The organism is Pseudomonas sp. GZJR-8 (genome assembly GCF_002916705.1).
Taxonomy (GTDB): Bacteria; Pseudomonadota; Gammaproteobacteria; order Pseudomonadales; family Pseudomonadaceae; genus Aquipseudomonas; species Aquipseudomonas synxantha_A.
Genome location: NZ_JXSI01000008.1, coordinates 172,342 through 227,283, shown reverse-complemented (window position 1 = coordinate 227,283; position 54,942 = coordinate 172,342). Strand labels below are relative to the sequence as shown.

Genomic DNA, 54,942 nt, shown 5'->3' with positions numbered 1-54,942 from the left:
CAACGTCTTCAGCATTGACTATTAAATCCCGCATTAGCTCATTATTCAAGTAGTGCACCCCATCAGTTGTTAACACAAAAGATTTGAGTCCACTCGGCATAAAGCTTAAATAATGCGGATCTAGATCCACTCCCATACCGACGAATTGGAGCAGTTCATTTCGACCTTTTAAAGCTCCTAATTTATCCCCCAATTGACCTGCAAGAGTATCATCAACAGTCAGCTGCATTAGGCTAGATCCGTCGCACCCATAAACTCTTGTATCTCCAATATTTAGTATCCCACCACTACCATCCGACCTAAAAAGCAATACTGAAAGAGTAGCTCCCCCCCGACCAAGATACTGATCAAAAATCACTCTATTCGCGTCAAGCGCAGCACCGGACAGCCACTCGCTATGTTTACTACGGGTTTTACTTCTAATAAAAAAAGATGATAAAAATGCAGCCATAGCAATAGCAGCACAGACACCACCATCTTTCATTCCGCCCATCCCGTCACTAATCAGGACCAACGTATATGGTTTACCCTCACAATCAACCGAGCGCACTAATGCCGCCCTATCTTGATTTTCCTCTCGACCAATTCCAATATCGGATGCCACTGCACTAAATACTGGCCCCACACGTCGCACCCCGCTTGTGGGAGTTTTCCGTAAGAACCATTTCTTCAGCCTTTTATACGTCACCAACGATTCAATATTCATACTTTTCGCTCGACACAAGTCAAACAATTGATACCACTAATAAACGGAGAGCAGCAGAGATCAAGACACATAAATAAAATCAAAAAAATCACTTCTTTTAACAAAACCATGTAATTCATTCATACAAATTAGTCCTTTCATTAATTTATTCCTTCCTACGCTCACACTACAAGCAATCGCACCTTTCCACAATATTTGCACGACTTGACCATGGGACTCACTAGCTCTAACCTTGCGCATGAGCCTAAGAAACTCTACAACCAGAGCGGTCCTCCGCACCCGACAGCCATGCGGCTTTTTTTCGCCAGCGGTTTCTCTACGCCTGTGAAAAATCCCCGTTATGTCGGGAGTGGGCGAATACAAGACCCGAAAGGGGAATATGTCCGGCCCGTCTCTGGTGGGTTTCTTAGCTCCCGACACCCATAACGCATGCCCTAAGAAAGCAACCAGAGGTAACGGAAATGCCTGGATACTTTGCATCCACTGCGAAGGACGTTCGCAGCACCTGCATCATTTCTCAAACACGCTCCGGCTCGGAGGTGTGTCATGCATGAACCTACGGTCTTCACCCGCCACAACCTGCAACTGCACGCGCTGCTCCTTGAGAACCAGCCCTGGTTCTGTGCCCGCGATCTTGGCCGATTGACTGGTCTTTACTTGGACGAGCGCAAGGTCAGCAAACTCGATGAGGATCAACGGCAAACGCTGGAAATCCGCTATCACGGTCAGCCTGAGAACATGCTGATGATCAGCGAGTCCGGAGTGTATGCGTTGCTGGTGTATCACTACGCGCCTGGGCATCGCCTACTGCGGGAGTGGTTGACCCATCAGGTCGTACCGACTTTACGAGATGGGCAACAATCACGATCCACAGACCGTCCAATGCTGAGCTTGCTGGATTGGCCGGAGATGTCGCTGAGCCTGCTGCATTGGCAGGATGAAGGCTGGATTAGGTTGCGGGATATGCCCTATCTGTTGCTCAACAGGACTCGCCGCAGGGTGCCCCCGACCAGAACTTGGCTTCGGAAGGTAGCGGAATATTTCCGGTCTTCAGGTCATTCGGTACGTTGAACTTTCGTGTTTGGTTCGACCGAGCTAAGCTCGGACGAACCTTCTTATCGGCCTTCCTCTTTTTTTCGTTCAAAACTATCGCTAGTTTTCCATTTGACCGGAAGTGCAAATCCGTGAGCCAATATGCCGAAAAAGGCAATCCACTCGAGGATTGGATATTGAATAATAAAATCAGTCCTAACTCCAAAAAAAGGAAACTCGCAATACTTAATCACCTCTATATAGGACACCACAAAAAAGCCGTTAAATACCAAACACAAAAACAACTTCAAGCTATTAAGTCCCTCACCAGAAAGTCTAGACCTTAAAGCATACGCACCGCCCACACCAAAAACCAAAAATAAAAAAGCATAGAACACAATCAATCTACCACCCCCTTATACACCTGCTTCCCCGTCTCATAATCAATATATACCTCAACACCTAATGAAAACGTCCCCATTTTTTTGTAAGCCCTCTCCTTATCTGATCTTATATATCTGAACAACCGCCAAGCATCCGGCTTCAATACAAGTCTACGCAGACTGTAAAAAGACATGATCATATCTGTCCCACTGTAGACTAAATCACCTCCACTTTCGCCATACCCCAAGGACTGTGCAGCGCCGCGATATCCATTCCTGACCGGACCAACTGTATCGGAATGCCCCTCGAGCATATTCCTACCATTTTCGTACATGTTATTAGCGCCGTGCGCCATAATCGGGATGCCCGCCAGCAAACACAGCGTACCAACTGAGGCATAGCAAATTCCCGCCCCCGTCGCAAACTGAAGCGCCCCCGCGATTACCCCGATACCTTTCCTGCCCACCTCTAGAGATTGACTGATGAGGCTTTTTTGTTCGTGCTTTATTTCTTTCAATCCCTGATCAATAGTTTTCCTGCCTTCCTCAACATCCCTAACAATACTTCGCGCATAATAAGCCACCTCCCGATTGAACTGTAACCGAACAACCCCATCATTAATATTCCGAGCACTTATGGTACAAGCCTGGTTAGTCAGATACGCCGCAGCCTGACTAACCACCCAGATATCGTGAAACGTTGGGTTCTGTTTTTCGTCTTTTTTATTCACCGGCCTGTCTCCCAAGTACTGAAGCCACTTGTACCTGCCGCATGATGAGTCCAGATTATCTCGCGATATCTAAGCGCAACATGCTCTTGTGCCTCTGCATCGATATGCAAAACAGAATGCGGTACGTCGACGGTGAGGTCGGTGATGATGCAGCCTCTAATATCCACGCTGTAGTACTTTTCATGCCAGCCAGATTGGGCGATACGGTAAAAATTGATGACACAGTTGAGCTCTTCCCTATTGGAAAGTGCTACCGCCAGTAAGGGAGAAGATTTGTCGATATTTTTGGTAATCGCAATCGGCCCATGACTCGATGCCCTGACGTTGCCCCTGTTGGCCATATTATGGTGGAAGGACAGCACCATTATCTCGTCGCAGTGTCCCTCTTGCCACTTGTTGCCTATAGAGTCTTGAGTCGAACACTTTGCAGAAATTAGACCTTGGGATTTGCCGCTGATGGTCATGTAGCCGTGGTTTGCCATTAGGATAAGCGCCTTGTTGTTTTTAGCATTTACCATACGAGAAATAGCAAATAGGAAATATCGGAAAGTTCGCTTTAAGCGGTACGAGTTTTATGTAGGAAATTTAACTTACAGCTCTATCAGTCAGCCAAAACACTTGTAAGAACTAACTGCACTCGCTCTCGAGTGAGCGTGCCGGAACCTCAGAAGCCCCAATCCGGGCTCAGGGGTAGTAAACTCGTATCACCATAAACGCATGGACCGTCGCACGCACACAGAAGAGCGCAGAGGCTGACCCGCAGCGACCAGGCTGAACCGTCAACCTGAACCCCGACAGGCAAGCGCCAGTCACAACGCTATGAAACCGCCCTACCTGATAAGGACCACCCGTGAACCCAGACATGCTCGAAGCCGGCCCCATCGACGCCAAAGTACTCTCCGTCTTTGACTTCGACGGCACCCTCACCCACCACGACAGTTTCGTGCCCTTCCTCAAGTTTGCCTTTGGCCCCGGTGAGTTTTATGGGCGGATGGTCAAGCTGGCGCTACCTGGGCTGCGCTTCTTGGTGCGGCAGATCAGCCGGGATGAGTTGAAGGCGCAGTTGATTCGCACCTTTATGACCGGGGTGCAGAAGACGTGGGTGCAGCAGAAGGCCGAGGAGTATTGCCAGCGTAATTGGGCGCGGTTGATGCGCCCGGCGGGGGTGTTGTCGGTGGAGCAGGAGTTGGGCTCGGGGGCGGTGGTGACGTTGTGCTCGGCGTCGCCGGCGTTGGTGTTGCAGCCGTTTGCCGATCGGCTTGGGATCAAGTTGATCGGGACTGAGCTTGAGGTGGTCGACGGGGTGTTGACCGGCAAGCTCACCGGGAATAATTGCCGTTGTGAGAACAAGGTGCTGCGGCTTGAGGCGGTGTATGGGGATTTGGGCGAGTATCGGCTGCGGGCCTGGGGCGATACGCGGGGGGATAGGGAATTGTTGGCGGCGGCGCAGGATGCGCATTTTCGGCACTTTCATGCGAAGAAGAAACGGCGGGCTCGGTTGCAGCGGTGATGCGGGTGGGTGGGGTTGGCGGGGGGACCGAGGCGATCCCTTCGCAGCCTCGCAGGGGCTCGACAGCTCCCACATTTGATCCGTGCATCTCAGTGGAATGGTGTTTACGTTGTGGTTTTGGGGTCTACGCCGAGAGCCGTTGCAGACGCTTTTACCGTCAGGCTTCTTGAGCGGACGACGCGTTGCAGGTTCTTGCTGATATTTACACAGGATCCGGCTATTAATAGCCAAATTCCCACGGACCGAGCCCCATGAAATTCGACACGGCCTACAGCCTGGCTCTCGATGACAAGTTGTCGATCTACGACGTACGAGAGCTGAATTTCGACGAAACCGCTGACTTCGATTCCGACAAGGACCGCTTCCTCTGCCCCAACGACGCGTGCCGCGCAGCGTTCGACGCCGGCAATGTGTTGAGCACCTTCAACGCCAAGAACGTCAATTACCTGCGCACCCCACACTTCAAGAACAAACCCGGCACCCGGCATATCGAAGGCTGTCGCTATGCCAGCAGCCAAAAGACCGCGGCCGGTGAAAGTGAGGACGAGCGCGAGGACAACTTCCCATCGGAATTGGTACTGACACGCCGTCAGTACGAACGTAAAACACCTGCTGCCGGCATCGATGGAGGCGCCCCACAAGAGCCAACGAAAACGCCTTCAAATCGCGTTGAGAAATCCCATGTCAGCAGCGACACAACCCCGGACAAAACCAGCGTGTTCGCCCATCCGGTGGAATGCTATGTGTCGAACATCGATGACAAGGACAAGCTCAAGGCCATGCCCTTGAAGATTGGTGAGCACACGGCGACTTACTGGTCGTTCTTCAAGAAAATCGAATACCTGCAAGACAACAAGGGCCTGATCTACTGGGGCAAGATCAAGGAAATCAAAGACTACACCAGCAGCTTTCGCATCGATTTCGAAAAGAAAGTGTGGCTCGACAAGAAGCCTTATTCGGTCAACGTCTACCTGAACAAAAAGCTCATCGAAAGCTACCGCAAGCGCACGGTTTTCCTGGAGCAGATCAAGGCAGCGGCCAGCAGCGAGCGACCGCTGTATTGTTTCTTCTACGGAGTGACACCGGAACTCAAGCAGGTGCCCAGCAAGAAAAACCCCGAGCAAACGTTCGGGGTATTCAGTGCGAATATCGAGAACCTGGATCATCTGATTATCCGGGAGGCGTCGGGAATGGAATAACTGGGCGTTGAAACAGCGACGAAAAAATCCAGATGATGAGCGGTACAAACAACTGTACAAAAACACAGTATAGTTGCGCCTCCCCCGTCGAACCTGGAGAACCCCCATGTCCTCTCTGGCAATGAGCTCTTTCGTAGAACAGCAGATCGTCCTGCACCAATTCACCGCCAAACACTGCGCACAGGCCCGCGTTATGCTGGGCTGGAGCCGGGAACATCTGGCTCGCCAGGCGGGCGTGGCGGTAGAGGCGATTCAACAATTGGAGGCCCACGGCGAAGTCGACGATGAAACCCGCCTGATCCTGGCGTTTTGCCTGGAGGCGCAAGGGCTGGTGTTCTTCCCGGGGTTTGCGCCGGGGTGGGGCATGAGTGTGCGCCGGTTTGACACCGTAACCGCCGAGCCCACAGCACCAGGCCTCATTTCTCGGTTGATGGGTTCAACAACGGCGTCAGTTGATTCACCAACTCCTCAACCGAATGGTGCGTAGCGTCCAGCCGGATCACCGGGCAGCTCAACGGTTTCAACCAGGTTTCATGCCGACGCAGGCTACGTAGGCTGTGATTGCCAGTATCGTAGCGTGCGGCCCAGGTGAGAAAGGCGACACTGTTTTGATGGCGGCTGCCACCTTCCAGAATCTGCTCCCCGTAGCGCTGCGCTTCTCGCAGGCGCAGGCGTTGCAGGCGCACTTGCGGTTCTACGCGCAGGAACACCACATGGGTGAATAGCGGGATCATCGCGTCGCCCCAGCCGCAGAGTGACCCCGACAATACCCAGCCTTGATGGCCGGCGGTGTGTTCCTGCAACAGGCGGAGGCGTTCGTCCCGGAGCCGGGCGATGGAAAAGGGTTCGAGGGTTTGCTGCCAGTAATAGAAATCGGAGTCGAAACAGGCAATATTCAGGTGCTCGGCCAATACCTTGCCCAAGGTAGTGCAACCGGTGCCCGCTGCGCCGAGGATATGAATTCTGTATGCCATGGCGTCCCTCCATGGCATTGAGTGTAAACCGTGAAGTTTCAGGCCGGCAGGTTCAGTGCCCGGCACTCCTTTTGCGATGCAAAATGACCTGACCGATCAAAGCCCAGGCTTGGTTGCCGTTTGTGCGGCCTGCTCATACCCGTGGGCCACCGCCAACAACGTGGGCTCGCTCCAACGGGTGCCGAAGAAGTGGGCGGCCGTGGGTAAACCGTCTTCGTTCGTGCCGGAGGGTACGGTGATACCTGGGTAGCCGGCCGCTGCTACGCCGAAGTAACTGTTGGTATCAAAATCCGACACTATGGCGTCCAGTTTATAAGTCTTGATCGGCTCATCCACGCTGCTGCGAAAATCCTCGATCAGTTTTTCCCACGCCCTTTCGCGCTGTTCTGGCGCCAGTGTGGAGGCATTGATCTGCTTGAGCAGGGGCTGATGATCGGTATCCGTGCCGTCACGGTCTTCGTTGAACTTGATCAGCTCAGCCAGTGACTTGACTGGCAATCCCGTGCGCTTGGCCAAGTAGCCATTCAACTCTTCGTTTACATCCGATAACAACAGTTCTTCATAGCGTGACTCATCTGCCATACGCAGGTTAATCGGCACTAAAACCGCCCCTTGTGCCTCAAGCACCTCCAGTGCTTTGCTGAATTGCGCACTATTTTCCACAGCCTGAACTTCACCGTTTGCAGAAAACGTCTTGGGATATCCAATACGCTTGCCCTTCAACGCACCAGGTACCAATAACTGCGTGTAATCAACCCCTTCTGGAGCGCCCACGCTCGCCGGATCGTGGAGGTCGCGGCCAGACATGGCGTTGAGCATCAGCGCCGCATCGAACACCGACCGTGCCATCGGGCCCGGTGTGTCCTGGTGCTGGCTAGCCGGGATAATGCCATTGCGGTCCAACAAACCGACGCTGGGCTTGAGCCCAACCACACCATTAAACGCTGCGGGCACGATGATCGAGCCGTTGGTTTCGGCCCCCACCGCCAAGGGGGCCAACCCTGCGGCGACGGCTGCGGCCGAGCCGGAACTGGAGCCACCCACCTGCGCGTCCGGATGATGTGGGTTGCGAGTCTGACCACCGCGGGTACTCCAGCCATCGGGAGCGCCGCGAAAACCGGCCAGCTCCGTCATGTTGGTTTTACCGAGAATCACGGCGCCCTGGCTGATCAGGTATTCAACTAATGGAGCGTTTTTACCCGCCGCCTCCCCTACCAGAGCAAAGGCACCTGCACTGGTTTGCATGCCTGCAGTCTCAATGGTGTCTTTGAGCAAGATAGGTATTCCGTGCAGTGGTCCGCGCACCTTGCCATTGGCCCGTTCCTGGTCCAGCGTGCGGGCGCTTTCAAGCGCTTGCGGGTTGAGTTCAATAACAGAACTCAGCTGCGGATCCAGCGTGCGGATGCGCTCCTGAAAATAATTGACCAGCCCTTGCGAGGTGATGCCTCCCGGTCGCGACATCTGCTCAGCCAGTTCGCGCACACTGGCATATTCCGTCCCGGCGGGGATAGGTTTTGAAATCGCTGGCGACGATTGAACAGGCAAAGTGTTATGTGCGTAGTTAACAAAAAAACTTACACCAGAGCCGATACCAAACATGAAATATCTCCTGCGAGAGGAAGAAATGGCGAAGGATCCCGATTGACCCAGGTGCCAGTCTAAAAACTCCCCTCCCGCCAAGAAGCGCGACATCGGTAGTTCATCCTGTTGGATTGTTCAGCACCTCCTGTACTCCCAGACGTCGAGCACTGCGGTATCCCAGTACGAGTGCCGTAAGGGAATCCTTCGACCACCGCGCACCGTAGAACCACAACACTGCACCATCCTCAAGCGGTTCGTTAAGCCTTGGGTAGCCACTCCAGCATGCGTCGTGGAAGGCGGCGTTCTGGCTATCGGCCACCAGAGCGTCCAGTTGGTACGCGCGCACAAGCTCATCGATTTCATTGCCGCCAGGGCGCGGGTCATCGGCGTGGCGCGCAGGCACCGGGACCAAGTTGGTTCCGGCCCGGCGCAGAACATCCAACGCGCGCAAGAATGCCACCCCGTGTCCGATCGGTGTTTGATCATGCCCCCACCGCTGGGCGAACCCCACGCGCCTGCCGCTCAACGTCGAGGCAGCGCTGAAAGTGCTGTTGTTCTGTACCAGAGGCACCTCGACCATCACCGGCCCTGAGGGCTCCAGGCCGCTCAAGGCAATCAACGACAACGAGGGATCGCGCGTAGGTTTCAGGGGAAGAGCCGGTGCGTTATAGCCGGGGATTGGTATGCTGGTGGCCAAAGCAGGATCGGCACCAAAAGCGATGCTGCGTGAGTTTGTAGGGCCAGTAGCAGGATGGATACTCGCAGCGGGCTCCTCGAGCCCCGGCGCCAATTGCTTGGATGGGCACGCCATGCCGACTCGCCAATATTTGCTACATTCACTTTCCATCGGAACTACCCCGAAAATAGATTCTCGGAGATCATCGCACCCTTGACTGGCGCCTGTCGCAGCCTTGAAACAGCTTGAAAACTCCTTTTTCCGCGGCCATTGCTGTCAGCTGGCGAGGCGCTCCTGCGTACCCTCAGTCTCCACCTCCAACCACCACGCATGGCCGCGCTCGGGCTGGTTCAAGCGAAACGCCTGCCCCATCGCCGGGGTGGTGATCGATACATTGCGCTCCCAGGCCAGGGCCATGATGCGGTCGAAGGGTTCGTGCCAGGCATGGAATGCCAGATCGAAGGTGCCGTTGTGAATGGGCAACAACCAGCGCCCTTTGAGATCGATATGCGCCTGCAAGGTTTGCTCCGGTTGCATGTGCACATGGGGCCAATCGACGTTGTAGGCGCCGGTCTCCATCAGGGTCAGGTCAAACGGGCCGTACTGCTCGCCAATGCGCTTGAAACCATCGAAATAGCCAGTGTCGCCACTGAAGAAGATGCGCCGCGCATCGTCGATCATCACCCAGGAACACCACAGGGTCTGGTTGCTATCAAACAGGCCGCGTCCGGAAAAATGCTGTGCCGGGGTAGCGATAAAACGAATGCCATCGACTTCCGTGCCCTGCCACCAATCCAGCTGATGGACTTTATTGGCATCGATCCCCCATTTGATCAGCGTCTCGCCCACGCCCAGGGGCGCCAGGAAGTAGCGGGTCTTACCAGCCAGTTGCACCACAGCCTCGTGGTCAAGATGGTCATAGTGGTTGTGGGAAAGAATCACCGCCTCCAGCGGTGGCAACGCTTCAAGGCTGATAGGTGGGGCGTGGAAACGCTTGGGGCCTGCCCAACTGAACGGTGACGCGCGCTCGGCGAATACCGGATCGGTGACCCAGAATTTACCGCGCATCTTCAGCAGTACCGTCGAATGCCCAAGGCGGAACACCGTGTGGTCGGGTGCCGCCAACAACTGCTCGCGTGTCAGTGGCTGCACCGGGATCGGCCCCACTGGCCGCGTAGTGCGTGGTTTGTTGAACAGCATGTTCCAGAAAATGCGCAAGGTTTTGCCAAAACCGCCGTGTTGCACCGGGGCGTCATTGGTGAAGTGCCCCTGGTCCTGCCCGGCAGGCTGGAGCGCTGCAGGCGCAGGGTCGACACGGGTTGAAATCGTGGCCATTACCGAGTGACTCCTACAGTACGAAGAAGAATTACACTGCACAGTGTAGTTTCTACATTGCAACAAAATCCGGAGCAAGTAAACTGCTGAGTGTAATTTCCTGATTGAGTCGAATGCCATCCATGACTGCCCCCAAGCGCCTCACCGAGCGTAAACGCGACGCCATCGTGGCGGCGGCGATTGCCGAATTTCGCGAGAACGGTTTCGAGGTCACCAGCATGGACAAAGTCGCCGCCACCGCCGGCGTTTCCAAGCGCACGGTGTACAACCACTTTCCCAGCAAGGAAGAGCTGTTCGCCGAGATCCTGAGCCAACTGTGGGCCAGCAGCGTTGCCCAACTGGACGTGAACTACGCCAGCGACCAGCCGCTGCGCGATCAACTGCGCAAGTTGCTGGAAGCAAAAATGAAGATGATGTCGGACGCCAACTTCCTCGACCTGGCGCGCGTGGCCATTGCTGCCACCATCCATTCGCCCGAACGTGCGCAAGATATGGTCAATCGCCTCAGCGCACGGGAAGAAGGTTTTACCCAATGGGTGCGCGCTGCCCAGGAAGACGGCCGCCTCAACTGTACCGATCCAGCTTTCGCGGCTCACCAGATCCAGAGCCTGCTCAAGGCCTTTGCCTTCTGGCCGCAAATCACGCTCGGCCAGCCCACCCTCGATGTGGCCGCCCAGGCCAACGTCATCGAATCTGCAATCGACCTGTTCCTCGCCGGCTACGAAGTGCGCACCCCGCCCCTGCATCAGGACCTGTTGCCGGGGCGACATTAAAGGTCGCTTTTGGCGCATTCACCCGCTGTTTTGCGCAAATGGCCTGAAAGGACACTGATTATTCCTACAGGAATAATCGACAATATCGGCCGCTATTATCCGATCATCGACGCCGACCGTTGACGCACGCTGTCGCACCTGCAAAAACAAAAAACAGCTGACCCAGGACACTATGGAAAACAGACGAGGCAAAGGGCTTTCATTTGCCAGACGTATCTACAAGCCAAGGATCATCGGCCTGGGTATCGGTAGCATCAGCGTAATCGGCGCGTTGTATCCCTTGTCAATGCCAGGCTGGGTATGGGCGTTGTTGTTGTTCAATGGCCTTGCCTGGCCGCACGTGGCTTATCTGATCTCGACCCATTCGCCGTTTCCCTATCAAGCCGAACGGCGCAACCTGCTGTATGACTCATTGTCGGGCGGTTTCTGGGCAGCGGCCACCCAGTTTTCGCCACTGACGGCCGTCACCATTCTGTCGATGATGGCCATGAATAACGTCGCTGCCGGTGGCACACGCTTGCTCCTGCATGGGCTGCTCGCACAAGCCGCCGGCATCGCGATAGCCTGGAGCCTGTTCGGGGTCAAGTTCGATTCCAGCGTCAGCCTTTCCGAGGTCTACACCTGCTTGCCGATGCTGACGCTCTACCCGATGGCCATCGGCATGGTCTGTTATCAGTTGGCAATCAAACTGTCGCAACATAAACGCGCCCTCAGCGCCCTGAGCCGTATCGACAGCCTGACCGGCCTGCTCAACCATGGCTCATGGAAAGACCTGCTGAACCTCAAGTTCCATAAGTGCCAACAGCAACAAAGCCAGGCGACCATTGCCCTGATCGATATCGACCACTTCAAGCGTATCAACGATATGCACGGCCATACCGTCGGGGATGCGGTACTGCGCCAGTTGAGCCAGGAATTACGCCAGCACCTGCGCGAAGAAGACCTCGCCGGCCGCTACGGAGGTGACGAGTTCTGTGTGATCCTTCCGAAAATGCCCTTGCAAGATGCTGCGCGACTCATGGAACAGATGCGCGAAAAATTCAGTAACTACCGCACTGCGCACATCCCCGAATTACGCGTGAGCCTGAGCATCGGCCTGGCGGATTTTCAACCGGCCTTCAAGGATGCGGTCATGTGGCTCAACGCTGCGGATCGCGCGCTGTACGCTGCCAAGAACAGCGGCCGCAACCGCGTCAGGACCAGCGATCGAAGATCGCCTGTTCAGCCGCAGTTGTCTGATAACACCTCGTCCGAATCTTCGTCGGCGAGCATGCCGCAATAGCATAATGCCGCCATTGGTCGGCTACCCGAAAATGCCCCTGCTCAAGCAGCGAACTTCTGGACCGGCCGATCACTCTGAACCCCTTGTTCCACCCCCTCTGTCAGCATCAGGAAGCTGGCAATGAGCAAGTCAACCGTAAGGCCTGGGGCCCTACGGGGTCAGGCGCAAATACATGGATACCGCATATGCTTGCATGCCCGAGCCCTCTAACATGCTATTTAACACCCAAAAGAAAACCATCAGCACCCTGCAACACAGCATTGCCCAACAGGCCAGCCTGCTGGATGCCATCGAGCGCTCCATGGCCGTCATCGAATTCGACCTGCAAGGCACTGTGCTGCGGGCCAATGAGAACTTCTTCAAGACCATGGGTTACCGCGCCGAACAGGTCCTGGGCCAGTCCCACCGGATGTTCTGCACCCCCGCGTTCGCCCGCAGCGCCGAGTACAACCAGCTGTGGACGCAGCTGCGCAACGGCCAATTTCAGTCAGGCACCTTTGAGCGGGTGGGTGCCAACGGTGATTCGGTGTGGCTGGAAGCCAGCTACAACCCGGTACGCGATGAAGCCGGTCACGTGACCAAAGTGGTGAAGTACGCCATGGATGTCACCCCACGCCTGCAAGCCGAAAGTGAAGCCAACGCCAAGCTGCAAGCCATCGACCGCGCCATGGCGATGATCGAGTTCAACCTCGATGGCACCATTATCACAGCCAACGCAAACTTCCTGCAGCGCATGGGGTACAGCCTGACGCAGATCCAGGGCAAGCATCACCGCCTGTTCTGCACACCCGAACTGGCCAACAGTGCAGCCTACAGCGAGTTCTGGAAACGCTTGAACCAGGGCGAGCTGTTCAATGGCCAGTTCGAGCGGGTGGATAAAAACGGCCAGGTGGTGTGGCTGGAAGCCAACTACAACCCGGTGTACGACGCCAGCGGGCGCCTGTGCAAAGTGGTGAAGTTCGCCTCCGATGTTACCGCCCGGGTCCAACAACATGCCACCGAGGCACAGAGCGCGGCCCAGGCTTATCACCTGTCATTGAGCACCCAGGAGATGGCCGAAAAAGGCGCCGAGGTGATCCAGAAAACCGCTACCGGTATGCGCGAAATTGCTCGGGATATCGACACATCCTCGCAACTGATCGCCAAGCTCGGCGAGCGCTCGCAGCAGATCACCGCCATCGTCAACACCATTCGCGGCATCGCCGACCAGACCAACCTGCTGGCTCTCAACGCCGCCATCGAAGCCGCACGCGCCGGCGAGCAGGGCCGTGGCTTTGCCGTGGTTGCCGATGAAGTGCGGCAGTTGGCGGCGCGCACCAGCGGCTCCACCGCCGAAATTTCCGGCATGATCGCCATGATCCAGGACGAAACCCGCCAAGCCATCGACAGCATGGACGCCACCCGCGACCGTGCCGCCCACGGCGTAGAACTGGCCAACCAGGCGGGCACAGTGATCCTGCAGATTCGCGAAGGCACCGGCGAAGCGGTCCAGGCGGTGAGCGCGTTCGCCAACGACCGGGGCAATCGCTGACCGGTTCTTCATGTCGGTGGCTGGTGGGCTCGGTCTATAGTGTTGGTTGTCTTTACGCTAAGCACTCGAGCCCGCCATGACCCCAGACAAACCCGAATCCGCCCCCACTGACCACTTGCGTTTCCACCGCGGTCACGCGCACCTGGCGCCGACCTTTGGCAACGACACCTTTGCCCTCAAAGCCGAGGCCTTCGCACGCTTTTTTGGTACCCCGACCTTCCTGGGCGCACAAACCGCGATCGTCGTTTTGTGGGTGGTGTTGAATGTGACCGGCGTCACCCACTTCGACGTCTACCCGTTCATCCTGCTCAACCTGGCCTTCAGCCTGCAATCGGCTTATGCCGCGCCGCTGATCCTGCTGGCCCAGACGCGCCAGGCGGCGCGGGATAAAGCTCAGTCCGACGCCGACGCACAGCACCGCGAAGCCCTCGCCACCGCCAACACCGAACGCCAGGCCCAGGCGGCCCAGACCACCAAGCAATTGATGGAACTGCTGGAGCAGAATACCCGGCTGACGGAAATGACCAAGCAACTGACCGAGCGCATCGAGACCCTGACGTGCGAAATGCATGCGCAGTTTGTGCGTAAAGCCTAACTTCGCCGCCCGCGCACATGCCGCCCCAGTTCATCAAACAGCGTGACCACCGAGCGCAATGCTCGGCAATCAGGCCGTGTCAACAGCCACAGCGCGGTGTCGTGCCCTACCAATGCAGGGCTCAGTGCTTGCAAGCCTTCGCCCATTAGAAAATCCGGCAACGCCGCCACACCCAACCCGGCGCGCACCAGTTCAGTCACCGACTGCATGCTGTTGCAGCAATAACTGGGACGCACACCTGGCAAATGTTCACGGCGCCAGGCTACCGTGGGGTGGTCGGGCAAAAAGTCGTCCGGAGCGATCCAGGCCAGGTCGGCCAGCGCCTGGCCTGCATGCCGATGAGCATAGTCGGCACTGGCGTACACTTGGTACGCAACAGTTCCCAGGCAACGTCCGACCAGATGCTCCGGCGGTTTGCTGGTCAGGCGCAGGGCAATATCCGCATCACGACGGCTGAGGTTGGCGAAGTCATTGGACGTGCTCAGTTCCAGCACCAGTGCTGGATAGGCCGGCATGAACTGCGCCAGGGCCGGCAGCAGCAACCCTTGCAACACCGAGTCGGAGCAGGTCAGGCGCACGGTGCCGCTGATCACTTCTCCACCCTGCTCCACACCAATGCGCGCAGCCTCCAATGCGAGTTCTGCGCGTTCGGCCTGTTGCGCCAGGTTGCTCGCCAGGCTGGTGGGCAAGTATCCGGCGCGGCTTTTTTCAAATAAGGTCTGGCCCAGGGCCGACTCCAACCGCCGCACCGCACGGAACACCGTAGACACGTCCACCCGCAGCAACGCTGCCGCCCGTGCCAGGGTGCCGCCACGCACCAGGGCAAGGATCAATGACAGGTCGGGGTAGTCAAGTTGATAGTGCGTGGCTGCATTGAGCATGTGCGTAAATGCCAATATTGATTGCGCGAACGCCAATTTATAGTGGGTATCAGCACACCACAAGCCATGGGACATACACGATGACAGCCCCCGCCCTGCACCTCGCCCTGATCGGCGACTACAACCCTGATGTGATCGCCCACCAGGCTATCCCGCTGGCGCTACAGCAGGCCGCCGCCGCCCTGGGTCTGAGCGTCCAGGTGCAATGGCTCGACACCGACACACTCACCAGCACCTCTGCCCTGCACGGTTTTGACGGATTCTGGTGCGTCCCCGCCAGCCCCTATCGCGACACCGAGGGCGCACTGCGGGCAATCCGTTTTGCTCGCGAGCAAAGACGCCCTTTCCTCGGCACATGCGGTGGTTTTCAACATGCTGTATTGGAATATGCCCGCAACGTACTGGGTTGGGCCGATGCAGAGCATGGCGAGTTGGCTCCAGACGCTGAACGCGCCGTCATCACGCCCCTGAGCTGCTCCCTGGTAGAAGTGAACGACACCGTGCGCCTGGCCACTTACACCCGTATTGCCCAAGCCTACGCCAGCGTGGATATCCACGAAGGCTATCGATGCCGCTACGGCATCAACCCCACGTTTGCTGGCGCACTGCTTGAAGGCAACCTGATTCCCACCGGCCACGATTCAGCGGGCGATCTGCGCGCCGTGGAGTTGCTCGACCATCCGTTCTTCGTCGCCACCCTGTTCCAGCCTGAACGCGCTGCGCTGAACGGCATCACCCCGCCCTTGGCACTGGCCCTGCTCAAAGCGTGTCGAGGGGCATTGGTATGATCGCCAAGACACCGGCCCCGCCTTATTACGCGGTGATTTTCAGCTCACTGCGTACCGATGGCGACCAGGGTTATGGCGAGGCCGCCTCGCGGATGCTGGCACTGGCGGCGGAACAACCTGGGTTTCTCGGGGTGGAGTCGGCGCGAGAAGATGGGTTGGGGATCACAGTGTCCTACTGGACCAGCGAAGCGGCGATCCTGGCCTGGAAACAGCAGGCCGAGCATCGGCAGGCGCGTGAGCGAGGGCGGGCCACTTGGTACACAGCGTTTCACACGCGGGTATGCAAGGTAGAGCGGGCGTACACCTACCCTCGTTGAAACACTACCCCTCATTTGACCCTCACCGACCAGAAAAAGCTGCGGGCTAGCTCACCAAACTGCGCAACGCACTGATCTGCGGGATCTCCACCCGGCGCATATACACCCGCAACGGTTCGGTGATGTTGATGCGGTCATCGATGTTCTGGTCCAGCAGCAACTGTATGCGTTCGCGGCACAGGGTCATGGTGTGGTCGGCGGCCGGTAGCCAGACGAATTCGGCGGTGGGAATGATGCCGTCATCGGCCACGTCCATGCCGAAGGCATCTTCGCTGAAACGCACGATGTACTGGCCGGTCTTGCGATTGAGGCCGACAAAACCCTGGAGTTGGTCGGCGGCCTGGCAGATAAGTTCTGAAGTGATGCGCATGGTAAACCTCACTGAAAAGTCCCATAGGGACTGGAAAGATGGTTTACACGCGTGGCAAAAAATACTGCCCTCTGACGGGGCAGCTATGGCCAAGAATACTGCAATGCAGCACAAAAAAACCGACAAAATTGGCTCGCGCGCACGTTAATGTCGGTTTGGTGATAGCGCCTTTCGCAATCAATTGTTAAAAAGGACACCTTCTCAAAGTTACCTCCACGAAAGGACTTCGCATATGCCTGTCACGTTTACCAAGAGCGCCTTGCTGCTGGCGTTGATGCTCGGCCTTGGCCAGGCACAGGCTGCCGACCCGGTCAGCCCGGCTGAATTGGCAACAAACGAAGGCATACCCTACCCTGCCGTGATCGCTCACCGTGGTGCTTCCTACGACGCACCTGAATCCACCGCCGCCGCCTACAAGGTTGCACGCGACCTGGGGGCCGACTACCTGGAACTGGACCTGCAACGCAGCAAGGACGGCGTGCTGTTCGCCCTGCACGACAACAACCTGCAGCGCACCACCGACGTGGCCACCAAGTTCCCCGAGCGCAAAGACGCGCCTGCCAACGAGTTCACCTGGAAAGAACTGCAAACCCTCGACGCCGGCAGCTGGTTCAACGCCGCCTACCCGGACCGCGCGCGCCCAGGCTTCGTTGGCCTGAAGATCCTGAGCCTGGACGACATCATCAAGATCGCCGAAGGCAACCCCTCGCACAAACCCGGCCTGTACATCGAGACCAAGGAGCCCAAGCAGTTCCCGGGGATCGAAGCCGACCTGAAAAACAAGCTGCTGGACAAGGGCTGGCTGAGTTCCGCCGGCTCCAAGCTGGGCAAGAGCAACACCGGCGTCGGCCAAGGCCGTGGCCGCGTGGTGCTGCAAACCTTTGAAGTTGCAAGCCTGCAAGAGTTGCAGAAAGAAATGCCCAACACACCGAAGATCCTGCTGTTGTGGGTGGGTGAAGGCAGTATCGAGCCCAAATCCAAAGTCACCTTCGCCGAGTCCGGTGAAACAACCAAGGCTGCCTACTACGCCAAGCAAGAACCGAAAGACGCCGCCGAATTCGAAAAATGGGTCGACCAGGCCAAAAGCCTTGGCGCCATCGGCACCGGCCCGTCGGCTGAACTGACCGACCACGGCGACCAGAGCTACACCGACCTGGTGAAGCCTGAAATGAACAAGCTGACCCACGACAAGGGCCTGTTGGTGCATGTGTACACCGTGGATGAGCCGGTGGATTTCGAGAAAGTCATGAAGGCCGGCGTCGATGGCATCTTCACCAACCGTGCCGCCGAGCTGCTGAAGTTCTACAAACGCTGGCCGTCGTCCAGTGTTCAGGACCTGCTCAACGACCATAAGTACTAAGGGCATTGGTGTCAGTGAGCCATTAAGGATGAGTTAAGTTGCGCCGGTTAATCTGGCGCCACTTAAACAGTTCACCCAAGAGGACACACCATGAAAACTTTGACTGCCCTGTTCGCTGCCACCGCCCTGACCCTGACTGCCGGTCTGGCCCAGGCGGATGTTCGTCCGGATCACATTGAAGGCCTGCTCAAGTCCGGCGCTGTGATGTCTTTCGACAAGCTCAACGCAGCAGCCGTGGCAACTCACCCTGGTGCTTCGATCACTGACACCGAACTGGACACCAAACACGGCGTCGCCGACCAGTATGTCTACGAAGTGGACCTGACCGATACCACCGGCAAGCGCTTTGAAGTGAAGCTCGACGCCAAGACCGGTGCTGTACTGGAAAACAAGCAAGACACCTGAGTTGCATCCCCAAAAAACGCGCCACCTTCGAGTGGCGCGTTTTTTTATGCGCGCCTCAAACCGTCACATAACCGTCATACCGCCTTGCAATGATTCGCCTAGGAACCTGTGAAACGTCCTACAGGCCCTTTCTCTGCGAGCCGCTATGAATCACAGCATCGACCACGCCCATCAGGACCCCGACCTGTTTGGCCTGCTTTACGGTTTCCGCTTTCGCCCCGGCGAAAAAGGCCAGCAGATTGACTCAGCCACCGCCCTCGCCGCCTTGCAGCAGCCACAAGATCCGGAAGAGTTTCTGTGGCTGCACTTGAACCTCGCCCACGCCGCGTGCGAGCGCTGGATGCAGGCGCATTTGTCGCTGCCGGAGGAATTTTTTGAAGCGCTGCATGAAGGCTCGCGCTCCACACGCATCGAACATGTGGACTCGGCCTTGTTGGCGGTGGTCAACGATGTGGTGTTCAACTTCAGCAGCATGGTGTCGTCGGATATTTCCACACTGTGGGTATGCGCGCGCAGCCGCTTGCTGATCAGTGCGCGCCTGCAACCACTGCATTCGGTGGATAAATTGCGCTCGTCGGTAAAAGCCGGTGAACACTTTCGCTCGCCCCTGGAACTGCTGGTGCATTTGCTGCGCGACCAGGGCGAAGTGCTGACCCAGATCGTGCGCAAGACCAGTATCAGCGTCGACCATATCGAAGATCAGTTGCTGTCTTCGCGCCTATCCACCAATCGCGCCGAACTGGGCGCTGCACGCCGTGTATTGGTGCGCCTGCAACGCCTGCTGGCGCTGGAACCGGGCTCGCTGCTGCGCCTGCTCAACCGTCCGCCGCAATGGCTACAAAAGGAAGACGTGAAGGAGTTGCGCAAATCCACCGAGGAGTTTGCGCTGATCATCAACGACCTGACGGCCCTGGGCGAACGCATCAAGCTGTTGCAGGAGGAAATCGCCGCCAACCTCAATGAACAAAGTAACCGCACGTTGTTCACCCTGACGGTGGTAACGGTGCTGGCGCTGCCGATCAATATCATCGCCGGCTTTTTTGGCATGAATGTGGGTGGGGTGCCGCTGTCCCAAGACCCGGAAGGTTTCTGGATATTGGTGGCGCTGGTCGCGACTTTTACCTTGATTGCTGGGCGGTGGGCGTTCCGAAAGCGCAAGGACTACTAACATTGAAATGCAATCAAACTGTGGGAGGGGGCTTGCTCCCGATAGCGGTGGGTCAGCTAAAAACTCTCTGACTGATGCACCGCTATCGGGAGCAAGCCCCCTCCCACATTTAAACCGCACTGATTTGTAGACCGGCGGCACACGAGATTGCGCCAAACACTGATCTGTCGCAGCACCCTTGTAACATTCTGCAATGATCATTAAGGCCATCCTCCTCACACTGGATGCTCCGGCATGGCCACCCCTTCCCTGACTGCCTCCCCCCACGCTTCACCCTCCTCCCAACCCCGGCTGGACACAAAACCAGGCTTGTTGACGGTGATCATGTTCTTCGCCGTACTTGCGATGGGCCTGCTGTTCACCGCCTACAGCCTGATGCACGACATGCACGAAATGGGCGCCCAGCTCACCACCTGGACGCCATTCCTATTGCTCGGCGTGGCGTTGTTGATCGCTCTGGGGTTTGAGTTTGTCAACGGCTTCCATGACACCGCCAACGCAGTGGCGACGGTGATCTACACCAACTCGCTGCCACCGCATTTTGCGGTGGTGTGGTCGGGCTTTTTCAATTTCCTCGGCGTGTTGCTTTCCAGTGGCGCGGTGGCGTTCGGCATCATTGCCCTGCTACCGGTGGAGCTGATTTTGCAGGTCGGTTCATCGGCCGGGTTCTCCATGATCTTCGCCTTGCTGATCGCCGCGATCCTGTGGAACCTGGGCACCTGGTGGCTGGGCTTGCCAGCCTCGTCGTCTCATACCCTGATCGGCTCGATCATTGGCGTAGGCGTAGCCAATGCCCTGATGCACGGACGTGACGGCACCAGCGGTGTGGATTGGAGCCAGGCGATCAAGATTGGTTATGCCTTGTTGCTGTCGCCGCTGATTGGCTTTGCGTTTGCCGCCTTGCTGTTGCTGGCCCTGCGCGTCTTTGTCAAAAACCGCGCGCTGTACAAGGCACCCAAAGGCGACACGCCGCCGCCCTGGTGGATTCGCGGGATGCTGATTGTTACTTGCACCGGCGTGTCGTTCGCCCACGGTTCCAACGATGGGCAAAAGGGCATGGGCCTGATCATGCTGATCCTGGTGGGCACCTTGCCGATGGCCTACGCGCTGAACCGCACCATGCCTGCCGATCAGTCGCTGCAATTTGCCGCCGTCGCTGAAGTGACCCAGGCTGCCTTGGTCAAAGCAGCGCCGCAGCCGGCACCGGGCGATTCACGTGCCACCTTGTCGACCTACGTTCGCACCAAAGAGGCCACGCCGGAACTGGTGCCCGCACTCGCCGCCATCACCGGCCATATCGGCGAAGAAGTGAAAAGCTATGGTTCCCTCGCCGCCGTACCGGCCGAAGCCGTCGGCAACGTGCGTAACGACATGTACCTGACCAGCGAAACCATCCGCCTGATGGACAAAGGCAAGGTCGGCAACTTCGACGCCGACACCCAGGGCAAGCTGCAACTGTTCAAGCAACAGATCGACAACGCCACGCGCTTTATACCGCTGTGGGTGAAGATCGCCGTGGCCATTGCCCTTGGCCTGGGCACCATGGTCGGCTGGAAGCGCATCGTGGTGACGGTGGGCGAAAAAATCGGCAAGACTCACCTGACTTACGCTCAAGGCGCTTCGGCCGAAACGGTGGCGATGCTGACCATCGGCGCGGCGGATATGTTCGGGCTGCCGGTGTCGACCACCCATGTATTGTCCTCGGGTGTAGCCGGGACCATGGTCGCCAATGGCGGGGGGTTGCAGATGAGGACCATCCGCAATTTGTTGATGGCGTGGGTGTTGACCTTGCCGGCGGCGATTTTACTGTCGGGTAGCCTCTACTGGCTTTTTACCCAATTGTTCTGACACACAGAAAATCAAAATGTGGGAGCAAGCCCCCTCCCACATTTGGTTTTATGTTTCTTCAGGGTGTGAAGAGTCCGGCCATGGCCTTCAGGCGCTTTTTGTAGACCCGCCGCGCCTCCAGCGCTTGCTCCAATGTCACCGCCACGAACCCCGCTCGCTGATTGGGCTGCATCTGCCCGATCAAGTCCAGGTCGGCGCTGATCACCGTGCCGATCATCGCGTAGCCACCGCCCGACACCGCATCGCGATGCAGCACAATCGGTTCCAACCCCGCCGGTACCTGAATCGAACCAATCGGGTAGCAACTGTCGACGATGTTGGAGGGGTCGGAGCCCGCGCCAAACGGCTGTTCCCGCGGCTGGAAGCTCAATGCGCTGCCGCCCTTGAAGCGATAGCCGATGCGATCGGCCTCGGAGCCCACCGTCCACGGCTCGGCAAAAAAGCTGCTTTTTGCCGCGTCGGTCAAGCGCTCGTAGTACAGCCCCGGCACTACGCGCAACGTGACATCACCGCCCACCGAACGACGCAACGCCATCGGCAAGCTGTTGCCCGCACGCCCCGCACCGCTGGCCGTCCCGATAGGCAACAGATCGCCCTCCTGCAAGCGCCTCCCGTGAAACCCACCGAGAGCACCAAGGGTGTAGGTGGAGCGGCTGCCAAGCACCAACGGCACGTCGATGCCCCCGGCAACGGCGAGGTAAGTCCGCGCGCCGGCCACGGGAAACTCAAAGCGCAGCACCTGCCCGGCGCGCACGGCGAAGGCGGTGTCCTGATGCACCACTTCGCCGTCCAGGCGCGGCGACATCAAGGCGCCGCTCAACGCTATCAGCGCGTCGTGCTGGAACTCCAGCTCAGGCCCGATCAGCGTGCATTCCAGGCCAGCCGCGCCCACCGGATTGCCGACCAGATGGTTGGCTGCACTCAGCGCGTATTGGTCCAGCGCCCCCGATGGCGGAATGCCCAGGTGGTAATAACCTTCGCGCCCCAGGTCCTGCACGGAGGTGGCGAGGCCGGGTTTGAGCACCTTGATCATGCCAGCGCCTCCTGCAGGGTTTGCGGATAGCCAATGGGATCGGCGAGAAAGGCATCGAGGGAAAATTCGACCGGGCGTATGCGCAAATCGAAACGCCCGGCTTCCACTTCGGCGACGGCCAGGTCGTAAGCCTCCCGGTCCATCGGCTTGAACTGCACGATGTCGCCAGGACGGAAGAACACCATGTGCTCCTTGAGGTAGGCCAACTGCTGCTGCGGGTCGTAGATCGGTGCCGGGGTCACGCCGAACATCTGGTAACCGCCGGCACCGCGAACCGAATAGATACAACCAAAACAGCCGCCATGGCCCAGGGTCAGTTTCGGCGTGTCGGTGCGCGGCCGCAGGTACTTGGGCACCTGCAATTGCCGTTCGCGCTCGACCATCTGGAACATGAACGGCAGCCCCGCGACAAAGCCGACCATCGACACAAACCAGGGTGCGCCACTGTGAGCGGCGATAAACGCGTCCACGTCGGCCAGGCCGTTGATACGGGCGGCGTATTCCAGGTCAGTGCCGCTGGGGTCTTGGTGGCGGTCACGAAAACGCATCAGGGTTTCGTGGGTCCAAGGGTCGTTATAGAGCACCGGGATCTCGATGATGCGCGTGTGCAGCGTGCGCTCGGCCACCGCCTGGGCTTCGGCGCTTTGCACCGCGTCGAGCAGCACGTGGGGCGCGATGCGGTCGGGGTCGAAGCGAATCTGGAAGGATGCATTGGCCAGGCACACATCCAGCACGCCTTCCAGCGCCAGGCGTTCCACGGCGCGGGTCACCGCCATGCCCTTGAAAAAAGCCTCCAGGGACATGCTGTCGCTGACCTCGGCAAACAGGTGTTCATCACCGCCGAAGCTGTAGCGGATGGGGGACGTTTCAGCCATGTCTGTTCCTCTTGGAATCATTGTAGAAAGGCAGGCAAAAAAGTGAGGTACAGCTCTTATTGGGGGGGCCGGACTTCAATACCGGCCTGGTCCAACGCTTCGCGGGTGGCTTGCACCAAGTCCAGGGCGCCAGGGGTATCGCTGTGCAGGCAGATGGAATCGAATTCAATCACCAGGTCTTCGCCTTCCACGGTACGTACCAGCCCGCTCTGACAAGCGCGCAGGACACGGGCTGCAACGGTGGCAGCGTCCAGTGCACGCACATTGCGGGTGAACACGATGGAGCCGCTCAGATCGTACTCACGGTCGGCATAGAACTCGCGCACGACCGGCTGTCCCAGTTCCTTGGCAATGCGCCAGATCACCGAATTGGGCATGCAGTACAGCAACAGCGTCGGCTCGATGATTTGCAGGTTTTGCACCAATAGCCGCGCAGCCTCTTCATCGCGGGCCAGGTGCATGTAGAGCGCGCCGTGGGGCTTGATATGTTGCAAGGTCAGGCCTTGGGCGCGGGCCATTTCACGCAGCGCGCCAAGCTGGTAGAGCATATCGTCCACCAGCTCTTGGGCCGGTGCATGGATATGCCGACGACCGAAGCCCACCAGGTCGCGAAAACCCGGATGAGCGCCGATAGCCACGCCCAATTGCTTGGCGCGCTCGACAGTGCGGCGCATGGTGCCGGGGTCGCCGGCGTGAAAGCCGGTGGCGATATTGGCCGAGCTGATGTGAGCCATCAGCTCTGCGTCGACGCCGTCGCCGATAGTCCAGGGGCCGAAGCTTTCGCCCATGTCCGAATTGAAATCCACTGCCCGCATCAAGATTGCTCCGCCATAAGTGATGCCAGGAAAGTAGGCTCGGGCTTGACCCCTTGGGAAGATCTATTATCAGATGGCCTATCTTCTGAAAATCAGATACTGACCATGTCCCTTACCTTGCGCCAGGTTCGCTACTTCGTCGCCACCGCTGAAATCGGCCAGATTTCCCAGGCAGCGATTCACCTGAATATTTCCCAGTCGGCGGTGACCACGGCGATCAAGGAGCTGGAAGCCATGCTCGGCGTGCAGTTGTTCGTGCGCTCGGCCCAGGGCATGAACCTCACCGAAGCCGGTCGGCATTTTCTCAACCGCGCCTATGTGATTGTGCGCAGCGTGGAAGACGCCCTGAACAGCCCGCTGCCGGATTACCGCGCCAGCGGCGTGTTGCGGGTGGCGGCGAGCTACACAGTGCTGGGTTATTTCCTGCCGCACCATTTGCAGCGCATGGAGCATTGGCATCCGGACGTGACCATCGAGGTGTTCGAGCAGGAACGCCAGGCCATCGAACAGGGCCTGCTCAACGGCCAGTTCGACATGGCCGTGGTGCTCACCGCCAACCTCACCCACGCGGATATCGTCTCTGAAATCCTGTTCAACTCCGAACGCCGCCTGTGGCTGCCCAGCCATCATCCATTGTGTGAACGCGGTGCCGTCAGCCTGGCGGACGTGGCGCAAGAGCCCTACATCCTGCTCACCGTCGATGAAGCCGAACACAGTGCCATGCGCTACTGGGAGCAGGCCGGGCAAACCCCCAAGGTGCGGCTGCGCACCAGCTCGGTGGAGGCGGTGCGCAGCATGGTTGCCAACGGTAGCGGCGTGGCGATTCTGTCGGATCTGGTGCACCGGCCCTGGTCGCTGGAAGGCAAGCGCATCGAAACCCTGACCGTCACCGACCCGGTCACGCCCATGAGCGTCGGCCTGGCCTGGCACCGCGAGCGCGCGTTTACCCCGGCGATGCAAGCCTTCCGCGATTACTTCCACGATGCGTTCCTGGCGCCGCAGCAGTTGTCGGCGCGCCGTTAAAGATGGGCTTGCAGGGTGGCGATCAACCAGTCCATGAACACCCGCACCCGCAGCGGTAAATGCCGCTGGCCGGCGTACAGTAAATACACGTCCAGAGGCGGTGCCTGGTAATCCGGCAGCACCGCTACCAACTCGCCACTGGCCAATAAATCGCGGATCCCGAGTTGGGGCACTTGGGTAATGCCAAAACCCGCCAGGCACGCCGACTGATACGCATCGGTGCTGTTGACGGTCACCCTTCCTGCCATCGGCAAATGTTGCACCTTGTTGCCCACCAGGTATTCGAACCCTGCCGAGCGTGCGCCCAGGGGCCGCACGTAATGTACCAATTGGTGATTCGCCAGGTCAGCCAATGTCGCAGGCATGCCGTAACGGTGCAGATACGCCGGGCTCACGCAGTTGACCATCGGCATGCTGCACACCCGTCGCGCCACCACTGTTTGGTCGGGCTGGGCACCGACGCGCACGACACAATCGAAACCTTCCGCGATCAGGTCCACCTGGCGGTCCGAGCCGCTGATCTCGATGTCGATCAGGGGGTGGCGAGTCATGAACGTGGGCAAGTTCGGCACGATCAAACCCCGCGCCATGACATTGGGCATATCCACCCGTATGCGCCCGGCCAGTTGGGTTTCATCCTGGCGAAACAACCCTTCCAGTTCTTCCATATGCGCCAGCAGATCCTTGCTGCGCTCATACAACACACGCCCGTCTTGGGTCGCCTGCACCTTGCGCGTGGTGCGTTGCAACAGCCGTGCGCCGAGCAACTCCTCCAACGCCTGCACATGCTCGGATACCGTAGAGCGTGGCAAACCCAGGCTTTGGCCGGCCTGGGTAAAGCTCGATAACTCAGTGACGCGTACGAAGGTGCGCAGCAGCTCAAGCTTGTTCATTAGATTGTTCGCCTTATCCGGCCAGTGATTCCGATATCAGCCTGTTTATCACGTAATGACCGGACAAATACACTCAGTTCCACTAACTATCACTGAGGACTGCACCATGACCCGTAAAATCGCACTCATCACCGGCGCCAGCCGTGGCCTGGGCAAAAGCGCTGCGCTGCACCTGGCTGCGCAAGGCGTAGACATTATCGGCACCTACCACAGCGCCGCAGGCGAGGCCCAAGCCGTAGTTGCCCAAGTGGAGGCATTGGGTGGCCGCGCCGCCATGCTGCAACTGGACGTCAGCCAGAGCGCAAGCTTCGATGGGTTCGTCGGCCAGGTCGGCGCGTTGCTCAAGGATGTTTTCGCTCAGGATCATTTCAATTTTCTGATCAATAACGCAGGCATCGCTGCCCACGCCAGCTTCGCCGAGACCACCGAAGCCCAGTTCGACCAGTTGGTGGCGATCCACGTCAAGGCGCCGTTTTTTCTCACGCAAAAACTGCTGCCGTTGATCAGCGATGGCGGACGCATCATTAACATATCCAGCGGCCTGGCGCGGTTCAGCCTGCCGGGGTATGCAGCCTATGCGTCGATGAAGGGAGCGGTCGAAGTGCTGTCGCGCTACCAGGCCAAAGAGCTGGGCCCACGCGGTATTACCGTGAACACCCTGGCACCGGGCGCGATTGCCACCGACTTCGGCGGCGGCGCGGTGCGCGACAACAGCGATGTGAATGCCATGGTCGCCAATAACACGGCCTTGGGCCGCGCCGGTTTGCCGGACGACATTGGCGGGGCGATTTCGACATTGCTGGCCGATGGCAGCCATTGGATCACCGGCCAGCGGATCGAGGCGTCGGGCGGGATGTTCCTGTAGGCGCCCACCTACAGGGCTACTGGGGTTTTACCGACGATTTTCTCGCGCAACACGTCATAACCCCAGTGGTACACATAGGTGTACGGCAGGAAGAACAGCAGCACACCAATGTCGAGGATGAACGCCTCCAACAGGCTGATCTTCATCAAGGTCGCAATCAACGGCACTGCCAGCAGGATCAGGCCGCCCTCGAACAACAGCGCGTGCAGCACCCGGGTCCAGCCACTGTTGGCCAGTTGCAGGTGTGTTTTGAGGCGGTCGAACAGGCTGTTGAAAACCACGTTCCAGCTCAGGGCCAGCAGGCTGATGCCCAGGGTCACTGCGCCCATCTCCAGTGCCGGCCTGCCAGTGATCCATACCAACAGCGGCGTACAGATCAACAAGGCCAAGCCTTCAAAACCCAGGGCTTGGAAAACACGTTCAGTAATCGACTTGGTAGGGTTCATGACCCGGCTCCGTGAATGACGATGGTTGCCATGATCAGGCTTTGTCTCGATACTTCATAACCAGTAACCATCGAGCAAGGCGATAGTATGGCCTCCCACGAAGTGCTCCAGGCGTTTGTCCAGGCCGCTACCCAAGGCTCGTTTTCCGCCGCTGCGCGCAAGCTGGGCAAAAGCCAGTCGACTGTCAGCGCGGCGGTGGCCAGCCTTGAGATTGACCTGAACGTTGTGCTGTTTGATCGCAGCAGCCGCAAACCCACCTTGACTGCGGCGGGGCAGGTACTGCTGCAACGGGCCGAACAGGTGCTGGAGGCCAGCAGTCGCCTGGAGTTGGCCGCCAGTCAGTTATCCCAGGGGTTGGAGCCGAAGTTGAGTATCGCCATGTCCGATACTTACCAATCGGATCGATTCGAAATCGCCCTCACAGCCTTCGAGCAACGCTATCCGGACCTTGAGCTGGAATGCCTGATCGCCGAATGCGAAGACCTGATCGCGCTGGTACAAAGCGGCCGGGCACAGATTGCGTTTATCGAGAAACAAGAGATTTACCCGCCGGATCTGACCTTCTCCTGCGTGGAAGAACGCACGGAAATCGCGCTGTTCGTTTCGCCTGAACACCCATTGGCTGGCCTGGACAGGGTGCTTGCGCACGTCTTGCAGCAACACCGGGAACTGCGCTTGGCAAGCATCATCAACCCCAATGAAAACCGCAGCACTCAGCGTGTGTGGTCGGCACCGAGTTACCTGATGTTGATGGAGATGGCGCAACTGGGTTTTGGCTGGGCACCGATTCCACGCTGGCTGGTGGAACGTTTTGGCGGCAATCAGTTGGTCGAACTCAAGGTTCGCAGTTGGCCGCGCTCGGTGGCGGTGGATGCGTTGTGGTCACGCCAACACCCACCGGGGCCTGCTGGGAGTTGGTTGCTGGGCAAGATGCTCGACTGAGCCCCTCCCACATTTGGATAGTCATTGTCTGGGGGAATTGAGTTCGGCGAGGCGGCACATGATGAAGCGTTTTTCCGGGGTTTGCTGGGTCAGCGACAGGGCTTTTTCGTAAGCTGCACGGGCCTCTTCAACCCGTCCCAACTGCCGGCAAAACTCCCCGCGGGCTGAATGCGCCAAGTGGTAATCGTGCAAGTCACCGCGTTGCAAAATGCCCTCCACCAGCGCCAACCCCACCAATGGCCCCTGCTCCATCGCCACCGCAACTGCCCGGTTCAATTCGATCACCGGCGAGGGTACCGCTCTGAGCAGTACATCGTAGAGCCCGATAATCTGTCGCCAATCGGTTTCCCCGGCGCAGGCAGCCTCGGCGTGCACCGCCGCAATCGCCGCCTGCAAGCAATACGGCCCGAAGCGCCGGGTGCTCAGCGCCTGCTCCACCAGGTTGCAGCCTTCAGCTATCAGAGATCTATCCCACAGCCCACGGTCCTGAGCATCCAGCAGCACCAGTTCGCCGTTGGCCGAGGTGCGTGCGGGCCTTCGCGACTCATGCAACAGCATCAACGCCAACAAGCCCATCACCTCCGGCTCCGGCAGCAATTGCATCAGCAAACGGCACAGGCGAATGGCCTCCAGGGTCAAGTCTTCGCACGTCAGGTCCGCCCCAGTGGAGGCCGTGTAGCCCTCGTTGAACACCAGGTAAATCACGCGCAACACGCTATCCAATCGCTCGGGCAATTCGGCTCGGGACGGCACTTGGTAAGGAATTTTCGCATCGCGGATCTTGCCCTTGGCGCGCACGATGCGCTGGGCGATGGTGGCAGGTGTGGCCAGGAACGCGTGGGCGATTTGCTCGGTGCTGAGGTCGCAGATCTCACGCAGGGTCAGCGCGGCCTGGGCATCAGGGGCCAGCGCCGGATGGCAGCAGGTGAAGATCAGGCGCAGGCGGTCATCTTCCACGTCGTCATCGCTCCAGTCAGCTGCCTGCAGCGTGTCGGCCTGCTCTTGCAGCAACGGGGTAAACCGCGCCTGGCGGCGCAGGCGATCGATGGCTTTGAAGCGGCCGGTCGATACCAGCCAGGCCCGTGGGTTATCCGGTATGCCGTCCTCGGGCCAGCGCTGCACGGCGACAAAAAACGCCTCATGCAGCGCCTCCTCGGCCAGGTCGAAATCACCCAGCACGCGAATCAGCGTGGCAAGCACACGCCGTGACTCGCTGCGGTAAATGGCTTCGACCTGACCACTGAGCGTCATTGCGGCAGGTTCAGTTCGCGCACCGGGCGCACTTCCACACTGCCGACTCGGGCCGCCGGAATGCCACCCGCCACCTGTATCGCTTCGTTAAGGTCCCTGGCGTCGATCAGGTAGAACCCGGCGAGCTGCTCCTTGGTTTCGGCAAACGGCCCGTCGGTGATCGACACCTTGCCATCGCGCATGCGCACGGTGGTGGCGGTATTCACAGGTTGCAGCGGCTCGGCGGCCAGCATTCGTCCGCTGGCCTGGATCGCTTCGGCGTAAGCAAAACACTCCGAGTCGTGCGGGCTGTCGGCCGAGGTGTGCAACACCTGTTCGTCGCTGTAGATCAGGCACAGATATTTCATGGCGTTCTCCGTGTTCGGATGACTGACTATAGTTCGCGGCGCTCAGGGTTCCAGATCGAACAGTGCCGTGCCGCTTTGCATATCAAAGGGCGCCGACCAGTGTTCATGCACCACCTTCCATTGGCCATTGATGCGCTGGTACCCAGCGGTCACGCGCATCCAGCAGGCTTTCACCTCACCATCGGGCCCGGCACCGCCGCAGTGGGCCAGCCAGTGAGCGAACGCGCTGTCTGGCGCTTCGACGATATGCAGTTCATGAAACTCGAAGATACCGGGGCCGGGGCAATGCTTCATGCATTCTTCCCAGTGCGCGCGGTAGGCCGCTCTGCCTTTGAATTGCAAAGCGGTTACGGCATCGAACGAGACGATATCGTCGGCGTAAAAGCTGACAATCTTGTCGATATCGCGACTGACGACGGCTTGTTTCCATTGCTCGATCAGGCGGTTGATAGCAGTGCTCATGGCGACGACTCCTTGGGGTGGAAAATCACGTAGGACACTCTTAGTCAAATGGCCTTCGTGCCAATCGACACACCACGGAAAAATAATTTCCCATAGGTCAAACCCGATAAACTGAGCCCTTCTTTGCAGCCGTTCGGATAGCCCGATGCAAACCCGCCTTGTTGCCTACGAGGCGCTCAATGCTGTGCAACAACAGCAAGTGGGCGCCATCGAAGTTCATCCTGAACAATTGCCGTTTAGCGGAGATATCTACTGCGCCCTTAATACCTTGCTGGCCAACCCAAGCCCTGGGGTCAAAGGCTTTGCGTTTTTGGCAGACGACATTCCCGTGGCCTTCCTGCTGCTCAAGCGCCCCCCCTGCCTGCCCCATTGGGCCGATGAACACAGCGCCACGCTGCATGCGTTGCAGGTGGATCGCAGTCAGCAGGGGCTTGGGTTCGGCAAGGCGTGTTTACAGGCACTACCGGCCATCGCGCTCGCGGCATGGCCGCAGATCAAAGGGTTGGAGTTGTCTGTGGACACGCACAACCTGGCGGCGATGGGGCTGTATCTCGGGGCGGGATGGGTGGACAGCGGCGAGGCCTACAAGGGACGGGTCGGGTATGAGCGCCGGTTGCGCTGGATATTCAGTTCATAACGGTAATGTCACGTAAACAGGACTTTCACGCGCGCCTGTCGTGTTTACGTGACATCGAATGCGGAGTCAGCCCCGCTCTCCAACCGGTAGCCAGATTTCCACCGTCCCCGTGCCCTTCCTCCCATCGAAATCTGCGCTATAGCGCTCGAAATCCGCCCCCATCACCTTGTAGCCCGAATGCGGCAGCCATTCGAACATGATGCGTTCGTAGGTTTGCTCAAGTGCCTGCACCGGCCCGTAATGGGGGAACACGGCATAGTTGAGCGGGGGGATTTCGATGAACTCGAAGTTGCTGGGCACGTCGCCCTTGGTCGGGACTTCAACCCCCGCCATGTAATCGAATTCGCCGTGGTGGGGGTTGTAGCAAACCCCGTACGTCACGCCGCCGACGCGCGTTTTGATGTCTTTAATGCACGTGTCAAACAGCTCCCATAACTTGGGGATATCGCCTACGGTGGCCTTCGAATAACGCCCTTGCACACCGGCGATCACCAGCGCTTTGCCGGCTTCCATGCGTGGCTCCAACGGTTGTTTTGTCTGCTGATCCATACGAACAGTCTCCTTCTTATGAGGGAACAAACCCGCATCGAGTATAGGGGCATATCCGCGCCACACTCCATGTAGAAATTTTTCCTACGCATCTGGACAACTTGCCATCATCGCCCGTATTGTCTGCCTCGCAGGCCACCGCAGTGGCCGACGTCGCTCGGACGGTTCCGGGCGCTTACGTACTCTCGAGGCAACAATGGCCGACCAAGGTTCGCCGCGCCGCTTTGCGCGCATAGATCGACTCCCCCCTTACGTTTTCAATATCACTGCCGAGCTGAAGATGGCTGCGCGTCGGCGCGGCGAAGACATCATCGACTTGAGCATGGGTAACCCCGACGGCGCCACGCCACCGCACATTGTGGAAAAAATGGTCACCGTCGCCCAGCGTGAAGACACCCACGGCTACTCCACCTCCAAAGGCATTCCACGCCTGCGCCGGGCGATTTCGCGCTGGTACAAGGACCGTTATGAAGTGGATATCGACCCCGAGTCGGAAGCCATCGTCACCATCGGTTCCAAAGAGGGTCTGGCGCACCTGATGCTGGCCACCCTGGACCAGGGCGACACCGTGCTGGTGCCCAACCCCAGCTACCCGATTCATATCTACGGTGCGGTGATTGCCGGTGCCCAGGTACGTTCGGTGCCGCTGGTGCCGGGCGTGGACTTCTTCGCCGAGCTGGAACGGGCGATTCGTGGCTCGATCCCCAAGCCGAAGATGATGATCCTCGGTTTCCCGTCCAACCCCACCGCGCAGTGCGTGGAGCTGGATTTCTTCGAACGGGTCATCGCCCTGGCCAAACAGTACGACGTGCTGGTGGTGCACGACCTGGCCTACGCCGATATCGTCTACGACGGCTGGAAAGCCCCCTCGATCATGCAGGTACCCGGCGCCAAGGACATCGCGGTGGAGTTTTTCACCCTGTCCAAGAGCTACAACATGGCCGGCTGGCGCATCGGGTTCATGGTGGGCAACCCCGAACTGGTCAACGCCCTGGCGCGGATCAAGAGCTACCACGACTACGGCACCTTCACACCGCTGCAAGTCGCAGCGATTGCTGCGCTGGAAGGCGATCAGCAGTGCGTCAAAGACATCGCCGAGCAGTACCGCCAGCGTCGCAATGTGCTGGTCAAGGGCTTGCATGAACTGGGCTGGATGGTGGAGAACCCCAAGGCGTCGATGTACGTCTGGGCAAAAATCCCCGAACAGTATGCCGCCATGGGCTCGCTGGAATTTGCCAAGAAGTTGCTGCTGGAGGCGAAGGTGTGTGTGTCGCCGGGGATTGGTTTTGGCGAGTATGGCGATGATCACGTACGCTTTGCGCTGATCGAAAACCAGGACCGGATCCGCCAGGCGGTGCGCGGGATTCGTGGCATGTTCAGGGCGGATGGGCTAGTACCCAAAGCCAGCGTCTAACTCGGTCAAAATGTGGGAGGGGGCTTGCTCCCGATAGCAGTGGTTCAGTCGATACATCTGGTGACTGATCCACCGCCATCGGGAGCAAGCCCCCTCCCACATTTGATTGGGTTTTCACCCCAGACTGTGCGGTGTGGCTTACACCACCAACGACAGCAACATGATGAAGATCAGAGCCACGATCGACAGGATGGTCTCCATCGCCGTCCAGGTCTTGAACGTCTCGGCCACGGTCATGTTGAAGTACTGCTTGACCAGCCAGAACCCCGCATCGTTGACGTGCGACAAGATCAACGAACCCGCGCCCGTCGCCAGCACCAGCAACTCGCGGTTGACGCCCGGAATCATGCCGACCACCGGCACCACAATGCCTGCACCGGTAATGGTCGCGACCGTCGCTGAACCGGTGGCGATACGAATCACCGCCGCCACCAGCCACGCCAGCAGGATCGGGTTGATCTGTGCGTTCACTGCCATATGACCGATCACATCACCCACGCCGCTGGTCACCAGCATCTGCTTGAAGCCACCACCGGCACCGATGATCAGGATGATCGCGGCGGTCGGCGCCAGGCTGGCGTCGAGCAGCTTGAGGATCTGCTTGGAATGGATGCCCTGGCGATGGCCAAAGGTGTAGAGCGACAGCAGCAACGCCAGCAGCAAGGCGGTGATCGGGTGACCGATCATGTCCATCCAGTTGCGCACCACGTTGCCTTCGGCAAAGGCGATGTCGGCAAAGGTTTTGAGCAGCATCAGGAACACCGGCAAGAGCACGGTGACCAGGGTGATGCCAAAGCTTGGCAGCGACTTGTTATCCGTCTCGCGGGCCAGTTGATCCACCAGTTCCTGGGACGGGTTGCCCGGAATGTACTTGGCGATAAACGTACCGAAGATCGGGCCGGCGATGATGGCGGTCGGCAGTGCGACGATCAGGCCGTACAGAATGGTCTTGCCGATATCCGCGCCGAACACGCCAATCGCCAGCAGCGGGCCCGGGTGCGGTGGCACCAGGCCGTGTACCGCCGACAGGCCGGCCAGCAGCGGGATGCCGATCTTGATCAGCGATACACCGGTACGCCGTGCCACGATGAACACCAACGGGATCAGCAGCACAAAGCCGATCTCGAAGAACAGCGGGATGCCCACCAGGAACGCGGCGAACATCATGGCCCACTGGACCTTCTCTTTGCCGAAGGCGCGGATCAGGGTCTGGGCGATCTGATCGGCACCGCCGGATTCGGCCATCATCTTGCCGAGCATCGTGCCCAGCGCGAGGATAATGCCGACAAAGCCGAGCACGCCGCCGAAACCGTCCTGGAACGCCTTGATGATCTTGTCCACGGGCATGCCCGAGGTCAGGCCGAGGAAACCGGCCGCGATGATCAGTGCAATGAACGGGTGCACCTTGAACTTGGTGATCAGAACGATCAACCCGATGATAGTGACCACTGCATCTAGCAGCAGGTAAGACTCGTGGGACATGCCAAACATGGGGGGTCTCTCCTGTTTGTTGTTGTTATTAAAGCGGGTGTTGAATTTCCTGCCGGGGATAGCGCTATCTTTTCCGGCAAAAAATTAATGAGTTGGTTCAAAGCCGTGCTTGAGCCACCAGGCGTTGGTCTGCTCGGCCAGTTCCTCAACGCTGTCTTCACTGGCGTTGAGCGCCAGGGTCAGCGGCTCGCCCTTGGGCGATTCGAGGGTGGCGAACTGGCTGTCGATCAGGCTGGCCGGCATGAAATGGCCGGGGCGGTGGGACACGCGGTCGGCGGCCACTTCGCGGGTCAGCTCCAGGAAGACAAAGCCCAGGCCCGGCGCGGCTTCGCGCAGGTGGTCGCGGTATTTCTTTTTCAGGGCTGAACAGGTGAGCACAGGATGCTCGCCCGCTGTGAGCGACCGGCGCAGTTCATCGCACAGGATGTCGAGCCAGCCGGCGCGATCGTCGTCGTTAAGGGGGTGGCCGGCGCTCATCTTTTCGATGTTGGCGGCGGGGTGAAAGCTGTCGCCTTCAATGGCAGTGGCGCCGTTCAGGCGGCACAGGGCTTCGCTGACGCTGGACTTGCCACAGCCGGAAACACCCATGATGACCAGGGCGGTAACAGGTTGACTCATGAAACACCTCAGGACGCAGATAGCGCTACCTTTGCACAGCATAAGGCTAGTGCAAAAACAGGCTTTTCCCGCGCCGACTTGTCATTTTTATGGAGTGACGCGTGCATCTGCTCCAATCATTCGAACCGGATCAGGCAACCCTAGGTTCAATAATTTGCAGCCCTTTGGAGACAGCGCTACCTTAGTGCCTCGATTTTTGTTTGGCAAGCCGCCTGATGACCTCCAAGAACGATAAAAATACCCGCACGACGGGCCGCCCTACCCTCAATGAAGTTGCACGCCTGGCCGGGGTCAGCCCAATCACCGCCTCCCGCGCCTTGCGCGGTATCAGCACCGTGGCCACCGAACTGGTGGAAAAAGTCCAGCAGGCCGCCGCCGAACTCAGCTACGTGGTCAATCCCGCCGCTCGCGCCCTGGCGTCGGCCCAGAGCCAATCGGTGGTGGTGCTGGTGCCGTCGCTGTCCAACTTGTTGTTTATCGAAACACTGGAAGCCATCCATCAGGTACTGCGGCCCAAGGGCTTTGAAGTGCTGATCGGCAACTCCCATTATTCGCGCGATGAAGAAGAAAACCTGTTGCGCAACTACATGTCTTACCAGCCACGGGGGTTGCTGTTGACCGGATTCGACCGCACCGAAAGCGCGCGACGAATGGTCGAGACCAGCAATGTGCCGTGCGTGTACATGATGGATCTGGACCCCAATGCCGGGGTGAACTGCGTGGGTTTCTCACAGTTGGCAGCAGGCGAGACGGCAGCGGCACATTTACTGTCCCGGGGGCGCAAGCGCCTGGCCTACATCGGCGCGCAGTTGGATCAGCGCACGTTGTTGCGCGGTGAAGGTTTCCGCCGCGCCTTGCAGCAGGCGGGCATGTACGACCCAGCGCTGGAACTATTGACGCCACGGCCCTCTTCCGTGGGCCTGGGCGGCGAACTGTTCCTGCAATTGCTGGCAGCGCATCCGGATGTGGATGCGATCTTCTTCGGCAACGATGACCTGGCCCAGGGCGCACTGCTTGAAGCCATGCGTCACGGCATCAAGGTGCCGGAGCGTGTCGCGGTGCTGGGCTTCAACGACTTGCCCGCGTCGGCATTCATGGTGCCGCGCCTGAGCAGCATCAGCACGCCACGCGAGGCGATTGGTCGACGTGCGGCGGAGCATTTGCTGACGATCATGGCGGGCAACAAGATCGCCAAGCCGGTGGTGGATATGGGGTTTGAGTTGCAGGTGCGGGAGAGCACCTGACCCGCTCGTTCCCACGCTCTGCGTGGGAACGATCAGAAGTCTGCCTGTGTTAATGGCGGCTGTGCGTAGGGCACTTTCGGGTGCGCCGGCTTTGAGTGTCCACCGGTCTACTAACCTGCGTACAGCTGCCACCCTCATTTAACTCGCTGCTCGGCAAGGCCATGGACCAGCACACACCACGCTGCTGAGACCTTACTCGGTCCAAATGTGGGAGGGGGCTTGCTCCCGATTGCAGTGGGTCAGCTATCTGTAAGTTGACTGACCCACCGCTATCGGGAGCAAGCCCCCTCCCACATTTTTTAACCGTGCCCACTTTACCCCTGCTAGATTGACCACTTTCCATCGCCAGGGAAGCACCATGGGACATTCACTGAAAATCTTGGGCCGCACGTCCTCCATCAACGTGCGCAAAGTGTTGTGGACCTGCCAGGAACTGGGCATCGACTACGTGCGTGAAGACTGGGGCATCGGCTTCAAGCCCACCCAGTCCACCGAGTTCCTCGCTCTGAACCCCAACGCGCAGATACCTGTGCTGATCGACGACCACGGCGTGCTGTGGGAGTCCAACACCATCTGTCGCTACCTCGTCGGCCTGTACCAACGCCACGACCTGCTGCCTGTCGAGCCCGCCCCCCGGGCGCGTGTCGAGCAATGGATCGACTGGCAAGCCGTGGAACTCAATCGCGCCTGGAGCGACGCTTTCACCGCATTGGTACGCAACAACCCCGACGGCCTCGACGCGGCGCAAATCGCCGCCGCGGTGCAGCTATGGAACGACAAGATGGGCATTCTCGAACAGCAACTGACCAAGACCGGTGCCTATGTGGCCGGGGAGGAATTCACCCTCGCCGATATCTTGATCGGCCTCTCGGTACACCGCTGGCAGGCAACGCCCATGCAGCGTCCGCCCTACCCCGCCATTGCCGCCTACTATCAGCGGCTCAGCCAGCACGCCGGTTTCAAGACCTTCGCCCTCGACGGCCACAACTAAGCACAGGGACCCCACGTGAACGGACTCAACGTACTACTCACCGGCGCCTGCGGCAGAATCGGCAAGACATTTTTCCAGGCCTCGCAAGACCGCTACCGCTTCACGCTCACTGACCGCATCGCGCCGGATTTCGACCTGGGTGGACACCGTTTCGTACACGCCGACCTCAGCGATAAATCCAGCCTGGCGACCCTGCTCGAAGGCATCGACGTAATCGTGCACCTGTCGGGTATCCCCCACGCCAGTGCCTCATTCAACGAATTGCTGCCCAACAACATACTCGCTACCACCTACCTGTTCGAAGCTGCCGTGGCCGCCGGCGTGCAGCGCCTGGTATTTGCCAGCAGCGCGCAAACCATCGAAGGCTACCCGGTGGATCGCCAGATCACCCCCGGTATGCCGGTGATGCCCGCCAATATGTATGGCGTGAGCAAATGCTATGGCGAGGCGTTGTGTGGCTACTACGCAGCCAAGACGCCGCTGTCGACCATCGCCCTGCGCATCGGCGCTTTTGAATTCCCCGAAACCCACGACCTGAACAACGCCCGCGACCTCAGCGCGTGGCTCAGCCCGCGGGATGCCGTGCAACTGCTGCAACGCTCAGTGGAAACCGTCGGCGTGAAGCACCTGATCGCCCACGGCATCTCCAACAACCGCTTCAAGCGTCTGGATTTGAGCGAAACCACACGTGTGCTGGGCTACCAACCGCTGGATGATGCATTCCAGGTATTTGAAATCCCCATCACTTACTGAGTTTTCACCATGCCCGCCCAATCCACCACCGACGGTATCGACCCGCTCCGCGCCGCCCATATCAGCGCGCGCATCGATCGCCTGCCCGCCGTGTCCACCGTCTGGCGCCTGGTGGCGCTGCTGTCCATCGGTGGTTTTTTCGAGCTGTATGACCTGTTCCAGACCGCCTATATCAGCCCCGGCCTGATCAGCGACGGCATTTTTAATACCGGCAGCCAGGGCGTGTTTGGCTTCTCGGACCAGGCTGCGTTCGCCTCGGCAACCTTCCTCGGCCTGTTCCTCGGCGCCAGCCTGCTCAGCCCCATCGCCGACCGCTACGGGCGCCGGGCGATCTTCACCTTTGCATTGATCTGGTACACCGTCGCCACAGTGCTGATGGGTATTCAAACCTCCGCCCTGGGCATCATCTGCATGCGCTTTGTGGTGGGCATCGGCCTGGGCATCGAACTGGTGACTATCGATGCCTACCTCTCGGAACTGGTGCCCAAGCGCATGCGCAGTTCGGCGTTTGCCTTTGCGTTTTTCATTCAGTTTCTGTCGGTGCCCGCCGTGGCCTTGATGTCGTGGTGGCTGGTGCCCCAGGCGCCGTTCGGCATCTCCGGCTGGCGCTGGGTGGTGTTGAGCAGCGCGGTGTTTGCGCTGTTTATCTGGCAATTGCGCAAGCGCCTGCCTGAATCGCCGCGTTGGCTGGCACAGAAGGGCCGTTTCGAAGAAGCCGGTGCGATCATGGACAACCTGGAAACACGCTGCCTGAAAGATCACGGCAAGCCCTTGGATGAGCCGCAACCCGAAGCCGTCAGCGTTCAAGGCAGCGGCCGTTTTGCCGATATCTGGCAACCGCCCTACCGTCGCCGCGCCTTGATGCTGATTGTGTTCCATGTGTTCCAGGCCATCGGTTTTTTCGGCTTCGGCAATTGGTTGCCGGCGCTGCTGTCGGGCCAGGGTGTCAGCGTGACCCACAGCTTGATGTACGCCTTTATCATCACCCTCGCCTACCCGCTGGGGCCGTTGCTGTTTGTGAAGGTGGCCAACCGCTTTGAAAACAAATGGCAGATTGTCGGTTCCGCCATGGGCGCGGTGATTTTCGGTAGCCTGTTCGCCCTGCAAACCAGCGCACTGGGGCTGATTTTCTGCGGGGTGATGATCACCTTCTGCAATGCCTGGCTGAGTTTCAGTTATCACTCGTACCAGAGCGAATTGTTCCCCACCAATATCCGCGCACGGGCCGTGGGGTTCTGCTATTCGTTCAGCCGCCTATCTACGGTGTTCAGCAGCCTGTTGATCGGCTTTATCCTCGAACACCTGGGCACGCCGGGGGTGTTGGCGTTTATCGCCAGCAGCATGCTGATCGTGATGATCACCATCAGCTGGTTCGGGCCGCGTACGCGTAACCTCGCGCTGGAAAATATCGCCCACTGACGGCAATGCTTGGCCGCCAGCGGCAGCATGCTTGCCGCGGCAGCCAAGCCATTCTCAGTAAACCTTGGGGTTTGCACACACGGCACGCTATTTGCTCCAGCTGTGGCACCGACCATTTGCACAGGTGACCGATCATGCTGGTTAACAACAACACCCAAGCCATGTCGACCGTCCAACAGATCAAGCGACCCGACATGGACCCCGCCAACGCCGCCGCCAGCGCGCTATACAGCGGCGCCCTGCAGACCGCGCAGCAGAACGTTACGGTACCGGTCGCGCAGAAGGCATTGGATAAGGCCGGCGATCGAATTGATGAGGCGTTCGCCAAGACTCGCGTGCAGTTGCAGGCCACAGCGTCGAACAGCAATGTGCCAGCGACCAGCGTCGCCGGTTCAGCCCGCAGTGAGTTCACCGATTACATGACCAAGACCCCGGCCGAGCGCATTCGCGATCAATTGCTCAAAGAACGGGGCCTGACCCTGGAGCAACTGAACGCCCTGCCGGTGGAAGAGCAAAACGCCTTTGCCAAGCAAGTGTCCGAGCGGCTTCAGCAGCAGCAACAGCAGCAGGTAGCAGCAAAGACGGTTGACCCACAGGCGCAGACGGTGAAAGAGACCCTGGCTGCTATCTAAGCTGCACAGTAGACCAATGTGGGAAAGGGCTTGCCCCTGATGGCATTGGGTCAGTCACCCAATGCAGTGACTGACACTCCGTCATCGGGGGCAAGCCCCCTCCCACATTTGGATCTCCTTTGACATGGGATCAGCAGAGTTTTCGACTATTGCAGTTGCAGCGTCGAATTGAACTGACTGATTGCATCCACCACATGCCGCGAGCCTTCCTGAATTTCAAGAATCACCTGCCCCGCTTCGTTGGCCAGTTCCACCCCAAGCCCCGTGCGGCTCAAGCTCGACTGCATGCTCGTCACCGCACTCAATGACAGGTCGTGGTTCTTGCGCACCACATCCACTATCTCCACCGTCGCCTGGCTGGTGCGGGCCGCGAGGCTGCGCACTTCATCGGCCACCACTGCGAACCCACGTCCATGCTCACCGGCTCGCGCCGCTTCAATCGCGGCGTTGAGCGCCAGCATATTGGTTTGTTCGGCAATGCTGCGGATGGTCTGCACGATGGCGCCGATGATGTCGGACTGTTTGTTGACCGCATCGATGCTGTGGGCAGCCTGGTTCAAGTCGCTGGAGATGGCCTCGATGATCTGTACCGTTTGCTGCACCACCTGCGAGCCCTTGCGGGCGCAGGCGTCGTTTTGTACGGAGGTGGCGTGGGCCGAATCAGCGGCGGTGCGCAGGGTGGTGACCTGGTCGGTGATGTCGCTGGCAAATTTCACCACTTTGTACAGGCGCCCATTGGTATCGAAGATCGGGTTGTAGGACGCCTCCAGAAACAAGGTCTTGCCGTATTTGTTTTTACGCTCGAAGCGATGGGAGTGGTATTCGCCGCGATTGAGGGAGGCCCAGAATGCCTTGTAGGCCGGCGACTCCACTTCACTGCGATGACAGAACATGCTGTGGTGCTGGCCGATGATTTCCTCCCGTGAGTACTGCACGGTACGCAGGAAATTGTCGTTGGCATTCAGGATCTGGCCCTGGGGCGTGAACTCGATTACCGCCATGGAACGGCCAATGGCGTCGATCAGGCTCTGGTTTTCGTGTTCATGGTGCACCCGTGCAGAAATATCCGACGCCACTTTGATCACACTGCGTACCTGGTTGTCGCTGTCCAGCACCGGCATGTAGCTGGCTTCAAGCCATATCTCTTCACCGCGCTTGTTCAAACGCATGAAGGTGCCACTGAGCGCCTCGCCCCGCGCCAGGTCACGCCACAACTTGCTGTATTCGTCGGTGTGGGTGTAGGCCTCATCGCAGAAAATGCGGTGATGTTTACCGAGGATCTCATCGACGCTGTAACCCATGCTCTTGCAGAAATTTTCGTTGGCTTCGAGGATCACGCCTGTGCGATCAAACTCGATCATCGCCATGGAACGGCTGATGGCTGCGAGCTTGGCATTGGCTTCGGTGAGGGCACAGGAAAAACGCTGGATTTCTTGCAGGTCGGATTTGTGATGGCGGTTGAACATGGTCAGATCACCCTTGAGTCCCGGCGCCTGAACGGCGCATTCCATTCTTGTGTTGGTAAACCTTCACGGGGAAATAACCATTCAAAACGCTTTATAGGCCAAGCATCATTAACGGTCCTGGGTGAGCATAGACAGGGGTTAGCGCTATGCAAGGCCACTAATCAGCCAGCATTGCCAACCGGGCGCTGGCGGCGCGCACCCCATGTTCTGAAATGCGCTCAATCGATGAGAGGGGCTTATTCGGGCTTGAAGACAATCTGCTGCACGTCGACCTTTCTAGGGATCAGGCCGTTGGCAAAAAACAGGTCCGCCGTGCGCTGCTGATTGGCGACGTCGATCGCCTGCAACGGACGGATCGGCGCGGGCGAGCGGTGCTCGAAGTAGCTTTTGACCACCGCCGGTGGCAGGCCAAGGGTGCCGGCCATCAATGCGATGCTTTCATCGGGTTGGTCGAGTGATAGTCGCTGCGCCTTGCCGAGGGTCTGGATAATGGTGGCGATGGCCTGGGGATGTTGCTGGGCGAACGGGCCGTTGACCACAAAAAAACTGCCGGCAGGGTTAAGGCCCTGGCCATCACCCAGCACGCGAGCAGAGCCGTCGACTACGGCGGCCGAGTAGTACGGGTCCCAGACCACCCAGGCATCGACCTTGCCTTGTTCGAAGGCCGCACGGCCGTCAGAAGGCGACAGGTACACCACGTTCACGTCCTTCCATTGCAAACCGGCGCGCAGCAGGCTCTTGAGGAACAGGTTGTGTGCACTGGAGCCCTTGAGCAACGCCACGCGCTTGCCCTTGAGCTCCGCGACGTTCTGCACGGTGCTGGCCTTGGGCACCAGCACGGCTTCGGTCTTGCCGTCGTTGGGCTCGACGGCAAAGTACTGCAAGTCGATGCCTGCCGCCTGGGCAAAGATCGGCGGGATGTCGCCGATATTGCCGATGTCCAGGCTGCCGGCGTTGAGTGCCTCGATCAGCGGCGGGCCGCCGAGGAATTCGGTCCATTGCACCTGGGTGCCGGGCAGCGCAGCTTCGAAGAGCTTGTGCTCACGGGCGAGCACCATACTCACCGAGCTTTTCTGGTAGCCGATGCGCAGGGTGGGAGGTTCGGCGGCGGGCGCAGGCTGGGCGAAGACGGTGAGTGCCAGCAGCGAACCCCCTAGTAGTTTTTTCAGTTTTTTCATGGGTTGCCTCATGGTCGTGATCGTGAGCGGATTGGCCGTGTGCAGTGAGTCAGGCGTGGCGTTCATTCCAGGCACAACCGCAGGCGGCCGTTAAGGGCGCGGGCCATGTAATCACTGACCGAGCGCTGGGAAACTCCTAGTTCGGCCGCGATCGCGGGGTACGTCAGGCCATTGAGTCGGGACAACAGGAACGTCGCCCTGACCTTGGCCGGCAGGCCGTCGAGCCACTGGTCGACGGCCTGCAGCGCCTCGCACGTCTGGGCCAGGTTTTCGGGGGACGGCACGCTAAAGGCTTCATCGTTATCCAGGGCGTCGAGATAGGCGCGCTCCAGGTCACGTCGCCGCCACAGCTGATACATCAGGCGCTGGGCAATGGTGGTGAGCAAGGCGCGAGGCTGACGGATCGGGGCGACGTCGAGTGCGCTCAGGAGCTGGACAAAGGTGTCGGCGGCGATGTCTTCGGCGTGTGCACGGGAATCGAGTTGACGATACAAGCGGCTGCACAACCAGGCGTAATGGCTGCGGAACAGTGCGCCCACGTAGGCGGGGTGAGAGGTGTCGGCGCCGGACATAGTGGCTCCTGTCGAGTAGGGTGCGCGTTATGTCCGGTGTTCCGGTAGAGCGATCCTAGCAAGGCCTCTTATTCTTTAATAATATTTAAAATGCATTTTTATATAGCTTTATTGAATATCCGTATAGCCAAGGCTGGCGGCTTGCCGTTGGTAATCCAACAGCACCTGATAGTCGTCTTCGCTAGCGGGGAGCACGGCTTGCACACCAAGGGTTTGCACCACCTGCGGCAGGTCTTGCAACGCCAGGTTCATCGCTTCGCGGACCTGCTTCAGCTGCACATCGCTCAAGCCCGGCGGGCCGATATAGGGCAAGGTCGGGCTCGGCGCGCTGCGGGTAACCATGCGCAAACCCGCGACCTCTTCGGGCACGAAACGCGCCAGGTAGTCGTAGGTCACGCTGTCGATGGCAGCGAGGTCCGCGCGATCTTCACGCAGCCAGCGCAGGCTCTCACGGTGGGCACCGCTGACGGCGACGCTGGCGAAGAAACGCCCGTCGCGCTGCAACGGTGCCAGGCAGTGGCGCAGTAGGTTCATGCCACTGTTGGAGTCGTGGCCGTTGATCACCCCGCGGCTGTTGTAGAACTGCGCCAGGATAGTACGTGGGTTGTCAACGCGGCTCAGCAACAGGCTGCAGTGTTCGCCATTGCTGCTATGGGGCAGCTCGTAGCGGGGGCGACCGACGACGCGAACCTGGCCACGCAGTTGGGTCATCAGCGGGTAGCCGCAGGTTTGGGTGACGAGCAATTCTGGCGCCAGCCACAGGCCGGGCAAGTCGAGGTGGTCGGCGTTACGCCGATGCAGGCCCAAGCGCTCAAGGATGCGCGCAAGCCACTGTTGATTGGCTTGCTCGATGGGCTCCGGGGCGACATACATGCGCAACTCGGCATAGTGCTCACTCATGGGCATCTCTCAGGCAAAGGGGTGCCGAGGGCTGTCGATAGCCTTGAGGCCATGGCGGCCGATCAACTGGCCGTAGCCTTGTACCAGGAACCCACCGCTGCGCGTCAGCCACTGCTCGCGGCGGGCGCGATACACCCTCGGCAGCAAGAACCAGGGAAGTTTCGGCAGGTCGTGGTGCACCAGGTGCAGGTTGTTGTTGAGGAACAGCCAGCGCCAGGGCCAGGACGCTTCGTTGAGCACCGTGCGCTGTTCCGGCCGCGGATGCGGGCGATGTTCATAGTAGGAACGGATCGACGCCAGCGACAAGGCCGGCACGCTCACCAGCAGCAGGTAATGCCACACCGGCAAGGCACTGTAATGGGCGATAAAACCCAGCATCAACAGGGTCACGGCGCCGTGGGCCAGCCACATCGGCCAAACCTCTGGCAGGCGTTGCCATTGATCGCGCAGTAAGCGGCTGATGGCCAGGGGTGCCGCCAGCAGCAAGCGACCGACTACGGTCTTGGTCAGCCAATGCACGCTGCGTTGCAAGCGCGAGCTGGCATCCCATTGCTGTTGGTTAAGGTAGCGGCTTTCCGGGTCGATGCCGGGCAGGGTCAGGTCTTCGTCGTGATGATGCAACAGGTGGCTGTCGCGATACAGGGTGTAGGGGTACCACACGGCAAACGGCGCGTAACCGAGCAGTTTGTTCACCAACGGCAAACGGGTGGGATGGCCGTGCAGCAACTCGTGTTGCAGCGACAGCCAGAGGGTCACCAACGGGATCAGCAACAAGGTGCTGCACCACAGGCCCAGCCAGTGGCTGGCAAGCAACACACCGAACCAGCCGGCATACACGCCGAGCAACAGCAGCCAGGTCGGCCATTCGGTCTTCGCGGTAAAACTTGCAGCCAGGGCTTGAATTTCCCGGCGGTGGCTCAGGTCAAGGTAGTTGGCCATCGGCAGCTCAGAGCAGGTGTTTCCTACTCTGTGCCGCGAGACGCGCCAATCTTGCAGATCCTTTGGTTCTAAGCTTGTAACTCAGTGACCGAACAGCCCAGTCTCGGACTTCTTGGCTTTCTTGTCCGCTCGCTTTTCATCGGCGGTCTTTGCCGGTTTTTTCTTCGCGGCTTTCTTTGAATCCATACCTTTGGCCATGATGCATGCTCAACTTAAGGGGATGTAGCACTGGGTATACCACCTATTGCCCGGCAGAAGGCGCTTATAATCCCCGGCCCTGACCCCGCTGGCCCAAAGACCATGCCCGAACTGCACATCGAACCGCTGGCAGAGCCTCTGTGGCCACTGTTGAACAAGTTTTACCGCAGCCACAACTCTTCGATGAAGGCCCTCAAGGGCGGCCGTTTGTGGGTAGCTCGCGACGGCGAGATCGTGGCTGGGTTGTGCTTGAGCCCGGTGGTGGGTGGGCAGTGGCTGACGGGGGTGTTTGTCGATCCGGCCTATCGCGGCCAGGGGTTGGCGGCACGCTTGATTGAGCAGGCGGTAGCCGCAGTGGAGGGTACGGTGTGGCTGCTGTGCCATCCGGATCTGGAGGGGTTGTATCAGCGTATGGGGTTCAGTCAGGACACGCTGCTGCCGCAGTCCCTCAGCGAGCGGTTGGTGCGCTACAAACGGAACAAGCCGATGATTGCGATGGGGTTCTCAATCACCTGAATGATGCCGGATAAAAATGTGGGAGGGGGCTTGCTCCCGATGGCGGAGTGTCCGTCGCTGAAATGTCGACCGGTCCACCGCTATCGGGAGCAAGCCCCCTCCCACATTGGGACCTCAGGTAGCCTGGTGTTTATTCGTCAGCTGTCGGATCCAATTCCGGAAACATCACTTCGATAAACCCGAACTTGCTGAAATCAGTGATCCGCGACGGGTACAGCCGACCGATCAAGTGGTCGCATTCATGCTGCACCACCCGTGCATGAAAGCCGTCGGCAAAACGCACAATCGGCTCGCCCTTGGGGTCGAAACCTTCGTAGCGAATCTGCTGATAACGGTTCACGGCGCCGCGCAAACCCGGCACCGACAGGCAGCCTTCGAAGCCCTCTTCCAGCACCGGGCTCAGGGGCGTGATAAGCGGGTTGATCAGGATGGTCTGCGGTACAGGCGGCGCCTCCGGGTAGCGTTCGCTGGCCTCGAAACCAAAAATCACCAGTTGCAGGTCGACACCAATCTGCGGTGCAGCCAGGCCAACACCGCCCACGTGTTCCATGGTCTGGAACATGTCGTCGATCAGTTGCCACAACTCGGGGCTGTCGAACATTTCCGGCGGTACCGGTGGGGCGATACGCAGCAGGCGTTCGTCGCCCATTTTCAGGATTTCACGGATCATCGCGGCACTTCTTCAGGAGTGGGCTTGGAGTGGTCCCGGCCTAGGCCCGAGACGTGCTGTTTTTCATCGGTGTGACCGGGTTCGTCAAACTCCTTTTCACCTGGGTCCTTGCCTTCGGCCGACATGTGTTCGATCACGGCATTCATCTCCGCACCCAGCAGTAACACGGCGGCGGAAATATAGAAGTACAGGAGCAGGACAATGATCGCGCCGATGCTGCCATACATGGCGTTGTAGTCGGCGAAGGTCTTGACGTAATAACCAAAGCCCAGGGAAGCCACGATCCACACCACCACGGCCAACACCGAGCCTGGGGTAATGAAGCGGAATTTCTGCTCGACGTCCGGCATCACGTAATACATGAGTGCCACGGCGAACATCAGCAGGATCACGATCAATGGCCAGCGCAGGATGGTCCACAGGGTGACGACGAACTCCTGCATGCCGATCTGCCCGGCCAGCCACTCCATGACCTGCGGGCCAAGCACCATCAGCGCAGCGGCGGCCAGCAACATGCCGGCAATGCCGACGGTGTAAAAAATCGACAGGGGGAAGCGCTTCCAGATCGGCCGGCCTTCGACGACGTCATAGGCCGCGTTCATCGCACTCATCATCAGGCGTACGCCCGCAGAGGCGGTCCACAGCGCGATGACGATACCAACCGAAAGCAGGCCGCCCTTGGACTGTTGCAACTGGTCGATGACCGGGTTGACCTGCTCCAGCGCCTGGGGCGGCAACACCAGCTCCGACTGCAGGCGCAGCCAGGTGAAGAAGTCCGGCAGATGCAGGAAACCGATCAGGGCAATCAGGAACAGCAGGAAGGGAAACAAGGAGAACAGCATCTGGTAAGCCAGTGCCGAAGCGTAGGTAGGCATCTCGTCATCGACGAATTCCTTGACGGTGCGTATCAGCACCTTGTGCAGCTTGAGACCATCGAGTACCGGAAAAATCATAGCGTCTCCTTTCGCCGCAAAGAGGTTGAGTTCGTGGGCGACTCAGGGGCCGTTTTCTACATCAAAGTAGCCCATTTGGCGACTTTGAAACAATTTCCAAAATTTAGTTGCAACAGTTCACACAAAAACGGCCATCCGTGGATGGCCGCCATACTGCTGGGCAAACCCAGGAGAACGCCTTATTCGGTGGCTTTTTTCACCGCGTCCTTGGTTTTCCCGACTGCTTGCTGCGCTTCACCTTTTTTCTCTTGGATCACGCCTTCAGCACGCAGCTTGTCGTTGTCTGTGACTTTGCCGACACCCTGCTTGATGTTGCCGACCGCTTCGTTCGCCAAACCTTTTGCCTTATCCGATGTGCTGCTCATGGTATTTCTCCTGGAACAATCGAGGGTTTTGGTCATTACGTAGAGGTTGACCCAGGGCGCTTCGGCAGAGTTTCAATTATTTTCGCGAGGCATTTTATCGCCTGCCGCAGGTTTGGCTTTATGTTTTGCGGCCAACCCACGAGAATGCCCGGCACATTCAGGCTGCAACGCTGAATAACAGATCCCGTAGGAAGGTTATGAAACTCAATAAAGCACAGGCTATCGCCCGCAGAAACCAGGAACTGGGCGGTGCCGTACTCGGCGTCAACAACTGCCATTTCACCGACCTGGACCACAAGCGCAACATCTGGTGGTTCGACCTGCCCGTTGCGCGGATTGCCGTGGGCCAGTACGAGTGGATCCATCTGCTGATGCATAACGCCGAGACGGACCAGTTGTTGCACCTGAAGGTGCCGACTGTGTTTCTGCGCGAAAAGCTGGAAGGGTTGGTGGTGCGCAATGCGGGCAAGCGCAAGCCGGAGATAACCCTGGAACTGAGCGCCGACAAGGACTCGTTCCTCAAGGATGTACGCCCGGCGGGTGCCGGCGTGAGCTTTGCCCAGTTCACTCTGTAACCATCGCCCCTAACCGGCGAGAGCGTGACTGCTGTGCCAGCAGTCACGCTCTCGCGCACTTTCAGGCGGTTGCCACTGACCGACCGGCAATACGCTGAGCCAGGGCGATGGCAAACAGGCAAAACAGCGACATGACCAGTATCCCCATCATCAGCCCCATGGCGGTGCTGGTGTGCCCCTCAGAGAAAAAGAACAGCGCCACTGCCGCGCCCGCCATCTTGATCGCGCCTTGCAGCGCACTCCCGGTACCGGCATGTTTTGCCTGGCCATGCAGACTGATCCCCAACAGCAAGGGTGAGGACAGGCCACAGCCGAGAGCGACCAAAAAGCCATACGCCACCAGCGCCGGGGCCGTGACCAGTTGGAATGCCTGGAGAACCAGCGGAGCGAGCGCCGCCAACACCGTCAGCGCCACCAGGGACGTCATCAGGATGCGCTCAGGCGAGTAACGATTCAAAAACCGCTTGGTCAGGTAAGAACCCAAGACGATACCCGCAGAGTAGCCAACGAACAGCAGGCCGTTTTCCTGGCTCTGCAGATGGAACTGCAATTGATAGATGAATGGGCTCGCGGTGAAGTAGCCGATGGTGATCGCAAACAGTACCGCAGAGACCAGGCTGTAAACCATGAAGTTGAAGTCGCGCAGCAGTACTTTGAAACCCTCAAGCCGTTTGGAAGGCACGCCCTGCAGCGGAGCTGTTTCAACCAGTGTGGCCTTGATAAATACGGCGCCGAGCAGCGTGATCAGGGTCAGTGCGTAGAAATTATATTGCCAAGGAAGTGCAGCAGTAATAAAACCACCCAGCACCGGCGCAAGCGCAGGCGAGACCTGGGACGCCATGGAGAACACCGTCAGCGATTTGGACAACTCGGTTTTATCTTTGAACGTATCGCTCAATATTGCCCGGCTTATCACGGGGCAACCGCCAGCACCGATGCCTGTTAACAAACGAAACAGATAGAGCGCCTGAATACTGTCCGCCGTCGACGTCAGGTAATTGCCCAAGGCGCCGAGGGCAAGGGAGACCATAATCACCGGTACCCGCCCTTTTCTATCGGAGATCGGCCCATACACCAACTGGGACAGTGCAAAGCCTGCCAGATAGAAGACCACCAGGTTTTGGGACTGCGCGTCAGTTACCGAAAATACCCGTGCAATCTCCGGCAAGGCGGGGTTGTACAAGTCAATGGAAAACAACCCCAATACCAGGATCAGGCAGGAGTTGGTGATCACCATTCTAGAATTCACGACAGGCTCCTTACAGTAATGGATGGTCTTTCAAGCGTGTGCCGTATTCGCTATTGGGCGTGGTATGTCGCCCGTCGCATTTGATTTCAATCAGATGAGGTGCGGCGGTGCTCATGATGCTTTCAATACAATCTTGCAAGGCCTGTGGGGAGTCCACGCACGTCGCGCTCACGCCCAGGCTCTGGGCAAACAGGCACCAGTTGTAATCGGGAATTTGCGTCAGCGCGGCTAAGTTGTCTTTGTTATTGAAGTAACTTGCCGAATAGGACCGGTTATTGAAAACGACGAAGACGATATTCAACCCATGTTTCGCGGCGGTCGATAGCTCAAGGCCCTGCATCAGCATGCAGCCATCACCGGTAATCACCATGGTTTTGCCATCGGGGCGGGCGAAACTTGCACCGATGCCTGCCGGGATACTCCAGCCCATCGGGCCTAATGTGGTTGCCGATAAATAGGCCGCCGCTCCCCGCGCGGTCCAGTAGTGGCCGAAGAAGGATCGATGGGAGCCCGAATCGACACACACCACGCCATCACTGGGGAAAAACGCTTGCAGCACCGGGATATAGGCGGCGGGATGGTCGGCAAGATTGCCCGTAGCTTTGGCATCGACCGGGTAATGCAGCGGCACCCGTTGAAGATCATTCGACCATCTGGAGCGACTCTCCTGGCTGGCCTCCAACTCTTGTGCGTGAACCTCGCTGACCAGCCTCAGGAAACCCTCCCCCGTCGCCACCACACCGTGATCAATATCAAGATACCGTCCCAGATAATCTGGGTTCTCATCCACCTGGATCGCGCCAAATTGAGGCCTTAGCTCATGGGACCAGAGCATGGTGCTCCATTGAGTGGTATCGAGCCCAAGGAGAATCACACCGTCCACACCGCCCTTGAACGCCTCGATAGCGCGCTTGTTTCCCGAATAACCGTAAACGCCCAAAGCGTTGGGATGGTCCTCCGGGAACAGCCCTTTGGCGCTCAAGGTGGTCGCGACCGGAATCGAAAAGCGCTCGGAAAATGCCAGGAGCGCAGCGCCAACCTTGGAGTTTTTGCAACGTAGCCCCGCGAGAATGACGAGATTGGTCGAGCGCTTGAACACGGCCTTGATCGCCGCGCTTTTGATCTTTTCAACGGCAAGCGCTTGGTTGCTCCACGACTCCAGTACGTTGGCGGCGATATCGGCGCGGCTCGTGGATTTCTCGTACAGTGCTTCCTTGCTGACGGCCAAGTAGGTCGGGCCTTTTTCCATGCCTTTCAACAACCGCACCGATTCGCGCAAAAACGCCGACAAGGGTTGCCCTGCCTTGACCTCGAGGGCACTGCGGGTGATGGGTTTGAATACATCACACAGATTCACGCCGGTTTGGCTCCCGTCCTGCAGCACGTTTTGCATTTCCAGCGATGACGCAATCTGGCCCGACAAGAGCAAGACCGACTGGTGGTCCGTGTAAGCGGAAGCGATCCCGGTCAGCGCGTTGGTAACACCCGGCCCGCCTATCACCAGGCACACCCCGAATGTTTCACTGGCACGCGCATAGCCTTCGGCCATATAGGACGCGCCTGTTTCACACGCTGTAACCACCGGTTCAATGTCAAGCGTTGTAGAGCCATCACTGGGATAACAACGCATAAACGCATTGATCAACTTGCCAGGCACCATGAAGAAGTGCGTAACCCCCAAAGACTGAAGTTGGCGAAGAATGTAATGTGCACCGGTTTCGCCAGTACTTTGCAATTCCATTGCAAATCCCCTGTTCAGATCTCGATAAATGTGATGTTCTCGCCCTTCATCTTCAACACGGCATCTTGTGAAAAAGAAGAGGGGTAGCGCACATTGGGCATATCGGCAAAATATGGCTTGGGGCTGTTGGGCAAATAGTCCGAAACATGCAGACTGCGCTCAGCCCGGGCACGCAGGTAGGTAATGTAGGATGCGTTATGTTTGGTCGAAGCAGAAACAGTCCATTGAATGGCCAGCTTTGTTTCCACAGGCGTCTGATCCGGCGCACTGCTGCGATGAGTTACTCGATTATCCCAAATAACCAGATCGCCGGCCTTACTCATGATCGTGCGCTCGAATTTTACCGGTTCGGCGAGCCTGATCTTGACTTCATCTTTACTGAGCTTGTGCGATCCCGGCAGTAAGGTGATGCCGCCGCCCGACACAGGATGATTATCTTGAAGATAATAAGCACACTGTAAGAATTCGGGAAATGCGCTAGGCGAAATCACTTCGTCGGGAAGAAAGTACGCATCATTGTGCCATGGTATATAAACGCTCTCGCGCACCGTAAAATTCGGTAACAGCGAAAAATCCGACTGAAAAATATCCTTTATCGCCTGAATAGCACCAGGATGGAGCAGTGCATTGACCATATCACTAAATTGCAGAAACGCCGTTGGCAACAGCGTGCTCTGCTCGGTCTCTGCCAAACTATGGACATACGTTTTACGCAACTTTTCCACCTGCTCGCTGCAGAGTACTCCTGGAATAACGACGTACCCATCCCGCTCAAGCTTTTCTCGAAAATTCATGATCTATAATCCGTTATATAGAGGGTGACCCAGGCCACCCTCCCTTTAATTCAAAGATAAAAAGTTAGACTTCAACATGCTTGGCGGCTGTCGAACTTTCTTCAAACGACACGCCCAGACGTTCAAACTCCTGGAAGAAATCCGGAAAGGAACAATGAACGTCTTGATAACCATCCAACTCATTAAGCTGTTGGCACCGCAAGGAAGCCACAAACAATGACATGAAAATTCGATGGTCACCCCAGGCTGACAACACTGCATCACCGGCGTAACTCGGTTCACCACGAATAACGAAGCCATCGTAGACGCCGTTTTTAAACAACGGCTGTATGTCCACACCCATTTTCACCAGCTCGGTCACCATCGCCTCAATGCGTGGCGACTTGTGCAAGCGCGTAATGGAGCCGCCGGTCACTTTGAACTCACCCTGCACATAAGCACCGATCGCCGCCAGTGTCGGTACAATATTGGGGTAATCACTCGCATCGAAATGATACTTGCCTTTTAACTCAGCCAACTTATTAACAATGCGTACTTCATTGGCAGCGTCATTGAACTCAACATTGACGCCCAGCGCCTCGGCCACTTTGAGAATCGCACGCTCGCCCTGCAAACTCTTGCTGTTCATGTTCTTGAGCGTCAACTCGCCCGGAAAGATGATGCCGGCCGCGATCAAATAGGACGATGAGGTGTAGTCACCGACGATCGTATAGTTCGCGCTGCGATAGTGGCCGGGATACACCGTAATTTGTGAATAGTCAGCGTTCACCTCATAGCTGATCCCCGCGGTGCTGAGGGTTTCCAAAGTCTGCTTGATATACGAAAGCGACAGAATTTCACCGCGGATATTCACCACCGTAGGTTGTTTGGCGAGGGGGGCGCAGAACAGAATCGCAGTGATGAATTGCGAGCTGATATTGCCCTCAATCGTACACTCTCCCCCTTTATAACCCCCCCAGTTCACAATCGGGGCCTTGCCACTGTGGTTGATGCATGAAATATGGGCCCCCAGCCCTTCCAGGGCGACAAACAAAGGCTCCATGACACGCCCCCGCAGAACTTCATCACCGGTAATAACCGCCGGCGTCGTTGTAAAGCACGTCAACGCAGCAAACACTCGAAATACCAACCCGGAGCCTAGAGCGTCGATCACCTTCTTTTCGGGCTTGATCAAGCCGCCTGTGCCAGTTACCACTAATCTGCCTGGTTGCTCCTCAATAATTGCACCAATACTACGACATGCCTTTTTCATTGTTTCGGTTTCAAGGCAACGAAGGTCGTTGTAAATATAAGAAGTTCCCGAGGCGAGGCTGGCGGCAATAATTGCCCGTTGTGTTTCAGGTTTTGAGGACGGGATGGTGGCGATAGTGCCGATCGATGAGGTAGGAAAGACTTTCAAGCGTTTTTGGGTCGACATGCATTGCTCCCTAAGACAGTAGATCCAATGTGATCGGCGAGCGGGCATTACGCTCACCGACGCGACAGAAATATCTTGTTACAACCACTAAAAACCTATCCTAGGGTTTAACGCGTTTCAAATAACAAAATGGAATAAGATTGGATCCAATCTATGACTCATTGAATTTTTTCGTTTTACTTCAGTCCGTTACGGCACACAAGAAAAAGCAAAACCCATAAAAAAACCGCCATCGCTGGCGGTTTAAATTTTAAAAACTCTACTATTTCATATGGCACAACGACATCTTTGGCTATCCATTAGAAGATACCCGGGTAGGCGCCGCCATCGATAAGGATGTTCTGACCGGTCACATAGGCAGCCTGATGACTGCATAAAAAAGCGCACAATGCAGCGAACTCAGCCGGGTCACCAAAGCGCCCCGCCGGAATGGTTGCCAGTCGACTTTCAGCCATAGCGTTCACTGTTTTTCCTGAACGCTCTGCCGCCACTTGAAAGGTATTTTCCAATCGCTCGGTTTTGAACGCACCGGGGAGAATATTATTGATCGTGGTGTTTCTCGACGCGAAGTCTTTCTGACGCGCCAAGCCCGCCACAAAACCGGTAAGCCCACATCGGACTGAGGTTGAAAGCCCCAATGCATCCAGGGGCGCTTTAACCGCGCCGGAAGTTATATTGATTATCCGGCCGAAGCCTCGACCTGCCATGGAATCGATCACTGACTTGATGAGTTCGATAGGTGCCAACATATTGGTATCAATTGCTGCACGCCACTCTTGATCGGTCCACTCACGAAAGTTCCCAGGCTTGGGCCCCCCGGCATTATTGATCAATATATCAACTTGCGGGGCAGCATCGACCAATGCCTGGCGAATCGAAGGGTCAGTAATATCACCTACCACCGTGATGACTTCTCCCTCAGGGTTTCTGAGTTTCAAACGCTGTGCGGCAGCCTCTAAGTCAGGCGCGCCCCGTGCGTTAATCACGATGTTTACCCCCTCGTCCGCAAGCGCCTGGGCACAGCTATAACCCAACCCTTTACTGGCAGCGCAGACGACAGCCCATTTACCTCTAATCCCTAAGTCCATCATCACTCCTCGATCAGCCGTCAACTTGCAAGCGTCGCGTATTTAGCGAGCGTGCGTCGTTATTAGTCGATATCACACAAGCCCGTGGAGTGACAAGCCGGGCATTACGCCGCGCCAGAGGCAAAAAAATACCCCTCAGCGAGGGGTACTTTTCAATTCACGCTTTACCGGGCTAT

At 58.2% G+C, this 54,942-nt stretch carries 60 protein-coding genes and 2 pseudogenes (2 of these 62 cut by a window edge); 26 read left to right on the top strand and 36 right to left on the bottom strand.

Annotation, left to right across the window (positions count from 1 at the left end):
• Positions 1-706, bottom strand: partial view of a PP2C family serine/threonine-protein phosphatase gene (locus tag TK42_RS26815; protein ID WP_146097886.1) — the 5' portion only. It extends 440 nt beyond the left edge of the window; 706 of the gene's 1,146 nt are visible here — the first part of the coding sequence; the start codon lies at positions 704-706; its stop codon lies beyond the left edge, outside the window.
• A 546-nt stretch (positions 707-1,252) separates the two neighbouring features.
• On the opposite strand from TK42_RS26815, the gene TK42_RS17670 reads away from it, so the two are divergent.
• Entirely contained in the window at positions 1,253-1,777 is a 525-nt protein-coding gene (locus TK42_RS17670; protein ID WP_103734775.1) for a Bro-N domain-containing protein, read from the top strand.
• A 44-nt stretch (positions 1,778-1,821) separates the two neighbouring features.
• On the opposite strand, the gene TK42_RS17665 is transcribed toward TK42_RS17670, so the two are convergent.
• From TK42_RS17665 to TK42_RS17655, 3 genes are read right to left on the bottom strand one after another with little or no spacing between them, the layout of a single operon-like run.
• Positions 1,822-2,142, bottom strand: coding sequence for a hypothetical protein (locus TK42_RS17665; RefSeq protein WP_103734774.1), 321 nt, complete (start codon positions 2,140-2,142; stop codon positions 1,822-1,824).
• Entirely contained in the window at positions 2,139-2,852 is a 714-nt protein-coding gene (locus TK42_RS17660; RefSeq protein WP_103734773.1) for a DUF4225 domain-containing protein, read from the bottom strand. Before TK42_RS17660 ends, TK42_RS17665 begins: the two co-directional genes overlap by 4 nt.
• On the bottom strand, positions 2,849-3,334 hold the full coding sequence (locus tag TK42_RS17655) for an Hcp family type VI secretion system effector (RefSeq protein WP_103734772.1): 486 nt from the start codon (positions 3,332-3,334) through the stop codon (positions 2,849-2,851). Before TK42_RS17655 ends, TK42_RS17660 begins: the two co-directional genes overlap by 4 nt.
• A gap of 380 nt (positions 3,335-3,714) precedes the next feature.
• On the opposite strand from TK42_RS17655, the gene TK42_RS17650 reads away from it, so the two are divergent.
• The 3 genes from TK42_RS17650 to TK42_RS17640 all read left to right on the top strand — a co-directional run bounded on the left by TK42_RS17650 (position 3,715) and on the right by TK42_RS17640 (position 6,048).
• A complete protein-coding gene (locus TK42_RS17650; protein ID WP_103734771.1) occupies positions 3,715-4,362 on the top strand; it encodes an HAD-IB family hydrolase in 648 nt (215 codons plus the stop codon).
• A gap of 251 nt (positions 4,363-4,613) precedes the next feature.
• Entirely contained in the window at positions 4,614-5,561 is a 948-nt protein-coding gene (locus tag TK42_RS17645) for a hypothetical protein (protein WP_078822120.1), read from the top strand.
• A 106-nt stretch (positions 5,562-5,667) separates the two neighbouring features.
• The gene (locus TK42_RS17640) at positions 5,668-6,048 is read left to right on the top strand and encodes a helix-turn-helix transcriptional regulator (protein WP_032803685.1); all 381 of its coding nucleotides are present in this window, start codon (positions 5,668-5,670) and stop codon (positions 6,046-6,048) included.
• Here TK42_RS17640 and TK42_RS17635 read toward each other — a convergent pair.
• The 4 genes from TK42_RS17635 to TK42_RS17620 form a co-directional block, all read right to left on the bottom strand.
• The gene (locus TK42_RS17635; RefSeq protein WP_032879814.1) at positions 5,978-6,535 is read right to left on the bottom strand and encodes an AAA family ATPase; all 558 of its coding nucleotides are present in this window, start codon (positions 6,533-6,535) and stop codon (positions 5,978-5,980) included. The genes TK42_RS17640 and TK42_RS17635 overlap by 71 nt on opposite strands.
• Before the next feature lie 96 nt (positions 6,536-6,631).
• Positions 6,632-8,134 carry an amidase family protein gene (locus TK42_RS17630; RefSeq protein ID WP_032879813.1) on the bottom strand — a complete coding sequence of 501 codons (1,503 nt, stop codon included), beginning with the start codon at positions 8,132-8,134 and terminating at the stop codon, positions 6,632-6,634.
• A 100-nt stretch (positions 8,135-8,234) separates the two neighbouring features.
• The gene (locus TK42_RS17625) at positions 8,235-8,741 is read right to left on the bottom strand and encodes a hypothetical protein (RefSeq protein ID WP_236648063.1); all 507 of its coding nucleotides are present in this window, start codon (positions 8,739-8,741) and stop codon (positions 8,235-8,237) included.
• A gap of 327 nt (positions 8,742-9,068) precedes the next feature.
• Positions 9,069-10,127 (bottom strand): MBL fold metallo-hydrolase, encoded by a 1,059-nt coding sequence (locus TK42_RS17620; protein ID WP_032879811.1) that lies wholly within the window; start codon positions 10,125-10,127, stop codon positions 9,069-9,071.
• A 122-nt stretch (positions 10,128-10,249) separates the two neighbouring features.
• On the opposite strand from TK42_RS17620, the gene TK42_RS17615 reads away from it, so the two are divergent.
• The 4 genes from TK42_RS17615 (at position 10,250) to TK42_RS17600 (ending at position 14,308) form a co-directional block, all read left to right on the top strand.
• Complete coding sequence (locus TK42_RS17615) at positions 10,250-10,900, top strand: TetR/AcrR family transcriptional regulator (RefSeq protein ID WP_032879809.1); 651 nt, start codon at positions 10,250-10,252, stop codon at positions 10,898-10,900.
• Positions 10,901-11,072: 172 nt separating this feature from the next.
• Positions 11,073-12,182, top strand: coding sequence for a diguanylate cyclase (locus tag TK42_RS17610; protein WP_256584603.1), 1,110 nt, complete (start codon positions 11,073-11,075; stop codon positions 12,180-12,182).
• 211 nt (positions 12,183-12,393) lie between these two features.
• Positions 12,394-13,713 (top strand): PAS domain-containing methyl-accepting chemotaxis protein, encoded by a 1,320-nt coding sequence (locus tag TK42_RS17605; RefSeq protein WP_103734770.1) that lies wholly within the window; start codon positions 12,394-12,396, stop codon positions 13,711-13,713.
• Positions 13,714-13,789: 76 nt separating this feature from the next.
• Positions 13,790-14,308 (top strand): DUF1003 domain-containing protein, encoded by a 519-nt coding sequence (locus TK42_RS17600; protein ID WP_032879806.1) that lies wholly within the window; start codon positions 13,790-13,792, stop codon positions 14,306-14,308.
• On the opposite strand, the gene TK42_RS17595 is transcribed toward TK42_RS17600, so the two are convergent.
• Entirely contained in the window at positions 14,305-15,189 is an 885-nt protein-coding gene (locus TK42_RS17595; RefSeq protein WP_103734769.1) for a LysR family transcriptional regulator, read from the bottom strand. The genes TK42_RS17600 and TK42_RS17595 overlap by 4 nt on opposite strands.
• A gap of 80 nt (positions 15,190-15,269) precedes the next feature.
• Between TK42_RS17595 and TK42_RS17590 the strand changes: the two genes are divergently transcribed.
• Both TK42_RS17590 and TK42_RS17585 read left to right on the top strand, forming a co-directional pair.
• Positions 15,270-15,977, top strand: a complete 708-nt coding sequence (locus tag TK42_RS17590) for a CTP synthase (RefSeq protein ID WP_103734768.1) — start codon at positions 15,270-15,272, stop codon at positions 15,975-15,977.
• On the top strand, positions 15,974-16,294 hold the full coding sequence (locus tag TK42_RS17585) for an antibiotic biosynthesis monooxygenase (RefSeq protein WP_032879804.1): 321 nt from the start codon (positions 15,974-15,976) through the stop codon (positions 16,292-16,294). The genes TK42_RS17590 and TK42_RS17585 overlap by 4 nt, the downstream gene beginning before the upstream one ends.
• Before the next feature lie 46 nt (positions 16,295-16,340).
• Here the strand turns inward: TK42_RS17585 and TK42_RS17580 are convergent, their stop codons facing one another.
• Positions 16,341-16,664, bottom strand: coding sequence for a DUF2025 family protein (locus tag TK42_RS17580; protein WP_005790675.1), 324 nt, complete (start codon positions 16,662-16,664; stop codon positions 16,341-16,343).
• A 232-nt stretch (positions 16,665-16,896) separates the two neighbouring features.
• Here TK42_RS17580 and TK42_RS17575 point away from each other — a divergent pair, with 232 nt between their 5' ends.
• The 4 genes from TK42_RS17575 to TK42_RS17560 all read left to right on the top strand — a co-directional run bounded on the left by TK42_RS17575 (position 16,897) and on the right by TK42_RS17560 (position 21,445).
• Positions 16,897-18,024, top strand: coding sequence for a glycerophosphodiester phosphodiesterase (locus TK42_RS17575; protein WP_032879803.1), 1,128 nt, complete (start codon positions 16,897-16,899; stop codon positions 18,022-18,024).
• Positions 18,025-18,114: 90 nt separating this feature from the next.
• The gene (locus tag TK42_RS17570; RefSeq protein WP_032879802.1) at positions 18,115-18,429 is read left to right on the top strand and encodes a PepSY domain-containing protein; all 315 of its coding nucleotides are present in this window, start codon (positions 18,115-18,117) and stop codon (positions 18,427-18,429) included.
• 145 nt (positions 18,430-18,574) lie between these two features.
• Positions 18,575-19,597, top strand: a complete 1,023-nt coding sequence (locus TK42_RS17565; RefSeq protein WP_032879801.1) for a transporter — start codon at positions 18,575-18,577, stop codon at positions 19,595-19,597.
• Between the two features lie 234 nt (positions 19,598-19,831).
• Positions 19,832-21,445, top strand: a complete 1,614-nt coding sequence (locus TK42_RS17560) for an inorganic phosphate transporter (RefSeq protein WP_103734767.1) — start codon at positions 19,832-19,834, stop codon at positions 21,443-21,445.
• A gap of 58 nt (positions 21,446-21,503) precedes the next feature.
• On the opposite strand, the gene TK42_RS17555 is transcribed toward TK42_RS17560, so the two are convergent.
• Genes TK42_RS17555 through TK42_RS17545 form a run of 3 tightly spaced genes read right to left on the bottom strand, consistent with a single transcriptional unit; the run spans position 21,504 to position 24,168 of the window.
• A complete protein-coding gene (locus TK42_RS17555; protein ID WP_103734766.1) occupies positions 21,504-22,478 on the bottom strand; it encodes a biotin-dependent carboxyltransferase family protein in 975 nt (324 codons plus the stop codon).
• Positions 22,475-23,353 carry an allophanate hydrolase subunit 1 gene (locus TK42_RS17550; protein ID WP_103734765.1) on the bottom strand — a complete coding sequence of 293 codons (879 nt, stop codon included), beginning with the start codon at positions 23,351-23,353 and terminating at the stop codon, positions 22,475-22,477. Before TK42_RS17550 ends, TK42_RS17555 begins: the two co-directional genes overlap by 4 nt.
• 56 nt (positions 23,354-23,409) lie before the next feature.
• Entirely contained in the window at positions 23,410-24,168 is a 759-nt protein-coding gene (locus TK42_RS17545; RefSeq protein ID WP_032879797.1) for a 5-oxoprolinase subunit PxpA, read from the bottom strand.
• A 105-nt stretch (positions 24,169-24,273) separates the two neighbouring features.
• Here TK42_RS17545 and TK42_RS17540 point away from each other — a divergent pair, with 105 nt between their 5' ends.
• On the top strand, positions 24,274-25,191 hold the full coding sequence (locus TK42_RS17540; protein ID WP_103734764.1) for a LysR family transcriptional regulator: 918 nt from the start codon (positions 24,274-24,276) through the stop codon (positions 25,189-25,191).
• Here the strand turns inward: TK42_RS17540 and TK42_RS17535 are convergent.
• Complete coding sequence (locus TK42_RS17535) at positions 25,188-26,084, bottom strand: LysR family transcriptional regulator (protein WP_103734763.1); 897 nt, start codon at positions 26,082-26,084, stop codon at positions 25,188-25,190. The two genes, TK42_RS17540 and TK42_RS17535, sit on opposite strands and share 4 nt — an antisense overlap.
• A 106-nt stretch (positions 26,085-26,190) precedes the next feature.
• Between TK42_RS17535 and TK42_RS17530 the strand changes: the two genes are divergently transcribed.
• Entirely contained in the window at positions 26,191-26,949 is a 759-nt protein-coding gene (locus TK42_RS17530) for an SDR family NAD(P)-dependent oxidoreductase (RefSeq protein WP_005790690.1), read from the top strand.
• Between the two features lie 8 nt (positions 26,950-26,957).
• Here the strand turns inward: TK42_RS17530 and TK42_RS17525 are convergent, their stop codons facing one another.
• The gene (locus TK42_RS17525) at positions 26,958-27,395 is read right to left on the bottom strand and encodes a multidrug/biocide efflux PACE transporter (protein WP_005790692.1); all 438 of its coding nucleotides are present in this window, start codon (positions 27,393-27,395) and stop codon (positions 26,958-26,960) included.
• 87 nt (positions 27,396-27,482) lie between these two features.
• Between TK42_RS17525 and TK42_RS17520 the strand changes: the two genes are divergently transcribed.
• Complete coding sequence (locus tag TK42_RS17520; RefSeq protein ID WP_103734762.1) at positions 27,483-28,337, top strand: LysR family transcriptional regulator; 855 nt, start codon at positions 27,483-27,485, stop codon at positions 28,335-28,337.
• A gap of 21 nt (positions 28,338-28,358) precedes the next feature.
• Here TK42_RS17520 and TK42_RS17515 read toward each other — a convergent pair whose 3' ends face one another.
• Genes TK42_RS17515 through TK42_RS17505 form a run of 3 tightly spaced genes read right to left on the bottom strand, consistent with a single transcriptional unit; the run spans position 28,359 to position 30,397 of the window.
• A complete protein-coding gene (locus tag TK42_RS17515) occupies positions 28,359-29,588 on the bottom strand; it encodes an RNA polymerase sigma factor (protein WP_103734761.1) in 1,230 nt (409 codons plus the stop codon).
• Positions 29,585-29,935: a YciI family protein gene (locus TK42_RS17510; RefSeq protein ID WP_032879793.1), complete on the bottom strand. Its 351-nt coding sequence runs from the start codon at positions 29,933-29,935 to the stop codon at positions 29,585-29,587. Before TK42_RS17510 ends, TK42_RS17515 begins: the two co-directional genes overlap by 4 nt.
• A gap of 42 nt (positions 29,936-29,977) precedes the next feature.
• Entirely contained in the window at positions 29,978-30,397 is a 420-nt protein-coding gene (locus TK42_RS17505; protein ID WP_078822138.1) for a nuclear transport factor 2 family protein, read from the bottom strand.
• A gap of 145 nt (positions 30,398-30,542) precedes the next feature.
• On the opposite strand from TK42_RS17505, the gene TK42_RS17500 reads away from it, so the two are divergent.
• Complete coding sequence (locus TK42_RS17500; RefSeq protein WP_032879790.1) at positions 30,543-31,034, top strand: N-acetyltransferase; 492 nt, start codon at positions 30,543-30,545, stop codon at positions 31,032-31,034.
• Between the two features lie 66 nt (positions 31,035-31,100).
• Here TK42_RS17500 and TK42_RS17495 read toward each other — a convergent pair whose 3' ends face one another.
• Positions 31,101-31,583, bottom strand: coding sequence for a GyrI-like domain-containing protein (locus TK42_RS17495; RefSeq protein WP_032879788.1), 483 nt, complete (start codon positions 31,581-31,583; stop codon positions 31,101-31,103).
• A gap of 196 nt (positions 31,584-31,779) precedes the next feature.
• Here TK42_RS17495 and alaC point away from each other — a divergent pair, with 196 nt between their 5' ends.
• Positions 31,780-32,997: an alanine transaminase gene (gene alaC, locus TK42_RS17490; protein ID WP_032879786.1), complete on the top strand. Its 1,218-nt coding sequence runs from the start codon at positions 31,780-31,782 to the stop codon at positions 32,995-32,997.
• A 138-nt stretch (positions 32,998-33,135) separates the two neighbouring features.
• Here the strand turns inward: alaC and TK42_RS17485 are convergent, their stop codons facing one another.
• Together TK42_RS17485 and TK42_RS17480 are read right to left on the bottom strand one after the other, a co-directional pair.
• On the bottom strand, positions 33,136-34,488 hold the full coding sequence (locus TK42_RS17485; protein WP_005790708.1) for a GntP family permease: 1,353 nt from the start codon (positions 34,486-34,488) through the stop codon (positions 33,136-33,138).
• 84 nt (positions 34,489-34,572) lie between these two features.
• The gene (locus TK42_RS17480; protein WP_032879784.1) at positions 34,573-35,106 is read right to left on the bottom strand and encodes a gluconokinase; all 534 of its coding nucleotides are present in this window, start codon (positions 35,104-35,106) and stop codon (positions 34,573-34,575) included.
• Between the two features lie 212 nt (positions 35,107-35,318).
• Between TK42_RS17480 and TK42_RS17475 the strand changes: the two genes are divergently transcribed.
• The 5 genes from TK42_RS17475 (at position 35,319) to TK42_RS17455 (ending at position 40,145) form a co-directional block, all read left to right on the top strand.
• Entirely contained in the window at positions 35,319-36,350 is a 1,032-nt protein-coding gene (locus tag TK42_RS17475) for a LacI family DNA-binding transcriptional regulator (RefSeq protein ID WP_164699564.1), read from the top strand.
• Positions 36,351-36,708: 358 nt separating this feature from the next.
• Positions 36,709-37,341, top strand: a complete 633-nt coding sequence (locus tag TK42_RS17470; RefSeq protein ID WP_032879782.1) for a glutathione S-transferase family protein — start codon at positions 36,709-36,711, stop codon at positions 37,339-37,341.
• A 15-nt stretch (positions 37,342-37,356) separates the two neighbouring features.
• Positions 37,357-38,094, top strand: coding sequence for an NAD(P)-dependent oxidoreductase (locus tag TK42_RS17465; RefSeq protein ID WP_032879781.1), 738 nt, complete (start codon positions 37,357-37,359; stop codon positions 38,092-38,094).
• 9 nt (positions 38,095-38,103) lie between these two features.
• Positions 38,104-39,513 (top strand): MFS transporter, encoded by a 1,410-nt coding sequence (locus tag TK42_RS17460; protein ID WP_103734760.1) that lies wholly within the window; start codon positions 38,104-38,106, stop codon positions 39,511-39,513.
• 134 nt (positions 39,514-39,647) lie between these two features.
• On the top strand, positions 39,648-40,145 hold the full coding sequence (locus TK42_RS17455; RefSeq protein ID WP_032879779.1) for a hypothetical protein: 498 nt from the start codon (positions 39,648-39,650) through the stop codon (positions 40,143-40,145).
• A 146-nt stretch (positions 40,146-40,291) separates the two neighbouring features.
• Here TK42_RS17455 and TK42_RS27390 read toward each other — a convergent pair.
• The 6 genes and pseudogenes from TK42_RS27390 to TK42_RS17430 all read right to left on the bottom strand — a co-directional run.
• Positions 40,292-40,717, bottom strand: a pseudogene (locus TK42_RS27390) (methyl-accepting chemotaxis protein); the annotation flags it as partial.
• Positions 40,718-40,834: 117 nt separating this feature from the next.
• Positions 40,835-41,611, bottom strand: a pseudogene (locus TK42_RS27385) (PAS domain-containing protein); the annotation flags it as partial.
• Positions 41,612-41,847: 236 nt separating this feature from the next.
• A complete protein-coding gene (locus tag TK42_RS17445; protein ID WP_103734759.1) occupies positions 41,848-42,789 on the bottom strand; it encodes an aliphatic sulfonate ABC transporter substrate-binding protein in 942 nt (313 codons plus the stop codon).
• Positions 42,790-42,851: 62 nt separating this feature from the next.
• A complete protein-coding gene (locus TK42_RS17440) occupies positions 42,852-43,361 on the bottom strand; it encodes a sigma-70 family RNA polymerase sigma factor (RefSeq protein WP_032879778.1) in 510 nt (169 codons plus the stop codon).
• A 108-nt stretch (positions 43,362-43,469) separates the two neighbouring features.
• Complete coding sequence (locus tag TK42_RS17435) at positions 43,470-44,261, bottom strand: phosphate/phosphite/phosphonate ABC transporter substrate-binding protein (protein WP_103734758.1); 792 nt, start codon at positions 44,259-44,261, stop codon at positions 43,470-43,472.
• A gap of 9 nt (positions 44,262-44,270) precedes the next feature.
• Positions 44,271-45,200 carry a fatty acid desaturase gene (locus tag TK42_RS17430; protein ID WP_103734757.1) on the bottom strand — a complete coding sequence of 310 codons (930 nt, stop codon included), beginning with the start codon at positions 45,198-45,200 and terminating at the stop codon, positions 44,271-44,273.
• Positions 45,201-45,500: 300 nt separating this feature from the next.
• On the opposite strand from TK42_RS17430, the gene TK42_RS17425 reads away from it, so the two are divergent.
• Entirely contained in the window at positions 45,501-45,914 is a 414-nt protein-coding gene (locus TK42_RS17425) for a GNAT family N-acetyltransferase (protein ID WP_103734756.1), read from the top strand.
• Positions 45,915-46,044: 130 nt separating this feature from the next.
• Here TK42_RS17425 and def read toward each other — a convergent pair whose 3' ends face one another.
• From def to TK42_RS17410, 3 genes are all read right to left on the bottom strand, one after another.
• Complete coding sequence (def, locus tag TK42_RS17420; RefSeq protein ID WP_005790734.1) at positions 46,045-46,584, bottom strand: peptide deformylase; 540 nt, start codon at positions 46,582-46,584, stop codon at positions 46,045-46,047.
• Positions 46,581-47,537, bottom strand: coding sequence for a YihY/virulence factor BrkB family protein (locus TK42_RS17415; protein ID WP_078822151.1), 957 nt, complete (start codon positions 47,535-47,537; stop codon positions 46,581-46,583). The genes def and TK42_RS17415 overlap by 4 nt, the downstream gene beginning before the upstream one ends.
• 179 nt (positions 47,538-47,716) lie before the next feature.
• The gene (locus TK42_RS17410; protein WP_032879770.1) at positions 47,717-47,902 is read right to left on the bottom strand and encodes a CsbD family protein; all 186 of its coding nucleotides are present in this window, start codon (positions 47,900-47,902) and stop codon (positions 47,717-47,719) included.
• Positions 47,903-48,099: 197 nt separating this feature from the next.
• On the opposite strand from TK42_RS17410, the gene TK42_RS17405 reads away from it, so the two are divergent.
• Positions 48,100-48,477: a hypothetical protein gene (locus TK42_RS17405; protein ID WP_005790741.1), complete on the top strand. Its 378-nt coding sequence runs from the start codon at positions 48,100-48,102 to the stop codon at positions 48,475-48,477.
• Between the two features lie 61 nt (positions 48,478-48,538).
• On the opposite strand, the gene TK42_RS17400 is transcribed toward TK42_RS17405, so the two are convergent.
• The 6 genes from TK42_RS17400 to fadD1 all read right to left on the bottom strand — a co-directional run.
• Positions 48,539-49,726, bottom strand: coding sequence for a multidrug effflux MFS transporter (locus TK42_RS17400; RefSeq protein ID WP_103734755.1), 1,188 nt, complete (start codon positions 49,724-49,726; stop codon positions 48,539-48,541).
• A 10-nt stretch (positions 49,727-49,736) separates the two neighbouring features.
• Positions 49,737-51,467, bottom strand: a complete 1,731-nt coding sequence (locus TK42_RS17395; RefSeq protein WP_103734754.1) for a thiamine pyrophosphate-binding protein — start codon at positions 51,465-51,467, stop codon at positions 49,737-49,739.
• A 14-nt stretch (positions 51,468-51,481) separates the two neighbouring features.
• On the bottom strand, positions 51,482-52,261 hold the full coding sequence (locus TK42_RS17390) for a phytanoyl-CoA dioxygenase family protein (RefSeq protein ID WP_103734753.1): 780 nt from the start codon (positions 52,259-52,261) through the stop codon (positions 51,482-51,484).
• 64 nt (positions 52,262-52,325) lie between these two features.
• Positions 52,326-53,678 carry a 3-phosphoshikimate 1-carboxyvinyltransferase gene (aroA, locus tag TK42_RS17385; RefSeq protein ID WP_032879766.1) on the bottom strand — a complete coding sequence of 451 codons (1,353 nt, stop codon included), beginning with the start codon at positions 53,676-53,678 and terminating at the stop codon, positions 52,326-52,328.
• A gap of 299 nt (positions 53,679-53,977) precedes the next feature.
• On the bottom strand, positions 53,978-54,766 hold the full coding sequence (locus TK42_RS17380; RefSeq protein WP_103734752.1) for an SDR family oxidoreductase: 789 nt from the start codon (positions 54,764-54,766) through the stop codon (positions 53,978-53,980).
• A 172-nt stretch (positions 54,767-54,938) separates the two neighbouring features.
• Positions 54,939-54,942, bottom strand: partial view of a long-chain-fatty-acid--CoA ligase FadD1 gene (gene fadD1, locus TK42_RS17375; protein ID WP_005790755.1) — the 3' end only. It continues 1,688 nt past the right edge of the window; 4 of the gene's 1,692 nt are visible here — the last part of the coding sequence; its start codon lies beyond the right edge, outside the window; the stop codon is at positions 54,939-54,941.

What these genes read in the sequence shown, in the direction of transcription:
- TK42_RS17670 (WP_103734775.1), top strand. Translation starts at nt 1,253, where the DNA reads ATGCATGAACCTACGGTCTTCACCCGCCACAACCTGCAACTGCACGCG.
- TK42_RS17655 (WP_103734772.1), bottom strand. Translation starts at nt 3,334, where the DNA reads ATGGCAAACCACGGCTACATGACCATCAGCGGCAAATCCCAAGGTCTA.
- TK42_RS17650 (WP_103734771.1), top strand. Translation starts at nt 3,715, where the DNA reads ATGCTCGAAGCCGGCCCCATCGACGCCAAAGTACTCTCCGTCTTTGAC.
- TK42_RS17645 (WP_078822120.1), top strand. Translation starts at nt 4,614, where the DNA reads ATGAAATTCGACACGGCCTACAGCCTGGCTCTCGATGACAAGTTGTCG.
- TK42_RS17640 (WP_032803685.1), top strand. Translation starts at nt 5,668, where the DNA reads ATGTCCTCTCTGGCAATGAGCTCTTTCGTAGAACAGCAGATCGTCCTG.
- TK42_RS17635 (WP_032879814.1), bottom strand. Translation starts at nt 6,535, where the DNA reads ATGGCATACAGAATTCATATCCTCGGCGCAGCGGGCACCGGTTGCACT.
- TK42_RS17630 (WP_032879813.1), bottom strand. Translation starts at nt 8,134, where the DNA reads ATGTTTGGTATCGGCTCTGGTGTAAGTTTTTTTGTTAACTACGCACAT.
- TK42_RS17620 (WP_032879811.1), bottom strand. Translation starts at nt 10,127, where the DNA reads ATGGCCACGATTTCAACCCGTGTCGACCCTGCGCCTGCAGCGCTCCAG.
- TK42_RS17615 (WP_032879809.1), top strand. Translation starts at nt 10,250, where the DNA reads ATGACTGCCCCCAAGCGCCTCACCGAGCGTAAACGCGACGCCATCGTG.
- TK42_RS17610 (WP_256584603.1), top strand. Translation starts at nt 11,073, where the DNA reads ATGGAAAACAGACGAGGCAAAGGGCTTTCATTTGCCAGACGTATCTAC.
- TK42_RS17605 (WP_103734770.1), top strand. Translation starts at nt 12,394, where the DNA reads ATGCTATTTAACACCCAAAAGAAAACCATCAGCACCCTGCAACACAGC.
- TK42_RS17600 (WP_032879806.1), top strand. Translation starts at nt 13,790, where the DNA reads ATGACCCCAGACAAACCCGAATCCGCCCCCACTGACCACTTGCGTTTC.
- TK42_RS17595 (WP_103734769.1), bottom strand. Translation starts at nt 15,189, where the DNA reads ATGCTCAATGCAGCCACGCACTATCAACTTGACTACCCCGACCTGTCA.
- TK42_RS17590 (WP_103734768.1), top strand. Translation starts at nt 15,270, where the DNA reads ATGACAGCCCCCGCCCTGCACCTCGCCCTGATCGGCGACTACAACCCT.
- TK42_RS17585 (WP_032879804.1), top strand. Translation starts at nt 15,974, where the DNA reads ATGATCGCCAAGACACCGGCCCCGCCTTATTACGCGGTGATTTTCAGC.
- TK42_RS17580 (WP_005790675.1), bottom strand. Translation starts at nt 16,664, where the DNA reads ATGCGCATCACTTCAGAACTTATCTGCCAGGCCGCCGACCAACTCCAG.
- TK42_RS17575 (WP_032879803.1), top strand. Translation starts at nt 16,897, where the DNA reads ATGCCTGTCACGTTTACCAAGAGCGCCTTGCTGCTGGCGTTGATGCTC.
- TK42_RS17570 (WP_032879802.1), top strand. Translation starts at nt 18,115, where the DNA reads ATGAAAACTTTGACTGCCCTGTTCGCTGCCACCGCCCTGACCCTGACT.
- TK42_RS17565 (WP_032879801.1), top strand. Translation starts at nt 18,575, where the DNA reads ATGAATCACAGCATCGACCACGCCCATCAGGACCCCGACCTGTTTGGC.
- TK42_RS17560 (WP_103734767.1), top strand. Translation starts at nt 19,832, where the DNA reads ATGGCCACCCCTTCCCTGACTGCCTCCCCCCACGCTTCACCCTCCTCC.
- TK42_RS17555 (WP_103734766.1), bottom strand. Translation starts at nt 22,478, where the DNA reads ATGATCAAGGTGCTCAAACCCGGCCTCGCCACCTCCGTGCAGGACCTG.
- TK42_RS17550 (WP_103734765.1), bottom strand. Translation starts at nt 23,353, where the DNA reads ATGGCTGAAACGTCCCCCATCCGCTACAGCTTCGGCGGTGATGAACAC.
- TK42_RS17545 (WP_032879797.1), bottom strand. Translation starts at nt 24,168, where the DNA reads ATGCGGGCAGTGGATTTCAATTCGGACATGGGCGAAAGCTTCGGCCCC.
- TK42_RS17540 (WP_103734764.1), top strand. Translation starts at nt 24,274, where the DNA reads ATGTCCCTTACCTTGCGCCAGGTTCGCTACTTCGTCGCCACCGCTGAA.
- TK42_RS17535 (WP_103734763.1), bottom strand. Translation starts at nt 26,084, where the DNA reads ATGAACAAGCTTGAGCTGCTGCGCACCTTCGTACGCGTCACTGAGTTA.
- TK42_RS17530 (WP_005790690.1), top strand. Translation starts at nt 26,191, where the DNA reads ATGACCCGTAAAATCGCACTCATCACCGGCGCCAGCCGTGGCCTGGGC.
- TK42_RS17525 (WP_005790692.1), bottom strand. Translation starts at nt 27,395, where the DNA reads ATGAACCCTACCAAGTCGATTACTGAACGTGTTTTCCAAGCCCTGGGT.
- TK42_RS17520 (WP_103734762.1), top strand. Translation starts at nt 27,483, where the DNA reads ATGGCCTCCCACGAAGTGCTCCAGGCGTTTGTCCAGGCCGCTACCCAA.
- TK42_RS17515 (WP_103734761.1), bottom strand. Translation starts at nt 29,588, where the DNA reads ATGACGCTCAGTGGTCAGGTCGAAGCCATTTACCGCAGCGAGTCACGG.
- TK42_RS17510 (WP_032879793.1), bottom strand. Translation starts at nt 29,935, where the DNA reads ATGAAATATCTGTGCCTGATCTACAGCGACGAACAGGTGTTGCACACC.
- TK42_RS17505 (WP_078822138.1), bottom strand. Translation starts at nt 30,397, where the DNA reads ATGAGCACTGCTATCAACCGCCTGATCGAGCAATGGAAACAAGCCGTC.
- TK42_RS17500 (WP_032879790.1), top strand. Translation starts at nt 30,543, where the DNA reads ATGCAAACCCGCCTTGTTGCCTACGAGGCGCTCAATGCTGTGCAACAA.
- TK42_RS17495 (WP_032879788.1), bottom strand. Translation starts at nt 31,583, where the DNA reads ATGGATCAGCAGACAAAACAACCGTTGGAGCCACGCATGGAAGCCGGC.
- alaC (WP_032879786.1), top strand. Translation starts at nt 31,780, where the DNA reads ATGGCCGACCAAGGTTCGCCGCGCCGCTTTGCGCGCATAGATCGACTC.
- TK42_RS17485 (WP_005790708.1), bottom strand. Translation starts at nt 34,488, where the DNA reads ATGTTTGGCATGTCCCACGAGTCTTACCTGCTGCTAGATGCAGTGGTC.
- TK42_RS17480 (WP_032879784.1), bottom strand. Translation starts at nt 35,106, where the DNA reads ATGAGTCAACCTGTTACCGCCCTGGTCATCATGGGTGTTTCCGGCTGT.
- TK42_RS17470 (WP_032879782.1), top strand. Translation starts at nt 36,709, where the DNA reads ATGGGACATTCACTGAAAATCTTGGGCCGCACGTCCTCCATCAACGTG.
- TK42_RS17460 (WP_103734760.1), top strand. Translation starts at nt 38,104, where the DNA reads ATGCCCGCCCAATCCACCACCGACGGTATCGACCCGCTCCGCGCCGCC.
- TK42_RS17455 (WP_032879779.1), top strand. Translation starts at nt 39,648, where the DNA reads ATGCTGGTTAACAACAACACCCAAGCCATGTCGACCGTCCAACAGATC.
- TK42_RS17445 (WP_103734759.1), bottom strand. Translation starts at nt 42,789, where the DNA reads ATGAAAAAACTGAAAAAACTACTAGGGGGTTCGCTGCTGGCACTCACC.
- TK42_RS17440 (WP_032879778.1), bottom strand. Translation starts at nt 43,361, where the DNA reads ATGTCCGGCGCCGACACCTCTCACCCCGCCTACGTGGGCGCACTGTTC.
- TK42_RS17435 (WP_103734758.1), bottom strand. Translation starts at nt 44,261, where the DNA reads ATGAGTGAGCACTATGCCGAGTTGCGCATGTATGTCGCCCCGGAGCCC.
- TK42_RS17430 (WP_103734757.1), bottom strand. Translation starts at nt 45,200, where the DNA reads ATGGCCAACTACCTTGACCTGAGCCACCGCCGGGAAATTCAAGCCCTG.
- TK42_RS17425 (WP_103734756.1), top strand. Translation starts at nt 45,501, where the DNA reads ATGCCCGAACTGCACATCGAACCGCTGGCAGAGCCTCTGTGGCCACTG.
- def (WP_005790734.1), bottom strand. Translation starts at nt 46,584, where the DNA reads ATGATCCGTGAAATCCTGAAAATGGGCGACGAACGCCTGCTGCGTATC.
- TK42_RS17415 (WP_078822151.1), bottom strand. Translation starts at nt 47,537, where the DNA reads ATGATTTTTCCGGTACTCGATGGTCTCAAGCTGCACAAGGTGCTGATA.
- TK42_RS17410 (WP_032879770.1), bottom strand. Translation starts at nt 47,902, where the DNA reads ATGAGCAGCACATCGGATAAGGCAAAAGGTTTGGCGAACGAAGCGGTC.
- TK42_RS17405 (WP_005790741.1), top strand. Translation starts at nt 48,100, where the DNA reads ATGAAACTCAATAAAGCACAGGCTATCGCCCGCAGAAACCAGGAACTG.
- TK42_RS17395 (WP_103734754.1), bottom strand. Translation starts at nt 51,467, where the DNA reads ATGGAATTGCAAAGTACTGGCGAAACCGGTGCACATTACATTCTTCGC.
- TK42_RS17390 (WP_103734753.1), bottom strand. Translation starts at nt 52,261, where the DNA reads ATGAATTTTCGAGAAAAGCTTGAGCGGGATGGGTACGTCGTTATTCCA.
- aroA (WP_032879766.1), bottom strand. Translation starts at nt 53,678, where the DNA reads ATGTCGACCCAAAAACGCTTGAAAGTCTTTCCTACCTCATCGATCGGC.
- TK42_RS17380 (WP_103734752.1), bottom strand. Translation starts at nt 54,766, where the DNA reads ATGGACTTAGGGATTAGAGGTAAATGGGCTGTCGTCTGCGCTGCCAGT.